We start from the raw sequence: 43,618 nt of genomic DNA, 5'->3' as shown, positions 1-43,618 counted from the left end.
AAGCTCCACTACTGTTTGTTTAAATTCTTGGTTATAACGTTTTTGACTCATAATACAGACACGACCTTTCGTTAGTTCAATTTTATTGACTTAACCAAGATGTGTCCATAAATCTATTCTACATTCATTACTTAAAGATTTCTTATGCTCAAACGATTTAAATATGTTAACAAGAGTAATGCCTATTGTCCTTAAAGTGGTGGGTTGTTCAATAAAGTAAAACGTTATTATTGAAAAAACAAATTTCTTTAGGAGGGAGAATATGAAGTTTTTAAGGTACTTTTATACAATTTTAATCTTGTTGAATTTTTTTCTTTTAATAACTGGATGTACAGAAAATGAAGCTACATCGACAGAAGAGTATTTAAAAATAGAAGGTTATATACTAGAAGTTGAAGAAGGAAGAATATTGGTTGCTAAAGAAATTACTTCGGAAAAATATGAAGAAATTAAAGATAAAACAATTGGCGAAATTCAGGAGTTGGATAATGAAAGGATTTCACTTATCTTCCTAAGTTATAAAGATACAAGTAGCTTAAAGATAGGTCACAAAGTGGATGTATGGGATGATGGTGGTATTAATGAATCATATCCTTCTCAAGCTGGAGCAAAAAAAATAGAGATAAAAAATTAAAAATTTCTTGTTCAACTAACGGGTGTTTTAGTTAAACAAGACCATTATTTCGATGGCATATTTAAATGTCCCAAACATCAATTTGGTTTCGACGATCCATTGATAAATGTTACTCTTCAACTAACACGGCAGGATAGTTCAATAAGTTTGTTTAAGTAAATGTAAGTACTAATATTAAAAATATCTGAAAGAGGGGTTTCTTATGCCATTAGAAGAAGGTGTTTTCGAACTGTTAATTGGAGGCTTTTCTGTTGTAATGGGGATTGCAATTTTAACTTTATTGTTACTTTGGTTACAAAAGAAAAATAATAGTTCTGCATATGTCTGGACACTATTGCATCTAATATTATTCTCAGTTGCAGTATATTTTTTCTTAAAGGCTATTTCTTTTGATTATGAACACGTAATGGCATCTGAAGAAAATTCATTTCAAATAGGGGTTGCAGGAATCATTTGGACATTTAGTATGGTTTGTTTGATAATAGGAATCTTTAAATTTTCAAACTCTGGAAAAGTAATTTCTTCTTAAATTAATGGAGGCTTAAGTAAGAACATGGGTTGCTCAGGCAACTCTTTTTTCTTTTAACTAACGAGGTAGTTTAGTTAAATAAGAAAAGAGCATTAGGGTGGATAGAATGTTACAATTAATGAAAAATAATCCATTTTTATTAATAGGAATATAAACAGGGGGAAAATTATGTTTTATTTAGTCATAATATTCGTTGTTATGTTGATTAGCGCAATTATTTTTTATCCTATATTTTATTTTATTCCCATTGAAAAAAGAAAGAGATGCAATCAATTTTTCCTTGTAGTATTGATTTTGTCGTTCTTAACTATTCTGGTAATAAGTCCCTTTATGGTAATAGTACAGCTACAATTATTGTTGATTTTATCTATTATAGTATCTTCGGTTTCATGGATTGGATATCTGTATTCTAAAACAAAACCCGAAATTAAAACTAATGGGAGGGTTAGTTTATTACCGTTCTTATTCAACTAACGAGTGCTTTACGTGATAATGTAGATGAAAGGAGTAAAAATTGATAAAAATAAGATTAGCCACGTCAAACGATCGGCAACAAGTGGTGAATGTATTAAATAAGGCCACGTTGGCTTTGCAACAAAAAGGGATTTGCCAGTGGGATTATCCTTGGGATGTAAATTAAATTGTTAGCGAAATAAAGAATAATTATGCGTATGTATTATTCTCAAATGAGGAAATAGTTGGGACTTTTTGTATAAAGGACATAGATAGTTTAAGTGAATTAACAATTGATCCAAAAAGTAATTATTTGTTTCAAATTGCCCTTCTACCAGAATACCAAGGTAATAATTATGGATCAGAAATAACGGACTTTGCCCGTTCTTTTGCAATTGAAGGAAAGAAGACGATTTATTTAGACTGTTGGGCTGGAAATGAGAAGTTAAAAGGTTACTATTTAAATAATAGGTTCGAGTATTTAGGTGATTTTCCCGAAGAAGATTATTTCATTAGCATTTTTAAATACAACTAATTACATTCCTTATTGTACTAACGGTGCAGGTTAGTTTAATAAGGAATTCTACTGACAAGAGGAATAAAGAGTATTAATCAATATTGGGGGATACTTATGCGTAGTTTTATTATCAATTTGTTAGTTTTTGGACTGTTATTAACTGGTTGCTCCAATGAAGCAAGTATTACAGAAGTCGGAGCTTATATGGCAGAAGATATACCTTTTGAAGATGGAACAGGTAGAGTAACTGTTGCATTTGAGGCAATCGATGACAGTACGATTGATGATGGAATTATTGATGTAATTGTATTAGCAAAAGGATTAAAACCAACTGCAAACTATGAAATTTCACTTGGAGGAGATAATTATGAAGGAGTTGTTTTTGGACCTGAAGAAAATGTAGAGATACGATTTGGAACTATGGTTGGGGGAACTTTATTTCAGCCTAATGAGCAAGGAGAACTATATGTTTCAATGAAGAACCCATTAAGAATTATAGATGGTAAAGAAGTGCGAGTTATTGTCTCAGAAAATGGAAAAGAAGTTTTAAGGACTCAACCTTTTATAGTTTCGAAAAAAACTCCGATATAAAAGAAAGATCAATAGCGTTAAAACCTTTTGGAATACTAATCGAACTAACGAAGCAGTGAATTAATGGGTTATACCAATTTTCAATGGAGGAGTCACTACAAGAAGAATTCTTTGGTTATTTATGTGATATTGAAGAGTGGTAAACCGTTCCTTATATGCTAACATGTGTGTTTCTACAATCGATGACTTTTTTTATGTAAGTAACGAAGAAGTTGCTTTTGAGAAGGAAAATATTAACGAAAGCAGGATAGTAAAATAATACTCAAAGAATACTTCTCGTCATGGAGAATATAAATAGAATAGGAACCTAGATATTTACTTTCTGGTGAAGGGAGAATTTCATGATTAATTTAGTAAATGACAAACTGTATGAAACGAGAAATAACTTAGTAAAGGAGATTACTTCATTAAGTTATTCTCAATTTAATGGTAGGCTTGGTATGGATATGTGGAGTATAGCACAAGTTTGTCATCACTTAGTTTTAGTGGAACAGGCAACAATAAAGGCTATAGAATGGGGATTAAAAAAGGTTGATAATACACAGACAGAACGTAAAAACGTTCATCTTATATTGGATCGAACGAAAAAGTTTAACGCTCCCGAAATCGTTGATCCAGATGTAGAACCATTTGAAGTTCAGTCAATCCTTGATTTGTTAAACGATTCGAGAAAAAAATTTTTGACTTTCCTTAATACAATAGAGGATAAATCGATATTGGCGGAAAAGTCATTTAAGCATCCTGCCTTAGGTGAATTACCACTTGACCAATGGATTGAACAGATATATTTACATGAACAGCGACACACAGAACAAATAAAAGAAATAAAATTACTTTTAGATGCAAGGCACTAAACTTATGATTAACAACAGATTCCTGTTTAAATAGAGGGGAAAATAATTTTTTAGTTATGTAAAATAATATATTTATAGTAACGGGTGCTTTACTTCCAGAGGGAGTAGGGCCTTTTTCATTTTCAACTAACGCAGCAGGTTAGTTGAAGGGGGTATAGATTAAAATTTCAGGGTGCTTTAGTGTAAAATCGTTAATCTGCCTACGCTGCTCTTATTTCTTATTGAACTAACGAAGCAGGTTTAGTCTATATCACCCTATATGTTATGGGGAACGTTAATTAATTAGATACACAAATAACAACTCTAGCTTAAAGTTTAGGAGAGATTGTGAGAGTTAATACTTAAAGTAAGTTTAAGTACAGAACTTCATAATCTCAAGTCATTTAAACCATTATCCAATAACCTCTGATAACCATTATCAAAAAACCAACAACAAAAATCCAAACAAAAAAAGGAGTAGCAAATACCCCTTTTCTTAAACTATTTTACAGTAATATTAGTTTCTAGGATCTACATAATCCGGATAATCAGAAATGATTGCGTCAACGCCCATTTCGAGTAAGAAGTCTGCTGCTTCTTGACTACGTACTGTCCATGAACCAATTTGCATTCCTTGAGAGTGAACTTGATTTACTAATTCTTCTGTCACAATTCCATAACTTGGGTTAAACCAATCCGCATATGTTGAAAATTCTTGTAAAGCTTCAAATGTTGTATCTGCACGGTTAGAAGTTAATACACCGACTGGAACTTGAGGAAGAAGCTGGTCCACTCTTTTCACTGATTCAAAGTTAAAAGATTGAATAATGATTTTTTCATTTTGTGGTTTATCGAGATTTCGTTCTTTTAATACTTCTGCTACTTGTTCTTCAATACCAGGGTAAAGCTCTGGTGCCTTTAATTCTATTAAAATTCCAATTTTTCCATGGTAGCGATCAAGAATCTCTTCAAATGTTAGGATAAGTTCTCCTACAAATTGTTCCCCTTTCCAACTACCTGCATCAAGACTTCTAAGCTGTTCAAATGTTAAATCTCCTACTTTTCCCGTTCCATCTGTTGTACGATCAACTGTTGTATCATGAATCAATACTAATTTACCATCTTTACTTCTTTGAACATCGATTTCAATATAATCGGCTTTCATATCAACTGCTAGATCAAAAGCAGCAATCGTATTTTCAGGAGCATAACCTGTTGCACCACGGTGTGCTACATTTTCAACTTGTTTTCTTTCACCTACTGTTTGGTCTACTGCAAACGCCTGACTGAATGGGCTGAATATTAACGATAAAGCCACTCCTGTACCTATTAATAATTTTTTGCTCATTTTCTCCATCTCCTATCTAAAATATCTTTCAAATTTATTTTAGAAAATGGATGTTAAACTAATATGTAGATATATTTATAGATTAATGAAGTTTGTGTTAACGAAATTTGACCTTTTTCCTTACGTTTTTTTACAAATCTACTAGAGTAATCAGTAGAATAAGTGTACTACATTTCTATATTTTACCAAAACACTCGATTAACTCTTGTATTTCAAAAAACGGGTGTTTTTCCGAAGTAACGATAAAAGTGCAATTTCTTAATTTAAATGTTTAGAAATTGCACTTTTATATTCCTTATACTTCAAAAGAGCACTTAAAATAAGTACAAAATAAATTCTAAAGCAACTTTTGGTCATATTAATTACTGCACTGATTCGAGAGGTATTTACTTAAGGTGAAGATTGATTAATATCCTTTATGTTTCTTTAAAGGTAATATATTTTTGGATATTTATGTTAAAATATTTAATAATATTGTGAATGATACATTTACACTAACGGGGCAGATTAGTTGAAAAAGGAGTTCAGAAGACGATTGGATATATAAACTAATAAATATATTCAGGAGGTAGAGGTGTGAAAAGTTTATTCTATTTAATATTGGGTTCTTTAATAGGATGGCTTATCTGGGGAGTTTTTACGAATGATTTTTCTGTGAATGGCTATAGTTTGCTTTTAATAGGGCTCATTTTAGGGTTCTTAACAGGCAGACGTAATCCCAAAGAAACTACAGAATGAATTAAAACCTTATTCAAAATGGGTGCTTAGTTGAAGATCATGAGTTGCTTAGGCAACTCTTTTTTCTTATTAAACTAACGAAGCAAGTAAGCTGAACAAGCATAAGTGTAATAACTAATTAAAAGGTGGAGTTCTTATGATAGTAAAAAGCAATCGAAATATTTGGATAGAAGCCATAAGAGTGGGAATCTAAAGAATGGGATGTTGAGGATGTAAATACGGATGTCAAGGTAACTCTTCCAGACAATTCTGTTTGGATGGCAACAATTTTTACATACAAAAACATCGAAACCATTAGAATGAAGAATGCAGAGTCGGGAGAATGTATGAACGGGGCATACTTTCAGGCTAGTGATATGGTTTTAATTGATAGTGCAAGCAAAGAAAGAATTTATAAAGTGATTAATTATCTTATCGATAACGGTGAGTTTGAGTCTGTATTCACTAAATATCTAAATGTAGATAGTTAAGAGAGTATTTATATTCATACAATTTCTTCCAAGGATAGAATTAATGAAATACTCTTTTTAAACTAACGGGCGCTTTAGTTAAAAATCATGGGGTTGCCATGGGCAGTTCTTTTACAAAATTGGTGAGGTGAAAAATGAAGAATAATAAAAATAAATCTAAAATTTGAATATACAATATTTAGGCCAACAGGCGAACGTCAAGATTTTCCTCAAGTTTATTTAGTAAAACAACAAGGAACATGTAAGGAGGATAAAATGAAAAAACAAAAGATTGGAAAGATAATTGAAATTATCAGTTTAGCATTACTTTTTTTATATATTCTTTATCCGGCGGGTTATATGAATAATGTGAAACTTGCGAATACAATGTTAATCTTAGGTATGATCCTCTTCTTAGCCAGCATCATAATAACACCAGTTAAGAAAATAGAAAAAAAAACCTAAATATAGAGCAAAATTTTATAAGGTATCAATTGAAAATTATCCTATAAAACACTTTGGAAACAATTTCAATATCTAATGCGTTTATATAAAGTAAATGGGAGATATAGACAAGATATCGGGATACTATTTCAAACAAATAAAAGTGGGTAGGTATTGTCTTTGGAATTTTTTACAACGCAATTAGTAATGATTGCATTATTTATCTTAATAATTCATTCAATCGAAACCTTAGCATATTCAGTACGTTTATCAGGGGTCAAGAGTGAAATTATTAGCATCGGCACTTTCCCTATTTAATGTGATGGTAATGGTTTCAAGGCTAGCGAATATGATGCAACAACCTTTTACAGGAAGTTTGATTGATAATGCACCAAAAGAAAATGCTTTAGAATTTGTCGAGAGTCAGTATCGAATTCTAATTGGTTCTGCAACATTAGGTACGATAATCGGTTTACTATTGTTACCGACATTTATTGCTGTTTTTTCGAGGGCAATCATTCATTTAGCAGAAGAACGCGGTTCGATTCCAGCGTTATTGAAAAAAGGATTTACAAAATCATATTTTAGACGTGCAAAAAAGCATATTCATCTACCTAGATATGCATATTTAAAAGATATGAGCTGGCGTGATATACCGATTAAATTATTTTGTATTAATATTTTGATTACAGCAATTTATACAATTGGAGTTTTATCTGCACTATATGCAGCATTGCTTGCACCTGAACGTGCAACAACTGCTGTTATGGCATCGGGTTTAATTAATGGTGTAGCTACCATCTTGCTAATTGTCTTTATTGACCCCAAAATTTCAATCCTAGCGGATGATGTAATCAACCAAAAAGGGAACTATGTTACTTTAAAAAGTGCCTCTATTATGATGGTAACATCAAGATTGTTAGGAACACTTTTAGCACAGGTGTTATTCATTCCTGGTGCAAAGTATATTGCTTGGTTAACGCAGTTTCTTATGTAGTTTAAAAAAAAATTACATGTAATATTACCTTTATGTAGAAGAGGATGGGGAATATATAATCTGTATAATTGGTTTTAACGCAAACTTTATAACAATTTCTGATGGGGCTATTTTTGTTGATTAGGTTTGAATGATGTATTCTTACTAACGAGTGTCTTTTTTCTTATTGAACTAACGCAGCAGGTTAGTTGAACAAGGACTATATAAATATAGTGTAGGAGATAGACATGCGTAGAGAATTGGCGCACTTTTAGATAGATTATTATTTTTGGGGGATGATGATAGTTTGAAACATGATATATTAAAAGCATTCTTCATATTATGGGGGCTTATATTATTTATTGAGCTACTCTGGTTTGGATTATTGACTAATAGACCTCATTCAACTTCAGGAGTTATCTTTGCTGTCACTGTGATTGCTGTAACCAGTGTATTTGGTTCGGTTGGAATGTATTTATTTAAAAGCTCGAGGGAATAAAATCTAATTCAACCACCGGATGCTTTAGTTGAAAATCAAAGAGTGGTATTAGACTGCTCTTTTCTTATTGAACTAAAGTGGCAGTTTAGTTCAATAGAAATGTTATTATGGGAGCTACTAGAAGTCGTTATTTTATTACCTACGATGTCTCTCTATATTTTGGAGAGTCTGAAGATTTGGATGCGTATGATGATTTAGAAGAAAAAGCAGTACTTGTTTTTCAAAAATGTACGTCAAAAGATGAATATATTTATGCATTAGATTGGCAACATGAATGTTATTGGATAAATCCCAATTTATACATTCAACAAAACGAATTCGATGAATGGACAGTACCGATTTTCCCAAATGGCGATTATTATTTCTTTTTACATAAGGATTTTCAATGGGAATATTTAGGACACCTTTGGGAAAGAACCATAACTATTTTTGGAAAAGAATTGATAAAGGGGTTTGAAAAACACCACCCAAGAATGTTTCAAAAAATATTACGTCTGGGATAATGCAAATCTTGTTAAACTAACAGGTGCTTTAGTTTAACAAGATCATCAATTCGATGTTCTATTCAGTGGTTACCGGAGTAGCAAACATCTACATTTAGCGAACAACCAAATTTAATGGTAAAAAGTATAAAAGAATTTAAAATCTCCTTCAAAGTAGGTGTCTAAATGAGTAAACAATGGTTAGAGTGGGCAAAAAGAATTCAGGCTTTGTCCCAGTCCGGATTGGCATTTTCTAAAGATATTTATGATATCGAGCGTTATGAAGAATTACGTAATATAAGTATAGAAATTATGGCAGAACATACTGAACTGGATATGGATAAAGTTAGGGATTTATTTACAAATGAAACTGGTTACCAAACTCCAAAAGTTGATGTTCGTGGTGTGGTTTTTAAAAATAATCAGATCTTAATGGTAAAAGAAAATATTGATAATAAATGGGCTTTACCAGGTGGATTTTGCGATATAGGGCTATCTCCCTCTGAGAATGTTGTGAAGGAAATAAAAGAGGAATCTGGTTTTGATGTAATACCGATTAGATTAATTGCATTATTGGATAAAAATAAACACTCTCATCCTCCAGAAGCTTATCATTATTATAAGATATTTATAATGTGTGAAATTATTGGAGGGAAACCTACTCTGGGTACGGAGACGAATAATATTAATTTTTTTTCGGAACACAATTTACCGCAGCTTTCTACTAATAGGAATACTGAATCACAAATTAAAACCCTCTTCGAATATTTGAGGAACCCTGAAAAAGAAACGGTATTTGATTGACACTAAAGATATTTTGTATAGAATCTGTTATTTAAAGTGTGGATTCATAGTGTAGCTTTGTAAAAAAGAGTGATTATTTATTATAAAGTTTGTTCATTTATAAAAAGATTGATAATGTGTTTTAACGTTTGATTAAAATCATCTAACCTCTAAGGTTTCTTAGAGATAAGAATTATTTTTTTATGGATATTTATGTTATATCAATATAAAGATTGTGAATAAATGTACTTAAAGTAACGGTTGCTTTAGTTGGACAAGACCATCAATTCGATGGTCTATTTTTACGTCCAAAAAATCAAGTAGTTTTCGGCAATCTATTGTTAAAAGTTACGCTTAAACTAACGTTGAAGTTTAGTTTAACAAGTTTTAATTTATATGGTAAAATAATACAATAGATACTCGGAAATGAGAGAGGTGATAAGTATATGTCAACTATAATTGCATTGTGTACTATATTAATAATAATTGTTTTTTTTGCTATGGCAAAAACGATAAAGGATAGTCAAAGTAATGATAGAGATAAATAATACTTTTTCTAGGATCTCAATTACTTCACTAACGGGGCAGTTAAGTTTAATAAGAAAGCATAGATGAAGGGTTATTAGTGGATCTTTTAAAAGAACGGTTTGTATTAAGGGGAATTATTGAAAATGATTGGAAGATGTGCATAAATACGCATCAGGATTTATGCTCTTTTTGTTGAACTTATTCAACTAATGGGGCAACTAAATTGGATTAGCTAATCAGTTTGAAGTAAAAAGTAAAGGGTGGTGATTTTTATAGAAGTCTTAGGAGTTATTCTATTTTTATGGATTTTTTTATGGTCTATTACAAAAACGTTAGAAAAATTAACAGATAAGATTTTAGAGAAACAAGATAAGCAGTATAAATTATTAGAAGAAATAAAATCGAAATTAGATGATAAATTTGAATAGAAGATTGTGTTTTATAAAAGGCATAATAATGTTTCTCCTAATTTAACTAACGGGAGTTTTATTTCAAGAAGAGGTAAATCCTTTTTTATTCTTCAACTAAAGTAAGGTTAGTTGAAGAAGGGAATTGTTTAGGTGCGTGTTGAAATAGATATTATATAGAAATAATTCAATCTTAGATTTTGGGAGAGGGGGAGTTATGTTGAGAAATGTACTAACTTTATTACTTACAATATTGCTTTTAACAGCTTGTTATTCTAATCAAGAAACTATTAAAGCTACTGGTGAAGGGGACTTATGGAAAGTACATTACATATACGAAGTAACTGAGGAGGAACTCTATAAGAGAGGAGGAATTGAATATACAGGAGATGAAGAACTTCTTTATGTCAATTATTCGTTAGTTACTGACGAAGGCGAACGTAGTGGGGAACGAAAACCTCAAGAAAATCAAACCGCTATAGATTTTGGGAGGTCCAGCAGTAATAACCCTCCAGCTAAAGATGACGCGATTATATCGTTAAATCATGCTTATATAGAAATTAAATGGCGAACTAATACAGGCGAATATGAAGAAAAAATTAACTTGAAAGTTAACTAATTTTGAGTGGATATTATCAAATTTTATTTTTAACGCAACATCTAAAATACCTTATTCAACTAAAGTGGCAGTTTAATTAAATAGAAGAAAGTGAGTTTTTTTACACTTAACACGTATTATTAATCAAACATAAAAGGGCAATCAAAATTAGATTGCCCCAAGAATTATTATTCTTTATCTGGAAACTTTAGGTGTAGTGGTGGAGGAATAAGCCAACCTTTATCTTTGTTTAATCGTAAAAGCTTTGCTCCTAATTGGGCTTTGCTTAAATGGAATTGGCCATACATTAAAGCAATATCTTCTCTAATACACTGACCCATTGCCTTACTGCATGCGACTAAACCTGTGGCACAATCCATTGATAGTGCAGCACTTATTTCAGGATCATTAAATCGTGCACCAGCAGGAATGTCTTCTAGTCTTGCAACTGGCCGTTCAGGTGGTGCAGGTGGTAGTCCAATTCCATTAATTTTTAATATTACTTCAACTTGTTTATTTTCGTCTTTCATACATTGAATCGATTCTTCAATAATCTTTACTAAATCTTTATCACCTGTGTGATTAGCAAAGGTTTGATATGCAGCGATTAATCCGTTGTTTGTAGCTAGATTTGTCCATAAAGCAAATACTTCACCGTAATGTAACGGTTCATCTTTTGGGTTACCACTTAGAACTCCCATTATTGCACTCCCTATCATTCATAATAATTTTTCATTCCAAAATATTATGTGTGTAAATTAGAAAAGTATTCATATAGGGTTTAGAATCAATACTTAAATCACAGTTCGACCAAAGTGTTTCTAAAACATAAAATACCTTTTGCATGAGTTAAAAAAATTATTAGAGAAATTTTTGATAAAACTAGTTGATAATGGGAAGTGATTTCTGTCAAAAAGTTTATTTTAGCAACTTTATTTTTGGTAATTCTATTATTGTTTGCATGCCAGACAAATAAGAACGATTTAGTTTTTGTTGGCGATGGTGAAAATTGGTCCTCCAAAGTATCTGTTAATCAAACTAACGGCGACGAAACATATCAAATTCAGATTAACTACAAAGGATATAACAAACAGGATATTGAAACTTTTACTTACTATGTTGAAACAAAGAGTAACGGAGTAATAGATTTTGGTGAGAATAATGCTACTTTAAATATAGAGGGCATATATCAAAGAGATCTACCGATTTCTAATAGCCCATCTACAAGTATAAAAGATGAGTTAGTAATAAAAGTAGAATGGAATGGAAAAAGCGAAGATTTTACCTTAATAAATGAATGATTTATTACTAACGTGGTGCTTTAGTAAAACATGACCAACATTTGATAGTCTATTTTTCAGTGCTCCATTAAGTAGTTGTTTAAAAGTGTAATGAAAGAAAAATAAATTCTTGGGGAATGGCAAGAGTGTTAAATGTTGAATAGAGAAAAGAGTAATCAAATTTTAATGACTTTACCAAAAGAAGAAATAGAAAATACCTATAAGATGGCTCTGTTTTCTAGTTAAACTAAAGCAAAAGGTTAGTTAGAAAGAAGACTAAAAAAGTCCAACAATTATGTTGAACTTATTATACTTGTTACAAATTTTCAAATTGAAGGTATTCTAAAATATTTCCGAAGGGGTCTCTAAAACTAATATATTTTCCCGGTGGACAATTAGTTGGTTCATCTATAATAAAATTTACTTCTTTCTCTTTTAAGAATTTAACTTTTTCATAAATATCTTCCGTTCGCAATCCTAAAACAACTCCAGAAATATCTTGATTATAGGTTGCATTATCTTTCTCCTCTAAAACAAGTGGTAACTCCTCATGTACTAGTGATACAATCTTCGTACCATACTGTTTGTTTAATTCAAAACCTAAAGTATTCGTATAAAAGTCAATTGCTTTGATTAAATTTGGCACATAAATGCTTATAACACAAACTTGATTTTTCATATTAGTCCTCCTATTTTCGGTATTAATAGCTGTATTCTACACTATTAATAATTATCCTTTTTTTAAAAAACATTTTCACTTTATTTTTCATTAAACTAACAGGTCAGGTTAGTAGAAGAAAAAAATTTGAATATTCTTTCGAAAAATATTGAATTTTACATTCGAAGTATGTATTGTTTAAATTAAGTCGACTAATAATCTAATTGGGGGTACTTAATTGAAGTATGTAAATTTAGATGAACCTGAGTCAGTGTCAATAATAGTAGAAACATCTCCTGTTTGGGAAACTATCCTTGGGATTGCTGGTTACACACATGGTCAAATAAGGCACACTTTTGATTTAGATCAAAGGTGGGAGTCATCCACAATGCCAAATACGCTTAGAGAATCATTAAAGGAAATCCAAAAGACTAATTTCTGGTACAGCTTAATCTTGTTGCAGGACAAGTATTCAGCACAAACGATAGAGGAATTTTCTAACAACATGTTAAATATGGATAGAAGAGAGTTTTATGAAACACTACTGCCCTATAAAGACCGCAAGAGTGAAATTATTCGAAAGGAACTGATTAATAAGAAAGATCAAAGCGGGAACTTTAAGGAATATGCTTCCTATTTTAAGGGTCACGATTATTTAGAAGGATATGTTCTTAATCTTGAACGGTATTCACAAAGTGAACTTATCGAGAATTTTATTAACGTACTGAACGAATGGTTTGATTGGATATCGAAGTTTGACGAGTGGACAAAGTGGAATAGAGCAATAGATTTTGAAGGGAAACAATATCATTCTATAGATAAAACAAAACCAATTGAGGCCATTGAAATGATTACCGGCGGAGTTGAATATTTTCCTGAACCATCAGTTTGGACGGTAAAGCTTATTCCTCAAGTGTCTTATCGTCCTTGGACTTTAACAGTACGAACACCTGAGACGAAATTATTTTTTTATCCCTTGAAGGAAGAATATTTTTTGGAACCAGGCATTCCTCCAATGGAATTGATTCGTGGACATAAAGCATTAGGTGATGAAGTACGACTGAAGATACTTTACCAATTGACGAAAGGTGCAACTTCTTTACAAGATTTAAGTATACAATTCAATGTTTCTAAAACAACCATTCACCATCAGCTTTCCTTATTGAAAGCAGCCAAATTTATTCAAGTAAACAAAGGAATTTACACAATCAATAAAACTCACATTAATGCTTTCTCTGGTCACCTTAGTAAATTTCTTGGTGAAAATCAATGAGAAAGTTTTCAAAATCTTTCCAAGCACTATGGGTTGGTCAAATTGTATCTGAATTTGGTGGTGCTGCAGGCGGGATTATTAATGGGTTACTCCTGTATGAACTTACGGGATCCAAAGAATGGATGGCAACTATTTGGTTAATTTATTTTATTCCATCTCTTCTATTACAAAGTATAAGTGCACCTTTCTTGAATCATGTTGTGAAAGAAAAAATGCTTCGAAATATTCAGCTGGTACGAGCTGGAGCATACTTAATTCCTCTTGCGGGGTATCTGATTGGTTCAGAAATTGGAATAATGATTGGGTTGGTTTTGCTCCAATGTGTGTTGGGTTTGATGCAACCGATATACGCAACCCTTTCCTTTTCTTTAATTCCTGAAATATGTAAGGAAGATGAACTTGTTGAAGCAAACGGTTTGTTGGACACTACACTCAGACTTATGAGTATTATCGCTCCAGGAATTACATCTTTATTACTTTTGATTATTCCGATGCAATATATCTATTTAGTGTCTTCTCTCATGTTTTTGATAAGTTTTATCTCACTTTCCAGAATGCCTGTTATGAGTATTAATAAAATGGCAACATGGTCAAAAAAGTTTTGGTGGGAAGAACTAAAAGAGGGATACAGAGTTTTCTTTAGTTTTCCCCTTCTGCTTAGACTAACTGTACTATCATCAACAGTTCAATTTGCTGTAGGAGCTACGATGGTTTTAAGCATACCCTTTATACAAGGGGAACTTGGTGGCCAACCATGGCAATATGCAATATTTAAAGGTGCTTTTCCTGTGGGTTATATTTTAGGTACGGTACTACTTTTAAAAATACCCAAAACTCCATCGGTTATGTACCTAGGATTACTTGGTGGAGGATTATCGTTTATTCTTTTATTCTTTGTACAAACAATTCAATTCGCTTGGTTATGTGAATTAATGGGAGGGCTATTATTTCCTCTTTTTAATGCACAAAGTGCCGCCATTTTCCAACAAGAAGCTCCTCGTAATCGTTTAACTCAACTAAGTGCTGTTCGTCTTTTTATATTTAGAGTATCTATGCCTGTTGGGATATTATTTGCTTCATCAGCTTTTTTCGATATTAGCACTCGGAGCATGTACCTCATTATCGGTTTATCAATTGTACTTCCTGCCATGTTTTTCTTAATTAGTTCAATTAACCACTTAAATAAATTTTTTATTCGTGTAAAGGAGAAATAACAATCAGCTTTATATTAAAAGAGCGTTCTTAATGTTTTACGCTCTTTTTGTTGAACCTTTTGAAAAGATGAAGAAGCATTTGCTATTTGGGGAAATATAGCTAAAAACTATTCTCATGAGGAGTGGTTTAATAGAAGAACATTAGTACAAAAACAAGTTGGAGAAGTATGAGAAACATTTATACAATATGTGTTGATTATAATATACAAAAATCAGGAGGTAATTATATGGGAAAATCTATAAATTACACGATAGAACCCCCTAATAATTTTGAGCAATTACTAACCTTATATGAATCTTTAGGTTGGAATTCACTTAAATTAACAAGTAATGATTTGGAGCGAATGTGCAATCAAGGTTGGTATGCGATTTACGCATTTGATGAAAAACAATTAGTCGGTATGGGACGTGTTATTTCAGACGGTGTAATAACTGGATTAGTTTGTGGATTGTGTGTTCTACCAAGCTATCAGTCAGAAGGAATCGGCAAGGAAATGGTGAATCGAATAATTCAACATTGTGAGCAAAATCGGGTAATTCCTCAATTAATGTGTGTGGAAAGTTTAGAACCATATTATGAAACTTTTGGGTTTAGGAAATTCACTATCGGGATGTCAAAAAATATAAATAGATAGCTTTAATTTGATTTCTTGATTTAACTAAAGGATGTTTAAGTTAATGGGGTTGCTTAGGCAACTCTTTTTTCTTATTGAACTAAAGAGGCAGTTTAGTTAAAAGGAGTATTTTGAAATGTTATTGAATAAGTTAATATATGTAAATTAACATTAGGTTTGGTGTTTTAAAGGAGGTTGTGAACTACAACTTGAAAAGAAGATTGGAATACTACGTTCTATTCAAAACATGCTTTCAAATCTATTAATAATTTCTGATGAAAAGATAAGTAACTAGTTACGTTTTTTCATAAACTAAACAGAATCAGCAATAAAAAAGGGGATATAAAAATGAGTTTACAAATTTATAGCAAAAAACGTTCTATACAAAGTTATCTTTTTGAAAAATATCTAACTTTGCGAAATACAAAAAAGGGTTTTTCCACTATTGAACATACCTCGCAGTTCGTAAAACAAAGGGGAACTGAAAATATTAAGCCATATGTTATAGGAAATGTTAAATTTGCCAGCGATATTAAGGAGCAAGTAATTGAGGACATAAAGGTTTTTACATTAAATGACCAAAAATCTTTGAAACAAAAAGTGATTCTCTATATACATGGAGGTGCCTGGACTAATCAACCTTTAATTTTTCACTGGAGGTTCATGGATAAAATGGCTCAATCATTAAATGCAAAAATTATTGCTCCTATTTATCCTAAAGTACCTAATTTTAATTATCAGCACACCTACCCAAAACTCTTAAACCTATATAAAGAAATCCTTGGAACCGTTGAAAATCCTAAACAACTGACCATCATGGGGGATTCGGCAGGAGGAAATATATCACTTGGTTTGGCACATCTCTTAAAGACGAATAATATACCTCAACCAAAAGATATCATTTTGTTATCTGCATGTGTTGATATGGGGCTTGATAACCCTCTAATACCTGAATATGAAAAAAAGGACCCAATGTTGGCTATTGGAGGAATGGAAGTGATTACAAAGATGTGGGCAGCTGATAAGAATATAGATGACCCATTAATTAGTCCAATCTATGGTAACTTTAAAGGACTTGGGAAAATCACTCATTTTATTGGAACACACGAAGGTTTATATCCAGATGCTATGAAACTTGATGAAAAACTAACAGAGCAAGGAATTGAAATCAATACATTTGTATATCCAAAAATGAATCATGTGTTTGTTGTAATGCCAATCCCTGAAGCTAAAGATGCTCAACAAAAAATTATTGAGATTATTAATAACTAATTGAGGAGAGCGTACATTAATAATCTTATGGATTTCGGTGGATTATCAGCATTGACACCTCATAACCATTTTCATTCTCTGTGGTGAAGCGCGATTTTGTGTTGCATGAATGGCTAACGGGTGCTTTAGAGAAAGAACATTGGGCTGGTAAGATGGCTCTTTTTCTTATTGAACTAAAGCAGCAGGTTAGTTCAATAAGAAACGTGGTAAAAATAAAAAAAACGTACAAGGTGCTTATAAATTTAACTAGTGTGTTGATCTAATGAGGATTAATGCACTTTTTATTGAATTTCAATTTATATAATGGCACAACTACAATTATTGGACTTTCACATGTTAATATTGCATGGTTACTTTATCACGCAACCATGCAATTGCATATGCTTGACGAGCAACCGTAGAGTTGCTTATACTAAATATATGAATTGGGACAACGAAGCTATATTCAAAGCACTTGGCGACTCGACTCGACGGCTAATATTAGACGAACTTTCCGAACGCAACGAGCAGACCTTGTATGAACTAACGGTACGTCTTATTACGAAGCACGACCTTTCCATTTCGCGACAGGCGATAGCTAAACATCTTTCTGTATTAGAAGATGCAGAGCTCGTAAAATCAAAACGAAAGGGTAAATATCGTGTGCTTATCTTCAACAACGAACCACTTAAAAATTTGCTGAAAGGATGGATAGAGTAATTTTATATAAAATATTTCTGAAGAATGTATGGTTTTTTCTGCTTGTTGCCAGATTGTTAGCAGAGTCCCATACGTCGCAACTATCAAAGGAGGCAAAAACATTATGAAAATCATTGTTACCAGTATATTCGTAGAAGACCAAGATAAGGCACTAGCATTTTATTCAGAAATACTGGGATTTGTAAAAAAGCATGACGTTCCCACAGGAGAATTTAGGTGGATAACGCTTGTTTCTTCCGAGGATCAAAAAGGTACCGAGCTTTTACTTGAACCGAATAACCATCCAGCCGCAAAAGAGTATCAAAAGAAGTTATTCGCTGAAGGCATCCCAGTTACAATGTTTGGCGTTGCAGATATTCACGCAGAGTACAAACGATTAATGGAAAGTGGCGTGAAGTTTACTATGGAGCCGACAAAAATGGGCGAATTCACAATAGCTGTCTTCGACGATACATGCGGCAACCTTATTCAGATAATTCAGCAGTAACTTTATGACGAAATAATCTATATTCTGAACGACTTTATTGGTAAGTTTTAAGTACGTTGATGTTTTATATCAAAATTAAACATTTTTATGCTAACCCTGTCCTAATTTTGGGACAGGGTTATACATGTTTAAAGTTTAAAAATAAATGACAATGTTATCATACTACAATAGAAATGTAACATTGTGAATGACTTCACTTAAATTAGGGACATGCATAGTTTTTGTCGAGATTGTATAACTAATATACGAAAAATAATATGTTAAAATTTGTTACAAAATTTGTTTGGAGGAATAATTTTGACAGTAGAAAAAAGTTTAAGGGTTTGTGAAAAGGGACATAAGTATTACAAAAGTAGTGAATGTCCAAGTTGCCCAACCTGTGATAAAGAGAATAAGCCTAAAAGTGGCTTCCTTTCGAAACTTAGTTCACCTGCAAGAAATGCATTGGTTCACGAAGGGATTGACACTTTGCAAGAACTATCCAAGTACACTGAAAAAGAAATTTTAAAAATTCATGGTATTGGACCAGCTTCCTTACCTATTATGAGAACTTCATTAGAAGTAGAAGGGTTATCATTTAAAGAATAAATAATTTAAAATACGTGACGTACTTTACTTAACAAACGGGTGCTTCAGTTGAGCAACAAAAATAATAGTAATCTTAACTTAGGCTGGATCCAATATGGGTCCAGTCTTTTTGTTTCAATAGTTCTTCATCCTCTTTTCTACCAAGGATTCATAAAAGAAGTAAATAAAAATAAAAATGGGTTTGACACAATCAACTACTTTGTAATACTATATAGTAGTACTCAGTATTACTAAGTAGAGTGTTAGGAGGATATATGAAGGATTTAACTGAAATGCTTAAAGGTGTTCTTGAAGGAGTGGTGCTTCAAAAGATTCATGCTGGAGAAACCTATGGCTATGAAATAACAAAGTACCTAAATGATTTGGGTTTTGAGGATATTGTGGAAGGAACTGTCTATACCATTCTTGTTCGAATTGAGAAAAAAGGGCTCGTAGAGATTGAGAAGAAGAAATCTGAACTTGGACCTGCGAGAAAATTCTACAAGCTAAATGCTAAAGGGGAGGAAGAATTAAAGGAGTTTTGGCAACGTTGGATATTCTTAGAGGAAAAAATGAATGAAATAAAGGAGCAAAGAAATGTTTAAGAAGATGATCCAAGAAAAACGAGAATTTCGTGCATACCAAAAAAGAGTAAATGAATTACCGGAAGAATACAGAAAAGCGATGAAAGCTATTGAAAGTTATATGTGGAATTTTGCAAAGGGAGGAAGCATGCTAGAGCTTTTACGCAATATTTTAGAGATGTTCGAGAACAGTGTTACGGATGGCTTAAGTGTGCGAGATGTAGTCGGAAATGATATCGCTGAATTTGCGGACTCCTTATTAGCAGAATTTCCAGAAGAAACATGGATGGACAAAATGAGAAAAAAATTAAGGGATTCTATGAAATAAAGGAGAGATAGTCATGAGTACAATCGTCCTAGAAATCAAAAATACTAAAAAGAGTTATAAAGGGAATGAAGTTTTAAGAAATGTCAATATTACGGTTAAGGCTGGCTCGATTTATGCCTTATTAGGGGCAAATGGAGCCGGGAAAAGCACCCTATTAAAAATTGTTACAGGACTATTAAATAGCGATGGTGGAAAGGTAACAATTAAAGATATTGATGTTGGTGACAATCCGGTGGCAGCACAAAAGCTATTTAGTTTTAGTTCGCAAAATACCACTGTTGACGGCGTGCTTACTGGATATGAAAATCTGCACCTAATTGCAAAATTGCGACATAAACTCAATCCGAGAAAGGTCGCCGAGGGTCTGTTAGATAAATTTGATCTGACAGAAGCGAAAGATAAAGCTGTCTCTACTTATTCAGGAGGAATGCGTCGCCGTCTTGACTTAGCCATGAGTTTAGTTGGGGATCCAGAAATCATTTTTCTGGATGAACCTACTACTGGATTGGACCTGAAAAGCAGGCAGGAGCTTTGGAATACGATTAAAGAAATGAAATCCCAAGGGAAAACCATTTTATTAACGACTCAATATTTAGAGGAAGCAGACTATTTGGCTGACCAAATCGGTTTTTTACGTGAAGGTGAAATTGTTGCCAATGGCACTCCAGATGAAATGAAACGTTTGGCAGGAGCAGATAAATTACTTCTTGTATTTAATAATCTTCAAGATACTGAAAGGGCTTTAAAACTTTTGGTATCTTATTCTCCTATCAAAAGAGCAGATTGTGAGATTTCCATAGATTTAGATGAAGAAATCAAAACGACCTTGAACGTATTGAATACCCTAACAACTGAAAAAATTGAACTCAAGATGTTCAAAATGATTACTCCAACTCTTGATGATGTATTTATGACACTTACGAAAGGATGAAAATTATGAATGTTTTTCAAAATTTAAGTGACACATTAACGCTTGCAAATCGGATCATTAAACATAATATACGTAGTGTCGACACGCTTATTACCGTTGTTGCGATGCCTGTTATGATGTTATTGGGTATGGTTTTTATATTTGGTGGAGCCATCCAAATTCCAGGCGTAACCGAGGATGAGTATATTAACTATATCCTTCCTGGAATCTTATTAATGACGATTGCCACTGGCTCTGCTTACACTTCGTTACGAATTAATTTGGATAAAACATCAGGGATGTTCGATCGATTTAAGTCAATGCCTATCGCAAAGTCATCCGTATTAGGTGGTCAGGTGGTTGCGTCAGTTATCTTTATGATAGTTTCAATTCTAGTTGTTTTGATAGTAGGATTTATAGCTGGATTTAGAAGTGATGCAACATTTTTAGAATGGTTACTTGTAGCGTTGTTGATTGTTCTTTTTTCTCTTGCATTAACATGGATTTCAGTTCCTTTTGGTTTAGCTGCGGGAAGTATAGAAGGAGCTAGTTCTTTTTCTTATATCTTATTGATGCTACTGTTTGTCAGTTCTGCATTTGTACCTGTCGAAGGAATGCCAAAGGTAGTTCGAATATTTGCGGAAAATCAACCAATGACACCGATTATTCAGACCATTAGAAATCTATTAGACTCGCAGGCTGTTGGGAATGATCTTTGGCTGTCGTTCGGTTGGATGGTGTTAATAATATTGATTTCATATATTTTTGGATTAAAGGTTTATGGAAGAGTCTAAAGTGTCATTGCTGCAAATTAGTCGTTGCTATTATAAATATTTAGTATCGAAACAGCAAAAAATATAGTGGAAATAATAAAAGTGATCTAACCGGCTTTAGTTCTATTTTCCATAGGGCTATGGCCGTTTAATAGTTTTTGAAATAATATACTTTTCTAATTCGATTTTAAAATGCTCCATACTTTCAAACAACACTAAATAGAGGAATTCCGATTTCATAATGCCAGCTTTAATACTTTCCTATGTATTAACTACGATAAGATAGAGCCTAACATAAGGCTCTTAATTTTTTTAGGAAGAATATTAATGAAGATTATAAAGTGAGGGTAAAAAAGAATGAGTAATCACTAGTACCCCTTTATGAATTTAAAGTTGTAGTATAAGAGTATTTAAATGCAGCATTGTCATATCGATTAACCGTATTGAGCTGTTTATACAGCTCTTTTTCTTATTCAACTAAAGCAGCAGGTTAGTTCAATAAAGACTGAAACAATCGTTCATATCAAACGTCTAACTCAGTTAAAGAAGGTAATTGGATATTTATGTTTAAAATATAATAGAAATAGCGAATGGATTTACTTAAATTACGTAGCAGGATAGGAAAGTAATTCACAAAAAAAGAGGGATAGAAAATGGATTTATTACTTTGGGTAACTGTTGGTTTCATCATAATCGGATTTGTTGTTCTCGTTTTTATCAAAAGAAATATGGAAAGTAAGAAAAGTTCAACTACCGAATCCATAGTTTGCTGGATAGTGGGAACCACAGCTTGGGGGGTAGCGAGTATTTTTCTAATTGGTTGGTGGTTTAGTAAAATTTAGAAGTTTTTGGGAATAGTTTTAGAGGGAAGTAGTTCATTTTTTGAAGAAATGTTCTTAAACAAACGGGTGCTTTAGTTAAAGAAGAACATTATTATATGTTCTAATTTTATGATAAATATCAAGTATATTTCGATGAACATATGTGAAATGTACACTTAAACTAACGCAGCAGGTTAGTTAATAACGAATGGATGTTATACTTTAAAGGAATTATAAAAATTCGAAGTTCAGCTATTTAATTAAAGTCTAAGAATATATTAGTGAGGTATTCAAAATAATGATGAAACTAGTACCCCCTAAGCCTTTTTTCTATAAAGGTGGAGAGAAAGCCGTTTTACTATTACATTCGTTTACAAGCAATACGAATGATATGAAAAAGTTAGCGAAGTATTTGCAAGAGAACAATTATTCTTGCTATGCACCATTATACAGTGGGCATGGTTTAACACCTGAAGAACTTCTCACATATAGACCGTCAGATTGGTGGCAAGATGTACTAAACGGTTACCAGTTGTTGAAGGATGAAGGTTTTGAAAAAATAGCTGTGATTGGTCTTTCTCTTGGTGGTGTGTTTGCATTAAAAGTTGGTCAAGAGTTGGAGATAAATGGTATTGTGACTATGTCAGTGCCAATACATCGGGAAGCTACTTTTCTACAAAAGCGTGTCTTTCATTATGCAAAAGGATATAAACAACTTGAAGGGAAAAATGAAGAACAAATAAATTTAGAAATGAAACATCTTCAAAATATGTCTATCGATTCATTAAATGAATTCCAACAGCTAATTGATCTAACGATGAATAAATTAGCACTATTAAACTCGCCAATTCGTATATTATATGGTGAATTAGATGAACCATTGTATAAAGAGAGTGCAGAGGTAATTTTTCAAAGCGTTGCGACGAATCGAAAAACAATGAAGGGGTATCCGAACTCTAAACATTTAATGACCTTAGGAACGGACATTAACGACGTGAACAAAGATATTCTTACATTCTTAAATGATTTAACTTGGTAATTTTAATAAATCTTCAACTAACATTAGTTTTACTTCAGAAAGGAGTATTGCTGTTTCCTTATTCAACTAACGGTATTTAGAATGAGTGGCTCTTGTATAAAAGTACCTTATTTTCTTCTACAATCGAGCCCAATTGTGGAGCAACACAGATAGAAAAGAATCAAACTTTTTAATATAACCGGAACTTAAATCTGTTAGATAAGTATCCATTTTGATCAATCTATTATCAAAATGGATACTTTTTATTTATCGTAAAATATTGGTTTTTGGTATTTTTGATCAAACTTTATAGGGTCAGATCACTATAGTTTTTTATAGAGGCGTTTTTTTGGATATTATACTATGATGAAGATTGTGAAAAAATGCACTTAAACTAACGGGGCAAGTTAGTGAAAGAAGAATATTGAATTTTAAATAAATGTTCTAAGTAATTAAAGGATTAATTGATTATTTTATTGAAGTACAAGTATAAAGAATAGAAACACCTAGGAGGGATAATGATTTTTAATAAGGTGATAGAAGTACAACACGTTCAAGGGGATATTAAGGTAAATTACAGAGAAGCTATAAGAGCTATTATATTTCATAAAAATAAAATCCTTTTAGTTCATTCGAATAAAGGGGATTATAAATGTCCTGGCGGCGGGGTTGAAGGTGATGAAAGCCATTCGGAGTGTCTTATCCGTGAAGTGGCAGAAGAAACTGGGTATATTAACTGTATTATTAAAGACAAGCTGGGTTCAGTTATTGAAAGGAAATTAGACGAATTTGACAATAACGCTTTATTCCAAATGACTTCACACTACTACCTTTGTGAATTAATAAATGATAAAAGAATTGCTCAACAATTGGATAAATATGAGTCCGCACAGGAGTTTAGACCAGAATGGGTTTCCCTTCATGATGCAATTGAGCAAAATGAAAAAATTATTAATAGCTTTGATATTGAAAAGAACGGTTGGGTAAAACGTGAAATCTTTGTTTTAAAGAAACTCAAAAATATATTAAGCTTATAGATTTCAGAAACAGTGAAGCGAATATTCTGTATAAGATCGCTTAATGTGCTAAGGGGTGCTTTACTTCCAGAAGGAGTAAAGCCTTTTTTATTCTTCAACTGAATGGGCAGGTTAGTTTAATCAAGAAACTCAATTTATATATTATCTTGAGGAGGGATTCTATGAACTTAACAAAAGTTGGATTATTTACAATATGCCTATTGTTATTGTGGTTGGTCAGTTGTTCATCTTCCCCTGCTGAAAGTGGCAGTTATAAAATAGCAGAAATAAATGAAGATATTCCTGTTCCAGCAAATGCGGAATCAAGTAAAGCACAATTTGATAATCCTAATATTAAAAAAGGCGAAAAATATAGTTTAGAGAATTTTGGGGGAGAACAAGGACTTTATCCACCAAATGAATATTTTGAAGAAATTAAAAATTGGGGTTGGGAAGAGTTGGAAAAAGAACAAATGGGGCACGTCCACTTTTTTACAAAAGGAGATACTATTATCTCTATTGTTATTAAAGAGGATTATTTTTATTTGGTTGAAATGAAGGAAGACTTCGAGTTTAGTCACTTAAAAAGCCCTATTTCTTATTGAGCTAACGGGGCAGGTTAGTGGAATAAGAAGGTTTATGTGTGGATGGTGTTGAATAAGTTAATATATGTAAATTATTTGAACAAAGTGAAGGTGTTTTAAGGCATACTTTACTTAAAGTTGGAACTGATACTTTTTTATGGAACTAACGAGTTATACGATTTGATAATGAAAAATTACGAGTAGTTAAAACTGGGAGGGTGTCTGTGAGCTATTTTTATACGATGATCATAATCTCTATAATGATCATGAGTGGATGTTCTAATAACGGGTCTGGGTATGATTTAAAACAAGAAAATGAACAATTAAAGCAAGAAAATGCAAAGTTATCAGTAGTTAAAGAGGGATTAGAATTAGATTTGAAAATAGCTAGCTTGGAAGCATCTAGAAAAAAAGAACAATTAACTAGTGAAATAACTTCATTAAAGATCGACAATGAAAAGCAAAAAGAAATAATTAATCGTTATCAGAATGTACTAGGATTCTCCAAATCGGGTAATCGTACCATCGCCGATGCTTTGAGTATCTTTTCTCCTGATCAAGTAAAAACGGGTAACCAAATCGCCGATTTAATCGTTTCAGATGTAAAGAGTGAGTCAATTAATGACGCAACAGGTTACTCTATAAATTTCACTGGTGAATTTAAAGTTAAAGGCTCCATCATACATGATGTGAGTGGTGAAAGAGAGTATTCCTTTATAGTCAAAGAGAATTTAGAGACCATGCCACACACATTATGGCAATTTGAAAAAGGAAGTATCTTTTTTGAAATTACAAACAATGAAGATTTAAGAAAATCATTGGGCGATAAATTAGAGACTTTACCTGAGGATGGTCAACTAGAAATAGTTGGGGGTTTTAAAAATTATTCTTATAATGAAGTTCCTGAATCGGACTCTCTGCCGAGTAATGCAGAATTTGTACGATTAATATCAGAGAACTAATCTTTGAATTGAGGATAGGTGTTTTCTTGTCAAACTAACGGGGTGCTTTCGTTAAAAAACAAAGGAAGCATTTTAGTGGAAGCTTATTTATTATTCGGGGGGTAATTCATACGTCTTTAGGTGTGTATGATGGATCAATTTAACCCTAGGTCCAGAAGGAATTTCATAGGTCATTCGGTCCTTCCCTATTGGAACCCAGTGTCCACCATCGGTAGGCTCAATTTCAATTGTAATTTCCAATAGAAAGCCACGGAAACCATTCACTCTTCTTGTTTCAATCACTTCAATTTTCCATGGAGTAACCGCAGGTGAAAAATCCTTTGAAATCTTCGGATAATAATAGTTATTCAAATCTTTTTCAATATAAGGAGTAAGCATGTTCATAAGCATATCCTGTAACCTAAGCTCTTCGGAGTCCTGAGTTGGTTTAGCTGATGAAACGATTGTTTTTTGAAAAGAAATAATAAGAACAAAGGATAATATTAAAACGATAAACATCTTTTTCATTTTCTTCCACACTCCTCTTTACAACTTTATCTCATTAATTGTATTGTTACCTTTTCTGAATAAAATATGAACTTATTGAAACTAACGGGTGAGTATTTATCGTTAAATAAAAAATGGGAGAGGTTAGATGAATAAAGAAATTGAAGAAATAATTGTTAAAACTTTTTTCGTAAAAAGAATTCAGCAGAGAGTTCTATTCGAACTTTCTTCACCACAAAAACGCTACGAAGCTTTTGGAAGACGAAACGATTTCATTCGTACAGAATTAATGTTTGAAATTCCAAAACCGAATTCAGATCCTGAAGAAATGGAGAAGCTGTTGAAAAAACAAGGGGCTGGAAATATGTGCTATGTAATGACTTCGGCAGACAGTGATATTGACGGAGAAGAATTGCCACTAATAAAAGCTTTAGAGGATTTAATCTGGTCAGGACTGCCGTTTATTATTTCTTGCATACCAAATAAATTAGCATACTATCAAGGTGAACAGGCATACGGGCCTCCTCAAAGGTATATTTTAAAAAGACAATAGCTTCTTTCACTAACTGATGCATTAGTAATTGATCATAGGTCAGGTTTGCATAGGCAACTCATTTTTCTTATTGAAAATATTGGCGGGTAGATTGAAGAAGAAAATAATAATGGTAAAAGACAAGAGGAGTTTTTATGTTTAAAAATGGTAATATTTTGAGTAAGAAAGTACTAATTTTAATCATTTTTCTTGTAGTTATCTTTGGAACTTTCTTTGTAGCAAATCTAAAAATAGAAAACAATAAAAAAATGTATGAAAAGAGGGTGACTTGTTTTCTATTGGAAGAGAAAGGTTATGACAGAACAGAAATAAAATCTGTTGAAGGTTTTTACGGATTTAAATTGCCGAAATACTATGCTGTTGTAGTTTTTGAAGATGAATCTTATGTAAAATATATTTATTATGCACATGATGGTGTTATACAAATTAAATATATTCTCACAGATGAGGCGATAAAGATGAATATTGATAAATCTGAATTAAAACATTATAATCCTATTAATGAAATTGATAAATATATAATAGAATAATGAAGCAAATGCGAATAAAAAAAGTTATCTGGAATAGAAAGTACGAACTAGTGGGTAAGAAGGAACACAATATGTGTTGGAACTTTTTTATAAAACAGAATATTAATTAAAAAATTAAAAGAAGCCATTTTGAATATACTTCTTTCAAAATGGCTTCTTTTTGTATTGAAAATTTGTAAATTCGGAAGGGAAATCGTCAAGAATGGCTATGTCTTTTTATTCCTGATCAAACCACAATTGTTCTTTGTCATCAACGTCGCCATTATAATTGATTAGAACTTCTTCACCTGCTTTAATATCTTTATAAGCATAGAAATCAAATGTTTGATTTTCAAAATTAATCTCATATGTTGCATTAGGTTCATAAGAATGGTTAAACAACATTCCATAACCTAAAAGGATAGCAGATTTATTTGTCCCATACTCAAAAGCGTAATCCGCGAGTAAGGTTTGTTCAATGAATTGATGCTGCTCGTTTGGATATGAAATAACAGGTGCTTCATGTAATAACATTCCTTTTTTTATATCACATGTAGCAAATACTCCTCTGTTGAATTCTCCATCACTTATTGGAGATGTTTTTACCTCTATCATGTTTGTTCTCCTACTCACTTTTAAAATTTACTTTCTAACTTTAACATTAATTTGTTCTTTGTACCTCTTTTTTTGTTTTTTCAACGCCTTTATTTGGAGAATTAATTCAACTTACTGGGCAGATTTATGAAAGAAGAATTAGAAGTAGGAGCTATAATCCACTTGTTCTTCTATATATGATAAAATATCATATTTTTACAGGTACACATATTTCGCAATAAGAGCTATTGATCATCTCAGCCGTGTATCTTTCCAAAATAGGTTTGTTTTCAATTTCGTATTCATTATTATTTGTTAGAGTATGAAAAATATCGGTATATGCTTTTTGAATTTCGTCTGCTGTATGTTTCACTTCGTAAATAAGGTATTTTCCACCAGAAAGTTCACCTTCGCTAATTGAATCATCTAGTTGATAATCCTTTGAAATCACAATACAAGCATCAAATCTACAATCTTCCGGAAGAGTTGTTTCAGGGTTATCTTGCGGAATTGCAAGAAGAATTGCAGTCTCAAGAAGATTTTTCTCCGTTGCCCATTTTTTTAACTTCTCCATTACTTCCATATTTGCAGGACCGTATTGACCAATTCGTCGCATATAAGCGATGCGATAGTTGGGAAGTGTTTCTACTTTTAACTTCATAAGTTCTTTCAACCTTTCTACATTTATTTTTTGTTTGCTACATATCGAATGTAGCATGCTTAAAAAATATATACATATTACTTCTTTAAGATTTTTGGATATATTTTAAAATAATAATTTCATTCTTCAACTATAACTTGTACATGGAGGTATGTTATATATCGTGTCTAAAATTAAGGAGATGTTTACAAATCAATAAAAAAATAATTAGTATCAATAATACTTTATTGTAAAACGATAAAAGCTATGATAAAATCAAAATGAAAATAAATAAGTGAGGTGCTTTTTATGAAAAGTGGATCAACACTCTTTTTAAAGATAGCTGTTATTCTTATGGGTATACCTATTCTAGCTCTATGCATATTTTTGGTACCTGAGATAGCAAATTTTGCAGCAGAATTGTATCCAGATATAGCTTATTTGAAATATCTTGTTTTTATCGATTTGTATGCAGCTGCAATACCCTTTTACTTTGCTCTGTATCAAGCTTTTAAACTTTTAAGCTATATTGACAAGAATAAAGCTTTCTCGGAATTATCTGTAAGTGCTCTAAAGAATATAAAATACTGTGCAATTGCAATCAGTACTATATTTGCAGTAGGCATGCCACTCTTCTATCTCGTGGCTGAGAGAGACGACGCTCCAGGAATCATACTAATTGGAATGGTCATAATTTTTGCTTCAATTGTAATTGCAGTCTTTGCTGCCGTTCTTCAAAGGCTATTACAAGAAGCTATTAATATAAAATCTGAAAATGATTTAACAGTCTGAGGTGAATAACATGCCAATTATAATCAATATTGATGTGATGCTGGCCAAAAGGAAAATGAGCGTAACAGAACTTTCAGAGAGGGTTGGAATAACAATGGCTAACCTTTCTATATTGAAAAATGGAAAGGCAAAAGCGATTCGATTATCAACTTTAGAGGCAATATGTAAGGCTTTAGAATGTCAGCCTGGAGATCTTTTGGAATACCTTGGTGAGGAAGACGCTCAAGAATAATACAGTAATTTATACATTGAGGAAGAGTTGCTTCGGCAACTCTTTTTCTTATTAGACTAAAGGAGGGTTTAGTCCAATCCATTCATTAAATTCATGCATGATTCTAAATTTCTAATAATGTGGCATTGAATTTTGCTATTAGCATTAGCACCTCTTTTTGACAAAAGTAAAGCGTACATTTAATTGTACGCTTTTAGGTATTTTCTACAACTGGTCATCTGGATGCAGGTTATTTTGCATAAGTTCCTGTACATTGCCAACCTGCTCCGTAGAAGCAAGCTCGGTCTTATACCAGCCATTCTTACTCAAGATCTCAAAAAGCTGATAATGGTTTGAGCTCGCATTTTCAAAACATTGTTCATAAATTTCCCGTAGCTGCTGATGTGCAGTCTCTAACATGGTATTGCTGATGCTTCGGCAGCGTCCTTTCTCCAGTTCTAGACAAAGCTGAAGTATTTCACGGTCTGTTAAACCGCGTTCCGCAATATTATTTGGCATTTGAACCCCACCTTTTGCAGTTATTGAATATTGTTAGTTCGGTTAAAATATTGGGAAAGGTCGGCAATTTTTAACTGGTGTTTTTCTGCCATCTCCTCCAGTGTTTTACTTAGCTCTTGGTCTTTGCATTGTGTTGCACACCAGTTCATCGTTTTTGCGATTATCACTTCTGAACGGATTTCATCTTCAATAAATGCCAATTCTTTCATTGTTAGGACGGTCATCTTGTTTCATCTCCCAAACACATTAATGTAAAGTTAGTATTGTTTGTATGGAGCTATTTTATCCTTTATAAGAATATCTTTTGATTAACTCGTTTATAAATTTGTTTTAATTAGTTGTGAAATTGGTGCAAACCGAAACATTTCAACAGTACTTATTACATGTAACTAGTTTTTAATTGTTTAATCTTTCCCAGTGATTTTAATAACTGGAGTGTTACTGTGCATGTATGTTAAGAGTACTTCCTCATGGCTATCATCATAGAAATCTTCTTGGATGGCAATGTTCACCTCAGTTGTAGAGCTAGCTCCCTTTTTGGAGGTAATTTTATTGTCCTTATTCTTTATTTCATCCAATTCAATATTTGCTTCAGCTGTTTCCATCTTTAAAAACTCATCTTTTTTCATTTTTTCACCCCTTAATTTCTTAATAGCATGTAACAAAAACGGATAATAATTCGATGTGTACCTTAATTTTTACATTACTAATCAACTGTTGTGTAGAAATGCACTTAATTTAGAGTGTATTTATATAAAAGGATTTTAAATAGCAAGTGTTTGTTGATACTTATTTTTTGTGCAAACTATTTCCATTTAATAATCGTCTAATCATTGTAAAGGAGGGAAAAAAGTGAATGATGTATCACTATCAATAGAATCTATACATATCCCAATTGATGACATGATGCTCTATGGTCAAGACTTATTACAGCTTGTGTATACCTATGTAAAGGACAAGGCACTCGCACAGGATTTAACACAGGAAATCTTTGTGAAATGCTACGAGGCATATCCCACATATAAAGGGAAATCCAAGCTGAAAACATGGATGTGGCGGATTGCTATTAATCATTGCAAAGACTACTTAAAGAGCTGGTATAACAAGAATATTCTTGTGACGGTGGATGTTGGGGTCGACATGAAGGCAAGCAGTGATGTGGAACAACAGGTTATTCAGCAAGACGAGCAAGAAAGACTCGCGAAAATGGTGATGGAATTACCCATCATGTATCGTGAAGTGATTTATTTATTTTACTTTGAAAGTTATACGAGCAAGGAAATAGCATGCGTGTTATCGATTAATGAAAATACGGTCAAAACAAGAATCCGTAAAGCGAAGCAATTTTTAAAAGAGCAGTTGGAGGTGAGTGAGTGGATTTAAAGAATTTAAAACAGGCGATGCAAAAGCATACATTCCAAGAAGTGCAATTTGGTGAAAGTGAACAGAGAGCTGTTCATAAAAAAATTCAACAGCTCGTTTCTGTCGAGGACATAAAATGTGCATTACTTGGACTCACGAAAACCGAAAAGTCAGGATTCGAGCTGGTAGAATTACTGCATATGCGCGGTGAGCAAACCATTTTTCAAAATGAAGGGTTACTGTACCGATGCTTACATGAATTAGAAAATGCCGAACTCATTAATGGCTTTTGGAAGAATGGCGAGAAGGTATATATCCTTACGAGAAAAGGACAAAAGCAGCTCGCATTGACGGAAAAACCAATCGGAGGTGTTAAATGGAACGCTTTATTCAGCAAGTAACAAAGCTTATTCGATCCAAAGAGGCTAAAGCTAATGTGGCGGAGGAATTAACACAACATTTAACACTAGCGCAAAAAAAACATATGGAGCGTGGGCTTTCTAAAGAGGAAGCGATGATAAAAGCGATTCAAGACATGGGAAGTCCTATCGCTCTTGGTGAATCAATGAATAAAATTCATAAGCCTAAATTAGATTGGATGCTCATTGCTGCATTTTGTGTATTATTATTATGTGGCTTTTTACCACTTGAAGTACAAGCGTATCCAAAAAAGGTTTTTACCATTCTTCTTGGTGTAGGATTAGTCGTTGTTCTTTACCAATATGATTACCTAAAAATCGCAAAGCATTCAAAATGGTTTTTCGTAGCGTCTATCGTGTTGTTGTTATTACTTGTGTATTTTCCAACGTATCATATAAATGGCATACCAGAGCTGAAATTAGGTGCTTTTAGTATAGATAGTTTATGGACGTTACCGATACTTGTCATGGGCTGGGCTGGCCACTTTGCGGAAAAACGTTCATTATTCGGTGGGTTCGCGGTATTTGCTTTCATTTCTCTATTATTTATGTTGCAACCACATTTAATCGCATTCATATTACATACAATAATGTTCATGATCATTTTCTTATGTAGTAAACATACAATCAAAACGAAAATGATTACCATAGTGACAAGTGCTTTAGTTGGTGGTTCGTTTATTGCTTTTATGTTAGTGAATGCTATGGAATATCAGTTAGCGAGGATTTATGGGTTTATCAATCCGACCAATTATGCAGAGGGCTTTGGCTATCTCTATATACGTCTGCAGCATTTAAACAGTGAGGCGAAATGGTTTGGTGCTATTCCATTTGAAGGAATACCAGAATTACAAACAGATTTTGTTTTTGCTGGGATTATTCGTTCTTACGGGTTTGGACTCGCTTTATTCATCGCTGTTTTATTATTCTTCTGTATCATTCGTTTACTCGTGATGATTCAAAAGATTCGTGATCCATTTGGTCGCTATTTACTAACTGGCAATGTGACTCTATTTGCCACACAAGTTGTCGTGAATATTGGCATGACTTTCGGTATTTTGCCGATAATGGAGATATCATTACCTTTTATTAGTTATGGCTTAATGCCAACCATTATTGCGGCAATGATGACTGGATTCGGACTTAGTGTGTGGCGTCGTAAATCATATGTCATATAAAATAAGGCTTTGGTTAAATAGTTTGAAAGCTGTTGAAAATAAGTACTTTCAGAAGAGAGAAGATGGTGTGAAATTGAACTTTCATTCCATCTTTTATTGTTTCTTGTATCAATTGAGAATTTGAATTTTTTATTTTATGAACTAAAGAGGCAGGTTAGTTTAATAACTGTATAGAATTATTAATGTAGGTGACGCAATGTTTAGAAGTGATTGTGATATAAAGTTTAAAAATTCTATATTGAGGTTATCAAAGAGTTATTGTCGATTTGGGTGGGATGATGATTTCACATGTCATTATTTTTTTAGTGGCTTAAACAACAATAATTTATGTACTTTTAAAGCTTATGATAATGAATTATTGGTTGGAAGTTTGAATTTCATCCAAATTCTCCAAAAACCAAAAGTGCACTATTGTTGAAGAATAAAAATTACACAAATCCAATAGTTGAGTTAGGGGAAATTTATGAATACTGATATAGATAGGTTTTTTTTAGAAATGGCGTTGGAAGAGGCAGAGCAAGCATTAATGGAAAATACATACCCAGTAGGAGCAGTAATTGTTGATGAAAACTTTAACTTAATTTCTAGAGGACGTAATAGAGTACATCCAGCACAAGATGCAACTGCCCACGCGGAAATTGATGCTATAAGAAATACGGGACAAGCAATATTTAACGCAAAAATAAAAAGAGAGAAATTCACCATATACACTTCGTTAGAGCCTTGTCCTATGTGTACGGGTGGGATTTTATCTGCAAATATAAAAAGAGTAGTTTGGATACTAAATGACGATTTAGGATTTGGTGGCTATAGAAAAATAAAAGAATCTAAGGTCTTCGATGAAAGGTTTAGTGTAGTAGAAATGATTGAACAACCATATGAAGACTTAAAGTATAGGCAAAAAGAGCTTATGATTGAATGGTCAGTTAATCCAAATAATGTTATAAACTTACGAAATGCATAAAAATAGAAAAAACTTACTCAACTATTTGCGCTGGTTTGTGAAAGAAACTAGGAATGAATTTTATAAAGCTATAAAACTTGCACCAGTTAATATGCATCGAATAGCTAACAGGAAAATAACATAATTAAATAGACTTGAGGTGGTATTTTAATGAACCAAAACAAAATAATAATTACTCAATATACCCCGAAATACGATAAGCAGACAGTGGATATGTGGCGAGATAGTAAGGAACAGGCTGTTAATCAGAAAGAAATTCATAGTTTTGAAAATCACGTGTATTTTTTAAATCATATATTATACGAACAGTATCAAGTAGATATAGCGATAATTGATGAAAAAGTAGTTGGAATGATTTCCTATAATGAAAGGGAAATAAGCCAACTATATATTCACATAGATTATCAAGGAATCGGCATAGGTCATACATTACTAGATCGAGTAAAAGCACAATCAAGTGGAAGATTAACATTATACACATTTGAAGTAAATGTAAATGCACAACGATTTTATGAAAAACATGGATTTGAAATCATAGGTAGAGGACACGAAAATGAAGAAAATTTACCAGATATTCAATATGAATGGATATCCAAATAAATGGTGTAATTGGGTGCTTAATGAATTTTAGGAGAGGGGGGAAGATAGGGGATGGAAATGAACAATTTATTTACAATTGACTGTGGTGAAATATATCTGAGAGAGTTTAGAATTGAAGATGTAGAAAGCATTTATGAAATTACCTCACAACCTGAAGTGTATGAGTTTTTGCCTGATTGGCGTTCTACAAGGGAACAACGATTGAACTGGGTTTCAAATTATGAAATACCATCTAATAAGGAGTTTTTGTTAGCTGTACCTAATATAGGTAGTCAAAATTATTTGAAATTGGGAATTGTTTTAAAAGAAACTGGCGAATTTATAGGTTTCTGCAATACAGGTATTAAAGAAGAACTAAAAGAACCAAACCGAGAAATAGCTTATGCTATTTCAAAACAATACAGAAATCGTGGATACATAACGAAAGCAGTAAAAGGATTGATTACATATTTGTTTGAGAATACAGATGTAGAACAACTTAATACAGTTGTTCTGCCTCGCAATGTAAGCTCAAGTAAAGTTAGTCAAAAATGCGGTTTTCGTTTTAATGGAGATATTGAAATTGAAGACCAAACGCATTATCATTACACTCTTACCAAAGAAGAATGGAAAAATATAAATAGTCACTAAGTTAATATAACGAGTAAAGCCAACATTAAGTTGGCTTTTTTGTTTACATATGGAATATAATGTGTATCAATTTCTCAAATTCATTTACGAAGTTTTATGAGAGGTTATTTAAAGATACAATTAATTCTCTATCTTATCGACTTTTATCATAATTTTGGTGACGAAATGTTCTTTATGATTTTTTACGACTGTATCATAAATGTACTCTTCAAAAATATAATCTCCTAAGGTTAAATTTAAAGCTTCCATCTCTGAAAAAAGTAGCTTATATGTTTTATGTATTGTTTTCTCATCCCCAATATGATATCCAATGAGAAAATCACCCTTAACAGTTCGAAAATAAGGATGTCCTTCCTGTGGATTTGGTTGTTCAATATATAAATAGCTATAATTAGTAAATTCTCCCTTTAATACATGCTCTCGTTTCGTTATACTGCCTATTGGATATCCTGTATCAAGATGTGATTCGTTCAATTCATTAATAAAATCTGAAAAAACCTCTACAAATTCTTCATCAGTTATATTTTCAATATTTCTGCTTATATAAAGTGTTACATCAGGTAATTGTTCTAGTGTAATTTGATGAAAATCTATGTTTGCTGCTTCTTCCATTAATGCGATTTTTGCCTCGATAATTTTTTCCTTCGTCTCAATCTCCTGACGCTTTTTTACTATCTCTTCCTTTTTTTGATACATTAAGGATAAAAAACTTTCAGGTGTTTTATTTTGCATGTAATGTTGAATTTCAATTAGCGACATACCAAGATCCTTTAATAAATCAATAACAAAGAATAGTTCTAATTGGCGAATTGAATAATATCGATATCCTTTTTCGCTTTTCAATACCGGAGAAAAAAGACCGATTTGATCGTAATAAAAGAGTGTCTGTTTGTTTACTTTACAAAGCTTTGCAAATTCACCTGTAGTTAAATATTTTCCATTCTTTTTATTCATTTTTTTACAACACCACCCTTGACTATATAGTTACTATATACACTAGGATAAAAATTGTAAACAAATGAAACCATACAAGTTAGTTTACAGCAATTCGTATGTTAAGGAGAATATAGAAAATGAAAACACATAAAGTTACCTTAGGATTATTATTAATGAATTTATTTATCGCCTTTTTGGGAATTGGTTTAGTAATTCCAGTCTTACCTACGCTGATGAATGAATTAGGTATAATTGGAACAACAATTGGTTATTTAACAGCGGCGTTTGCAATTGCTCAATTAATTGTTTCACCATTTGCAGGGAAAGCAGTAGATAAATTGGGTAGGAAAATTATGATTGTAATTGGTTTGTTTATTTTCGGCATCTCCGAATTTTTATTCGGTCTCGGTAAAGAAATCGAAGTGTTATTTATTTCTCGTATTTTAGGTGGTATTGGTGCTGCATTTATAATGCCAGCTGTTACGGCTTTTATTGCTGATATTACAAATTTGGATACTCGCCCAAAGGCACTCGGTTATATGTCAGCTGCAATTAGTACAGGATTTATTATTGGCCCAGGTATTGGTGGATTTTTGGCGGAATTTGGAACACGGATACCGTTCTTCTTTGCAGGAGCACTTGGTACAATTGCTGCTATACTCTCTATAATTTTATTATCTGAGCCAAATCGTACAAAAGAAAGTAATGAACAAGTATTAGAAGGTAAGAAGGGCTTCAAACGTATAATTGCACCAAAATATTTCTTAGCATTTATTTTAATTTTTATTGCCTCGTTTGGATTAGCAGCTTTTGAATCATTCTTTAGTTTATTTGTGGACCACAAATTTCAATTTAAACCATCGGATATCGCAATTGTTATCACAGGTGGTGCAATTTTTGGTGCAGCATCTCAAGTCATATTATTTGATAGACTAACAAGAATTTGGGGAGAAATTAAACTGATTCGTTACAGCTTAATATTATCAGCCTTACTTGTCTTTTTAATGACTGTAGTTCATTCCTATTTTTCCATTTTACTTGTTACATTTATTGTTTTTGTAGGTTTCGATTTATTTAGACCAGCTGTTACTTCATATCTTTCGAATATCGCAGGGAATGAACAAGGTTTCGTTGGTGGAATGAACTCTATGTTTACAAGTTTAGCGAACATTTGTGGTCCAATTTTAGGGGGGATGTTATTTGATATAAATATTAACTATCCTTACTATTTTGCGACTGTAATACTAGCTCTCGGGATAGTTCTAACATTGTTCTGGAAAAGTGCAAATGATTCAAAAGAAGGGGAAATTAATATCCTCGATTTAGAGAAAAAGGTAATTTAAATTCAGAAGCAGCAAATTATGGAATCCAATAGATTAATAAGTACGCAGATTACTAACTTTGTGTTGATCCAAGAAGGGAAAGCCTCTATTTGTGTTGAACTTATAGAACCAAGCGGTAGATTAGTTGAAGATGGTAATTTAAATATGACCATCGACAGAATTAGTGTGGCTAATGTAAGGAATAGGTGATTGGTTAATATGTTGTGTTGAGGGTTATTAATAATTATTAAAGCACAAAAATCCAGTTGCTTATTGACTAACTTTTTGGATTCTAAAACTCAAATTAAATCAGCAGTATTTACGGCAACTACTCAAGGAGGAGATTAATTTGAATCGAATTGACTTGCTAATAAACGTGCTAGATTCAACATTTGATAAGGAGAGTTGGTATGCTCCGCTCAAACATGCGATTGAAGGAATAACGGCAGAACAAGCTAGCTGGAGACCAACTGGAGAGGTAACGAAAACCATCTGGGAAAACCTTAATCATCTCATTTATTATAAAGAGAGACTTGTAGCAAACTTGGAAGGTCGAGAATGGACACATAACCTCAGTGGTGACGAGAATTTCTATCTCACCGAACAATCAATTGAAGACAATGAATGGAAGAAAGTCGTTGAACGTGCTGAAACCGCACAACGTAATTTAAGAAAGATATTGAGTAAAACTTCTGTTGAAGAGCTTGACCAATATTCCCTTGAAGGAAAACTACTGGACATATTTCTTCACGACGCTTATCATACTGGTCAAATTATTCAAATTCGAAAAATGCAAGGGTCCTGGCCATCGCATCGTTAACCTATCGAAAACATTTTGTTTCGTGAATCCAATTTTAAATTCCTAACCACATAAAAATAGTCTCTAATGACAGCGTCATGCTGTCTTTTTATATATTGGGAGTTGGTTAAGGGAGTGAGACATAAATTGGTTATTTCAATGAGCATTGCTTAATTGAAAGAAATTTGAACTTATTGAATGCTAGTTACTTTATCAATGAATTATTTGTATAGAATTACTACTTTGAATAATTTCAATGAGAGGATTAATAAAAATGAGTAAGTTAAAACTATTACTTTCGTTTTTTTCAGTCACTATTTTGTTAGGCATAATATTTATGTTTCAGTTATTAAACCCTAAACTAAATACTATTCATGTTAATGAGGAAAATAAAGAAGGTATTTATATTTCACCAGATGGAGAGAAAAGTATAACTGTTTATTTTAACGGAGGGCTCATATTCCATAACGACGTAACATATTTAGGGGTGTATGAAGATTCTACTTCGGATCTTAAAAAGAATATTTTTCTAGTAGCTCCGAGTGTAAAAGATGTTCGATGGATAAATAATGAAAAGATTTTTGTGAATGGTATAGAAATCGCTATTGATGATTCATACGACTTTAGAAATGAGTAAGGAACGGTAACGTAATGCAGTTGGGGTAATAACTGAACAATTAATACAGGAGAATTCTTTTGTTGTGTAGAAAATAACCATAAGATTCTTTTTTGGAGGTAAGAATATGTTTATCGTAAATGTTGAAGGTGCAATATACAAAAATGAAAAATGGCTCTTAATAAAACGTAGCGAAAAAGAAGAACACGCAGGAGGTTCACTATCTCTTGTTGGTGGTAAGGTAGAAAACGAAGGAAACTCAACAGATGTTTTAGAAAGAACACTTAAGAGGGAAATTGCTGAAGAAATTGGAGTAGAGGTTTCAAATCTTAGATATGTTAATAGTTCTTCCTTTGTTACAGACGCGGGAATAAGTGTTGTAGATATCGTCTTTCTATGTGACCACGAATCTGGAGAAGCCTTTGCTAAGAGTCCTGATGAAGTTGACAGTGTTTTTTGGATGACAACCAAGCAAATTCTTGAGAATTCAACTATACCTATTTATTTAAAGGAAAATATAAAACTTGCGGATAAATTAGTAAGCACTAATGAAACAGTTGTTTTGTAGTTGGCATTCTCTTATTTAACTAGCGGGAGCTTTACTTCAAAAGGAATAAGGCCATTGTTATTGAGCTAACGGGTGCTTTAGTTAAACAAGACCATCATAAGATGGTCTATTTTTACGTTCAAAATAACAAGTAGATCTCGGTGTTTCATTGTGAAATGTTACACTTAAACTAACGCAGCAGGTTAGTGAAAGAGGAAATAAAAAACGAGAATAGAATATAAACATTGAGGATTAGGAGTCTTATTAATTAATAAACATTAAATTATTTTAGGGGAGTCAGTGACATTAATATTAATCAAAATGTAAAAACGTCGGGTGCTTACGTTTTATATCGGGGGCTGTTTATGTTTCAGGTTGGTCCTACAGAAGAGGCAGATAACCTTGGAGTAGTTAGACTTGGTGGGCATAAAGAATTTGAAGAAACCGCATTAGAGACAGCTAGGCGTGAAGTTTTTGAAGAGGCTTCAATGAAAATAACTCCAATAAATTCTCCAATAACTTATCATATGAGTGAGTGGGGAAAAAAGGCTTCCATAATACGGTTAGGCGAGGAAATAGCTCCAATTTTAGTTAAAGGAAATGAGCAGGAATCTTTATCAATAATGTATCTTTCCTACTCTGAAAATGAACCAAATCCCTCTTCAGAAACTAATGGACTTCTACTACTAACTCCAGAAGATGTTCATTTTATCTGTAACAATAAAATTACTTTAAATGATTTTATTAAACAAAATGGAAAAGTGATATTAAAAGGAAATATAAACAGAGATTTATTTTTAATACCTTTTCCTCAACTATTATTTCTTTCAAAATTGTTAAAAGAACATCCAGATTTATTCATCATAAAATAAAATCAATAAAATGAGGATGTTTGTGAAACAAACACTTAAACTAACGGGTGCTTTAGTTGAGGATAGTGGATTGTTTAGGCAACTCTTTTTCTTTTGGACTACCTGGGTAAGTTAGTTGAATAATTATGATAAAATAGGTAGTAAAAAAAATTGGTGATTATTCTATGAATTGGAATTGGAATGAGACCTCAATTAACCTCCCTTATACTTTTGATAACTTAAAGGAATTGTTAAATAACATTTGTAAAAGAGAAAATAAGTTCTCACAATACGAGTTTGCAAAGTGGTGTGATAACCTTACAATGGCTTTTGAAGACGATGAGCATGATGCTGATGATTTGAATGATAAAGATGAATTAGCATTAGGTGTTGCACGAGATATAGAATGTCAATGGGATTTATATTTAATCAATACATATTCAGATAAAGTATTGCAAACATTAGACTTATCTCAAGTTGCCTTGCCACAAGAATGGCTTCTTAATTGGTTTGAGGAATTGAATAGTTTATAAGCTGATAAGTTGCCAATCTTGTTCAACTAACGGTTGCCTAGTTAAAGATGAGAAAAAAGATCGTTCACATTAAATGAACGATTTTTTTTTAGGAATTCAACCTATCGATTTCAGCTTTTTTTGAAAATTTTACAAGAACATGAAATTATTTAACTATATAACTCGTTATTAGTGAAGAGAGAAAGAAACGAGATATGCTCATAATCGTTTTACAAGGAGGTTCATATGGAAGAAGAGCTGCAGTGGATTCAAGAAGTATTAACTGGCAACAAGCAGGCTTATACTCACATTATAAATAAATACAAAAATTTGCTATATGCGACTATTTTACGGATGACCAAAAATCCGCAAATTGCTCAAGACTTGGTTCAAGAATCATTTATTAAAGTATATCACCAGCTTGGGAAGTATGATAATAAGGGTTCTTTTTCGAGTTGGATTTACCGGGTGACTATAAACCATTGTATGGATGAATTCAGAAAGAAAAGCTACCAAATGAAACAAGTAGAAATAGACGAAGAAAGAGTTGTAGATTCTATTCATCCAGAAGTTATTTTATTGAAAAAGGAAAAAAGTAGACAGTTAGAACGATTGATCTCAACTCTTCCAGCGGATGAAAGAATGATTATTCTATTACGATATGTAAATGAATTAAGCTATGAAGAAATAAGTGAACTGGTTGAAGTACCACTTTCAGGGGTTCGTAATAAACTTCATCGAGCAAAGAAAAAAATGAGAGAAACGGTAAATCGGGAAGGAGGCTATTTTTATGAACTGTCCGAAGGTAGATAAACTTTCCCAGTACGCTGATAACCTACTAACACAACAAGAACATTCTCAAATACTTACACATATAAACACTTGTGATACATGTACAAGTATTGTTCAACTCTTTAAAGAGGAACAACAATTTTTAAAAGAAAATTTACAATCACCAACATTACCGGATGATTTTGCATCACTTGTTTTGGAACAACTGGAACCATACAAACAGAAAGATGTACGAAGAAAAAAACAAATCTGGAATCGTATATTTCTATTAGCAGCTAGCATTGTGTTAGCTTTAGGTTTGACTGCTACATTAAGCCCTAGCTTTGCTCAGTTTATAGAAGGCATGTTTAGTACAAAACAGGTAGATGAAGGACTAAAGATGGCATCAGATGAAGGGTTGAGCGAAAGGGTTAATTTGGAAGTATCAGATCAGGATCTTACATTTAAAGTAGAAGATATAATTGTAGATTCATCACGAGTGGCATTATCTTTACAAGTTATTAATGAAGATGGTGTAGCAGAAAGACCAAACATAAATGAATCAAATAAAGGTAACCGAATTTCAGTTAATGGTTATAATGGTGAGTACACCTACTCCATGGGTTACAGAATGGATAGAGGGTTAGATTATAATTCTTTTCAAGTTTTTATTAGTGATGAACCTGGATTGGAAAAAGTAACTATCAATTTTCATCTTGTCGAGTTAAACGGCAAACAGGGAAACTGGGAGTTAGAGATACCAGTTGAATTAACAGATAGCAGTGATAAAACTAAAAATGTAATTCTAAATAATGCTACCCAAAATATTAATGGAGTAGCAATTAATCTAAAGGAAATACAGTACGCTCCCACTTCAAATACATTGTTGTATGAAACTTCTTATGAATCATCAGAGCAAGTAAAAGTAGAGGGAAATTTTCAATCTTTAAATGAACAGTTTGGATTTGACGTAACTGAGTTCGCTACTTTTGGAACATCTATTAAATATCATATAGAAAATGAAGAAAAGAAAGTTATTCTGAAATTTTCACCTTTTACTCAGGAGGAACCAATGGACGATAAACTAATCATTAGTTCTGCACGAGGAAAAGGAAAATTTGGTCATGCAGCTTGGAAGGAAGCTTTTGTACCAGATAAATTTGACAGTAAACTCACTTTTGTATTGGATGGTGTCTATAAAGTAGTTCCCACTGATTTTTCTATTAAGTTCAATCCAAATAAAATAAAGGAAAAACCTGTTTCATTTAAATATATGGAAAATCAAGTAACAATAAAAAAGGCAGAATTACAGAGTGCAGCTAATACAAGTGATCCGACTTTTTTTGAAATTGAAATGGAGGTGAACAAAGAAAGTGGTGCAGCGGAACTTGGTATATGGGTGTTGAGGGACGATACTGGAAAGTCTTTTAGAATTGATAATGAAACTACAACAAAGGGAAAAGAAAGTAACATGCGATCCATCTATTTCAAAACTAATGGTTTAGATGAAATCCCAGAGGAAATGTCTTTACATTTGCTTACTGCAACTAGCTATAATGAGCTAGAGGAAAAATGGAGAGTTCCGTTGTATGAATAAAATAATAAGCCTATAGGATAGAAAAAAAAGAAGAAAGTCTCTTCGTCAACAAATTTTGTATAAAGTAGTCGCTTTTTTATATGCGGGATTGCAAACAATAATTACTACAATCTTCTTCAATTAACAGGGCACTTTAGTTTAAAGTCTTGGGGGTTGCTTCGGCAACTCTTTTTCTTATTGAACGGAAATATAAGTAATAAGAAATAATAAATGAATGGATCTACGTCAAGATTCTGGACACAAAAAGATTAAGTTTTTTCTGCACAACCACCATTCATGGAGTGTTCCACATTCCCAAGTAGATCGTCAAAGTGAAAAGAGCCTTTGACAATCTACTTGGG

At 32.5% G+C, this 43,618-nt stretch carries 56 protein-coding genes and 1 pseudogene; 47 read left to right on the top strand and 10 right to left on the bottom strand.

Annotation, left to right across the window (positions count from 1 at the left end):
- The first annotated feature begins 262 nt into the window (after positions 1–262).
- From PGC35_RS21330 to PGC35_RS21310, 5 genes are all read left to right on the top strand, one after another.
- A complete protein-coding gene (locus PGC35_RS21330; protein ID WP_375220613.1) occupies positions 263–634 on the top strand; it encodes a DUF3221 domain-containing protein in 372 nt (123 codons plus the stop codon).
- Between the two features lie 202 nt (positions 635–836).
- Positions 837–1,163, top strand: coding sequence for a hypothetical protein (locus PGC35_RS21325; RefSeq protein ID WP_375220612.1), 327 nt, complete (start codon positions 837–839; stop codon positions 1,161–1,163).
- A gap of 640 nt (positions 1,164–1,803) precedes the next feature.
- Positions 1,804–2,151, top strand: a complete 348-nt coding sequence (locus PGC35_RS21320) for a GNAT family N-acetyltransferase (protein ID WP_375220616.1) — start codon at positions 1,804–1,806, stop codon at positions 2,149–2,151.
- Between the two features lie 96 nt (positions 2,152–2,247).
- Positions 2,248–2,724, top strand: coding sequence for a substrate-binding domain-containing protein (locus PGC35_RS21315; RefSeq protein ID WP_375220611.1), 477 nt, complete (start codon positions 2,248–2,250; stop codon positions 2,722–2,724).
- Positions 2,725–3,065: 341 nt separating this feature from the next.
- Positions 3,066–3,578 carry a DinB family protein gene (locus PGC35_RS21310; RefSeq protein WP_375220610.1) on the top strand — a complete coding sequence of 171 codons (513 nt, stop codon included), beginning with the start codon at positions 3,066–3,068 and terminating at the stop codon, positions 3,576–3,578.
- 496 nt (positions 3,579–4,074) lie between these two features.
- Here the strand turns inward: PGC35_RS21310 and PGC35_RS21305 are convergent, their stop codons facing one another.
- A complete protein-coding gene (locus tag PGC35_RS21305; RefSeq protein WP_375220609.1) occupies positions 4,075–4,905 on the bottom strand; it encodes a glycerophosphodiester phosphodiesterase in 831 nt (276 codons plus the stop codon).
- A gap of 576 nt (positions 4,906–5,481) precedes the next feature.
- Between PGC35_RS21305 and PGC35_RS21300 the strand changes: the two genes are divergently transcribed.
- The 7 genes and pseudogenes from PGC35_RS21300 (at position 5,482) to PGC35_RS21270 (ending at position 10,830) form a co-directional block, all read left to right on the top strand.
- A complete protein-coding gene (locus PGC35_RS21300) occupies positions 5,482–5,643 on the top strand; it encodes a tRNA U-34 5-methylaminomethyl-2-thiouridine biosynthesis protein (protein ID WP_375220608.1) in 162 nt (53 codons plus the stop codon).
- 725 nt (positions 5,644–6,368) lie between these two features.
- Positions 6,369–6,557: a hypothetical protein gene (locus PGC35_RS21295; protein WP_375220607.1), complete on the top strand. Its 189-nt coding sequence runs from the start codon at positions 6,369–6,371 to the stop codon at positions 6,555–6,557.
- 186 nt (positions 6,558–6,743) lie between these two features.
- Positions 6,744–7,533 (top strand): annotated as a pseudogene (locus PGC35_RS21290) (lipid II flippase Amj family protein).
- 286 nt (positions 7,534–7,819) lie between these two features.
- A complete protein-coding gene (locus tag PGC35_RS21285) occupies positions 7,820–8,011 on the top strand; it encodes a hypothetical protein (protein ID WP_375220606.1) in 192 nt (63 codons plus the stop codon).
- Between the two features lie 107 nt (positions 8,012–8,118).
- A complete protein-coding gene (locus PGC35_RS21280) occupies positions 8,119–8,514 on the top strand; it encodes a DUF2716 domain-containing protein (protein WP_375220605.1) in 396 nt (131 codons plus the stop codon).
- Positions 8,515–8,679: 165 nt separating this feature from the next.
- Positions 8,680–9,297 (top strand): NUDIX hydrolase, encoded by a 618-nt coding sequence (locus PGC35_RS21275; RefSeq protein WP_375220604.1) that lies wholly within the window; start codon positions 8,680–8,682, stop codon positions 9,295–9,297.
- Between the two features lie 1,134 nt (positions 9,298–10,431).
- Positions 10,432–10,830: a hypothetical protein gene (locus tag PGC35_RS21270; RefSeq protein ID WP_375220603.1), complete on the top strand. Its 399-nt coding sequence runs from the start codon at positions 10,432–10,434 to the stop codon at positions 10,828–10,830.
- 167 nt (positions 10,831–10,997) lie between these two features.
- Here PGC35_RS21270 and PGC35_RS21265 read toward each other — a convergent pair whose 3' ends face one another.
- Positions 10,998–11,510, bottom strand: a complete 513-nt coding sequence (locus PGC35_RS21265) for a DUF3231 family protein (RefSeq protein ID WP_375220602.1) — start codon at positions 11,508–11,510, stop codon at positions 10,998–11,000.
- Positions 11,511–11,708: 198 nt separating this feature from the next.
- Between PGC35_RS21265 and PGC35_RS21260 the strand changes: the two genes are divergently transcribed.
- Entirely contained in the window at positions 11,709–12,110 is a 402-nt protein-coding gene (locus tag PGC35_RS21260; RefSeq protein ID WP_375220601.1) for a hypothetical protein, read from the top strand.
- Between the two features lie 295 nt (positions 12,111–12,405).
- Here PGC35_RS21260 and PGC35_RS21255 read toward each other — a convergent pair whose 3' ends face one another.
- On the bottom strand, positions 12,406–12,768 hold the full coding sequence (locus PGC35_RS21255; RefSeq protein ID WP_375220600.1) for a VOC family protein: 363 nt from the start codon (positions 12,766–12,768) through the stop codon (positions 12,406–12,408).
- A gap of 217 nt (positions 12,769–12,985) precedes the next feature.
- Here PGC35_RS21255 and PGC35_RS21250 point away from each other — a divergent pair, with 217 nt between their 5' ends.
- The 16 genes from PGC35_RS21250 to PGC35_RS21175 all read left to right on the top strand — a co-directional run bounded on the left by PGC35_RS21250 (position 12,986) and on the right by PGC35_RS21175 (position 25,869).
- Entirely contained in the window at positions 12,986–14,020 is a 1,035-nt protein-coding gene (locus PGC35_RS21250) for an ArsR/SmtB family transcription factor (protein ID WP_375220599.1), read from the top strand.
- The gene (locus PGC35_RS21245) at positions 14,017–15,234 is read left to right on the top strand and encodes an MFS transporter (RefSeq protein ID WP_375220598.1); all 1,218 of its coding nucleotides are present in this window, start codon (positions 14,017–14,019) and stop codon (positions 15,232–15,234) included. The genes PGC35_RS21250 and PGC35_RS21245 overlap by 4 nt, the downstream gene beginning before the upstream one ends.
- 227 nt (positions 15,235–15,461) lie before the next feature.
- Positions 15,462–15,869 (top strand): GNAT family N-acetyltransferase, encoded by a 408-nt coding sequence (locus PGC35_RS21240; protein ID WP_375220597.1) that lies wholly within the window; start codon positions 15,462–15,464, stop codon positions 15,867–15,869.
- A 327-nt stretch (positions 15,870–16,196) separates the two neighbouring features.
- Complete coding sequence (locus PGC35_RS21235; protein ID WP_375220596.1) at positions 16,197–17,120, top strand: alpha/beta hydrolase fold domain-containing protein; 924 nt, start codon at positions 16,197–16,199, stop codon at positions 17,118–17,120.
- 420 nt (positions 17,121–17,540) lie between these two features.
- On the top strand, positions 17,541–17,819 hold the full coding sequence (locus PGC35_RS21230) for an ArsR/SmtB family transcription factor (RefSeq protein WP_375220595.1): 279 nt from the start codon (positions 17,541–17,543) through the stop codon (positions 17,817–17,819).
- 103 nt (positions 17,820–17,922) lie between these two features.
- Positions 17,923–18,306 (top strand): VOC family protein, encoded by a 384-nt coding sequence (locus PGC35_RS21225; RefSeq protein WP_375220594.1) that lies wholly within the window; start codon positions 17,923–17,925, stop codon positions 18,304–18,306.
- Positions 18,307–18,603: 297 nt separating this feature from the next.
- The gene (locus PGC35_RS21220) at positions 18,604–18,894 is read left to right on the top strand and encodes an RNA polymerase alpha subunit C-terminal domain-containing protein (protein ID WP_375220593.1); all 291 of its coding nucleotides are present in this window, start codon (positions 18,604–18,606) and stop codon (positions 18,892–18,894) included.
- Positions 18,895–19,148: 254 nt separating this feature from the next.
- Complete coding sequence (locus PGC35_RS21215; protein WP_053589360.1) at positions 19,149–19,478, top strand: PadR family transcriptional regulator; 330 nt, start codon at positions 19,149–19,151, stop codon at positions 19,476–19,478.
- A complete protein-coding gene (locus tag PGC35_RS21210; RefSeq protein WP_056830069.1) occupies positions 19,471–19,785 on the top strand; it encodes a DUF1048 domain-containing protein in 315 nt (104 codons plus the stop codon). Before PGC35_RS21215 ends, PGC35_RS21210 begins: the two co-directional genes overlap by 8 nt.
- 13 nt (positions 19,786–19,798) lie before the next feature.
- Complete coding sequence (locus PGC35_RS21205; protein WP_375220592.1) at positions 19,799–20,716, top strand: ABC transporter ATP-binding protein; 918 nt, start codon at positions 19,799–19,801, stop codon at positions 20,714–20,716.
- Between the two features lie 5 nt (positions 20,717–20,721).
- Positions 20,722–21,489 (top strand): ABC transporter permease, encoded by a 768-nt coding sequence (locus PGC35_RS21200; RefSeq protein ID WP_056830065.1) that lies wholly within the window; start codon positions 20,722–20,724, stop codon positions 21,487–21,489.
- Between the two features lie 632 nt (positions 21,490–22,121).
- Positions 22,122–22,310: a hypothetical protein gene (locus PGC35_RS21195; protein WP_056830063.1), complete on the top strand. Its 189-nt coding sequence runs from the start codon at positions 22,122–22,124 to the stop codon at positions 22,308–22,310.
- 277 nt (positions 22,311–22,587) lie between these two features.
- Positions 22,588–23,328, top strand: a complete 741-nt coding sequence (locus tag PGC35_RS21190; RefSeq protein WP_375220591.1) for an alpha/beta hydrolase — start codon at positions 22,588–22,590, stop codon at positions 23,326–23,328.
- A gap of 497 nt (positions 23,329–23,825) precedes the next feature.
- Positions 23,826–24,344, top strand: coding sequence for an NUDIX domain-containing protein (locus tag PGC35_RS21185; RefSeq protein WP_375220590.1), 519 nt, complete (start codon positions 23,826–23,828; stop codon positions 24,342–24,344).
- Between the two features lie 161 nt (positions 24,345–24,505).
- Positions 24,506–24,928, top strand: a complete 423-nt coding sequence (locus PGC35_RS21180; protein WP_375220589.1) for a hypothetical protein — start codon at positions 24,506–24,508, stop codon at positions 24,926–24,928.
- A 203-nt stretch (positions 24,929–25,131) separates the two neighbouring features.
- Positions 25,132–25,869: a hypothetical protein gene (locus PGC35_RS21175; protein WP_375220588.1), complete on the top strand. Its 738-nt coding sequence runs from the start codon at positions 25,132–25,134 to the stop codon at positions 25,867–25,869.
- Between the two features lie 90 nt (positions 25,870–25,959).
- Here PGC35_RS21175 and PGC35_RS21170 read toward each other — a convergent pair whose 3' ends face one another.
- Complete coding sequence (locus tag PGC35_RS21170) at positions 25,960–26,376, bottom strand: DUF3888 domain-containing protein (RefSeq protein ID WP_375220587.1); 417 nt, start codon at positions 26,374–26,376, stop codon at positions 25,960–25,962.
- A gap of 127 nt (positions 26,377–26,503) precedes the next feature.
- Between PGC35_RS21170 and PGC35_RS21165 the strand changes: the two genes are divergently transcribed.
- A complete protein-coding gene (locus tag PGC35_RS21165; protein ID WP_275786587.1) occupies positions 26,504–26,908 on the top strand; it encodes a hypothetical protein in 405 nt (134 codons plus the stop codon).
- Between the two features lie 134 nt (positions 26,909–27,042).
- The gene (locus PGC35_RS21160) at positions 27,043–27,438 is read left to right on the top strand and encodes a DUF3139 domain-containing protein (protein ID WP_375220586.1); all 396 of its coding nucleotides are present in this window, start codon (positions 27,043–27,045) and stop codon (positions 27,436–27,438) included.
- Positions 27,439–27,654: 216 nt separating this feature from the next.
- Here PGC35_RS21160 and PGC35_RS21155 read toward each other — a convergent pair whose 3' ends face one another.
- Positions 27,655–28,032 (bottom strand): SET domain-containing protein, encoded by a 378-nt coding sequence (locus PGC35_RS21155; RefSeq protein WP_056830055.1) that lies wholly within the window; start codon positions 28,030–28,032, stop codon positions 27,655–27,657.
- A 187-nt stretch (positions 28,033–28,219) separates the two neighbouring features.
- Entirely contained in the window at positions 28,220–28,672 is a 453-nt protein-coding gene (locus PGC35_RS21150) for an AraC family transcriptional regulator (protein ID WP_375220585.1), read from the bottom strand.
- A 288-nt stretch (positions 28,673–28,960) separates the two neighbouring features.
- Here PGC35_RS21150 and PGC35_RS21145 point away from each other — a divergent pair, with 288 nt between their 5' ends.
- Both PGC35_RS21145 and PGC35_RS21140 read left to right on the top strand, forming a co-directional pair.
- Positions 28,961–29,443 carry a DUF2975 domain-containing protein gene (locus tag PGC35_RS21145; RefSeq protein WP_275786594.1) on the top strand — a complete coding sequence of 161 codons (483 nt, stop codon included), beginning with the start codon at positions 28,961–28,963 and terminating at the stop codon, positions 29,441–29,443.
- A gap of 10 nt (positions 29,444–29,453) precedes the next feature.
- Entirely contained in the window at positions 29,454–29,675 is a 222-nt protein-coding gene (locus PGC35_RS21140) for a helix-turn-helix domain-containing protein (RefSeq protein WP_053589371.1), read from the top strand.
- A gap of 204 nt (positions 29,676–29,879) precedes the next feature.
- Here the strand turns inward: PGC35_RS21140 and PGC35_RS21135 are convergent, their stop codons facing one another.
- From PGC35_RS21135 to PGC35_RS21125, 3 genes are all read right to left on the bottom strand, one after another.
- Positions 29,880–30,173, bottom strand: coding sequence for a spore coat protein (locus PGC35_RS21135; RefSeq protein WP_053589372.1), 294 nt, complete (start codon positions 30,171–30,173; stop codon positions 29,880–29,882).
- Between the two features lie 20 nt (positions 30,174–30,193).
- The gene (locus PGC35_RS21130; protein ID WP_053589373.1) at positions 30,194–30,397 is read right to left on the bottom strand and encodes a hypothetical protein; all 204 of its coding nucleotides are present in this window, start codon (positions 30,395–30,397) and stop codon (positions 30,194–30,196) included.
- Between the two features lie 180 nt (positions 30,398–30,577).
- Positions 30,578–30,802, bottom strand: coding sequence for a hypothetical protein (locus PGC35_RS21125; protein ID WP_375220584.1), 225 nt, complete (start codon positions 30,800–30,802; stop codon positions 30,578–30,580).
- A gap of 274 nt (positions 30,803–31,076) precedes the next feature.
- Between PGC35_RS21125 and PGC35_RS21120 the strand changes: the two genes are divergently transcribed.
- The 6 genes from PGC35_RS21120 (at position 31,077) to PGC35_RS21095 (ending at position 35,326) form a co-directional block, all read left to right on the top strand.
- Positions 31,077–31,556, top strand: coding sequence for a sigma-70 family RNA polymerase sigma factor (locus PGC35_RS21120; protein WP_375220615.1), 480 nt, complete (start codon positions 31,077–31,079; stop codon positions 31,554–31,556).
- Positions 31,547–31,936, top strand: coding sequence for a helix-turn-helix transcriptional regulator (locus PGC35_RS21115; protein WP_375220583.1), 390 nt, complete (start codon positions 31,547–31,549; stop codon positions 31,934–31,936). Before PGC35_RS21120 ends, PGC35_RS21115 begins: the two co-directional genes overlap by 10 nt.
- Positions 31,912–33,132 (top strand): FtsW/RodA/SpoVE family cell cycle protein, encoded by a 1,221-nt coding sequence (locus PGC35_RS21110; RefSeq protein ID WP_375220582.1) that lies wholly within the window; start codon positions 31,912–31,914, stop codon positions 33,130–33,132. The genes PGC35_RS21115 and PGC35_RS21110 overlap by 25 nt, the downstream gene beginning before the upstream one ends.
- A 463-nt stretch (positions 33,133–33,595) precedes the next feature.
- Positions 33,596–34,096 carry a nucleoside deaminase gene (locus PGC35_RS21105; protein WP_375220581.1) on the top strand — a complete coding sequence of 167 codons (501 nt, stop codon included), beginning with the start codon at positions 33,596–33,598 and terminating at the stop codon, positions 34,094–34,096.
- Between the two features lie 150 nt (positions 34,097–34,246).
- Entirely contained in the window at positions 34,247–34,696 is a 450-nt protein-coding gene (locus tag PGC35_RS21100; RefSeq protein ID WP_375220580.1) for a GNAT family N-acetyltransferase, read from the top strand.
- Positions 34,697–34,753: 57 nt separating this feature from the next.
- Positions 34,754–35,326, top strand: coding sequence for a GNAT family N-acetyltransferase (locus tag PGC35_RS21095; RefSeq protein ID WP_375220614.1), 573 nt, complete (start codon positions 34,754–34,756; stop codon positions 35,324–35,326).
- Positions 35,327–35,446: 120 nt separating this feature from the next.
- Here PGC35_RS21095 and PGC35_RS21090 read toward each other — a convergent pair whose 3' ends face one another.
- Positions 35,447–36,280 carry a MerR family transcriptional regulator gene (locus PGC35_RS21090; protein ID WP_375220579.1) on the bottom strand — a complete coding sequence of 278 codons (834 nt, stop codon included), beginning with the start codon at positions 36,278–36,280 and terminating at the stop codon, positions 35,447–35,449.
- 119 nt (positions 36,281–36,399) lie between these two features.
- Here PGC35_RS21090 and norA point away from each other — a divergent pair, with 119 nt between their 5' ends.
- From norA to PGC35_RS21050, 8 genes are all read left to right on the top strand, one after another.
- On the top strand, positions 36,400–37,605 hold the full coding sequence (norA, locus tag PGC35_RS21085) for a multidrug efflux MFS transporter NorA (protein ID WP_375220578.1): 1,206 nt from the start codon (positions 36,400–36,402) through the stop codon (positions 37,603–37,605).
- Between the two features lie 328 nt (positions 37,606–37,933).
- Positions 37,934–38,404 (top strand): DinB family protein, encoded by a 471-nt coding sequence (locus tag PGC35_RS21080; protein ID WP_375220577.1) that lies wholly within the window; start codon positions 37,934–37,936, stop codon positions 38,402–38,404.
- A 253-nt stretch (positions 38,405–38,657) separates the two neighbouring features.
- A complete protein-coding gene (locus tag PGC35_RS21075) occupies positions 38,658–39,020 on the top strand; it encodes a DUF5412 family protein (protein WP_375220576.1) in 363 nt (120 codons plus the stop codon).
- Between the two features lie 106 nt (positions 39,021–39,126).
- Entirely contained in the window at positions 39,127–39,567 is a 441-nt protein-coding gene (locus tag PGC35_RS21070) for an NUDIX hydrolase (RefSeq protein WP_056830033.1), read from the top strand.
- 344 nt (positions 39,568–39,911) lie between these two features.
- Positions 39,912–40,418 carry an NUDIX hydrolase gene (locus PGC35_RS21065; RefSeq protein WP_375220575.1) on the top strand — a complete coding sequence of 169 codons (507 nt, stop codon included), beginning with the start codon at positions 39,912–39,914 and terminating at the stop codon, positions 40,416–40,418.
- Positions 40,419–40,582: 164 nt separating this feature from the next.
- Complete coding sequence (locus PGC35_RS21060) at positions 40,583–40,930, top strand: hypothetical protein (RefSeq protein WP_375220574.1); 348 nt, start codon at positions 40,583–40,585, stop codon at positions 40,928–40,930.
- Between the two features lie 225 nt (positions 40,931–41,155).
- Complete coding sequence (locus PGC35_RS21055) at positions 41,156–41,722, top strand: RNA polymerase sigma factor (protein WP_375220573.1); 567 nt, start codon at positions 41,156–41,158, stop codon at positions 41,720–41,722.
- Entirely contained in the window at positions 41,700–43,277 is a 1,578-nt protein-coding gene (locus PGC35_RS21050; RefSeq protein WP_375220572.1) for a DUF4179 domain-containing protein, read from the top strand. Before PGC35_RS21055 ends, PGC35_RS21050 begins: the two co-directional genes overlap by 23 nt.
- Positions 43,278–43,618: the final 341 nt, after the last annotated feature.

Source organism: Psychrobacillus sp. PGGUH221, from assembly GCF_042055255.1.
Classification (GTDB): domain Bacteria; phylum Bacillota; class Bacilli; order Bacillales_A; family Planococcaceae; genus Psychrobacillus.
This window is presented reverse-complemented; position numbering and strand designations above follow the sequence as displayed.

What these genes read in the sequence shown, in the direction of transcription:
- PGC35_RS21330 (WP_375220613.1), top strand. Translation starts at nt 263, where the DNA reads ATGAAGTTTTTAAGGTACTTTTATACAATTTTAATCTTGTTGAATTTT.
- PGC35_RS21325 (WP_375220612.1), top strand. Translation starts at nt 837, where the DNA reads ATGCCATTAGAAGAAGGTGTTTTCGAACTGTTAATTGGAGGCTTTTCT.
- PGC35_RS21315 (WP_375220611.1), top strand. Translation starts at nt 2,248, where the DNA reads ATGCGTAGTTTTATTATCAATTTGTTAGTTTTTGGACTGTTATTAACT.
- PGC35_RS21310 (WP_375220610.1), top strand. Translation starts at nt 3,066, where the DNA reads ATGATTAATTTAGTAAATGACAAACTGTATGAAACGAGAAATAACTTA.
- PGC35_RS21305 (WP_375220609.1), bottom strand. Translation starts at nt 4,905, where the DNA reads ATGAGCAAAAAATTATTAATAGGTACAGGAGTGGCTTTATCGTTAATA.
- PGC35_RS21295 (WP_375220607.1), top strand. Translation starts at nt 6,369, where the DNA reads ATGAAAAAACAAAAGATTGGAAAGATAATTGAAATTATCAGTTTAGCA.
- PGC35_RS21280 (WP_375220605.1), top strand. Translation starts at nt 8,119, where the DNA reads ATGGGAGCTACTAGAAGTCGTTATTTTATTACCTACGATGTCTCTCTA.
- PGC35_RS21275 (WP_375220604.1), top strand. Translation starts at nt 8,680, where the DNA reads ATGAGTAAACAATGGTTAGAGTGGGCAAAAAGAATTCAGGCTTTGTCC.
- PGC35_RS21265 (WP_375220602.1), bottom strand. Translation starts at nt 11,510, where the DNA reads ATGGGAGTTCTAAGTGGTAACCCAAAAGATGAACCGTTACATTACGGT.
- PGC35_RS21255 (WP_375220600.1), bottom strand. Translation starts at nt 12,768, where the DNA reads ATGAAAAATCAAGTTTGTGTTATAAGCATTTATGTGCCAAATTTAATC.
- PGC35_RS21245 (WP_375220598.1), top strand. Translation starts at nt 14,017, where the DNA reads ATGAGAAAGTTTTCAAAATCTTTCCAAGCACTATGGGTTGGTCAAATT.
- PGC35_RS21240 (WP_375220597.1), top strand. Translation starts at nt 15,462, where the DNA reads ATGGGAAAATCTATAAATTACACGATAGAACCCCCTAATAATTTTGAG.
- PGC35_RS21235 (WP_375220596.1), top strand. Translation starts at nt 16,197, where the DNA reads ATGAGTTTACAAATTTATAGCAAAAAACGTTCTATACAAAGTTATCTT.
- PGC35_RS21230 (WP_375220595.1), top strand. Translation starts at nt 17,541, where the DNA reads ATGAATTGGGACAACGAAGCTATATTCAAAGCACTTGGCGACTCGACT.
- PGC35_RS21225 (WP_375220594.1), top strand. Translation starts at nt 17,923, where the DNA reads ATGAAAATCATTGTTACCAGTATATTCGTAGAAGACCAAGATAAGGCA.
- PGC35_RS21215 (WP_053589360.1), top strand. Translation starts at nt 19,149, where the DNA reads ATGAAGGATTTAACTGAAATGCTTAAAGGTGTTCTTGAAGGAGTGGTG.
- PGC35_RS21210 (WP_056830069.1), top strand. Translation starts at nt 19,471, where the DNA reads ATGTTTAAGAAGATGATCCAAGAAAAACGAGAATTTCGTGCATACCAA.
- PGC35_RS21205 (WP_375220592.1), top strand. Translation starts at nt 19,799, where the DNA reads ATGAGTACAATCGTCCTAGAAATCAAAAATACTAAAAAGAGTTATAAA.
- PGC35_RS21200 (WP_056830065.1), top strand. Translation starts at nt 20,722, where the DNA reads ATGAATGTTTTTCAAAATTTAAGTGACACATTAACGCTTGCAAATCGG.
- PGC35_RS21195 (WP_056830063.1), top strand. Translation starts at nt 22,122, where the DNA reads ATGGATTTATTACTTTGGGTAACTGTTGGTTTCATCATAATCGGATTT.
- PGC35_RS21190 (WP_375220591.1), top strand. Translation starts at nt 22,588, where the DNA reads ATGATGAAACTAGTACCCCCTAAGCCTTTTTTCTATAAAGGTGGAGAG.
- PGC35_RS21185 (WP_375220590.1), top strand. Translation starts at nt 23,826, where the DNA reads ATGATTTTTAATAAGGTGATAGAAGTACAACACGTTCAAGGGGATATT.
- PGC35_RS21180 (WP_375220589.1), top strand. Translation starts at nt 24,506, where the DNA reads ATGAACTTAACAAAAGTTGGATTATTTACAATATGCCTATTGTTATTG.
- PGC35_RS21170 (WP_375220587.1), bottom strand. Translation starts at nt 26,376, where the DNA reads ATGAAAAAGATGTTTATCGTTTTAATATTATCCTTTGTTCTTATTATT.
- PGC35_RS21165 (WP_275786587.1), top strand. Translation starts at nt 26,504, where the DNA reads ATGAATAAAGAAATTGAAGAAATAATTGTTAAAACTTTTTTCGTAAAA.
- PGC35_RS21160 (WP_375220586.1), top strand. Translation starts at nt 27,043, where the DNA reads ATGTTTAAAAATGGTAATATTTTGAGTAAGAAAGTACTAATTTTAATC.
- PGC35_RS21155 (WP_056830055.1), bottom strand. Translation starts at nt 28,032, where the DNA reads ATGATAGAGGTAAAAACATCTCCAATAAGTGATGGAGAATTCAACAGA.
- PGC35_RS21150 (WP_375220585.1), bottom strand. Translation starts at nt 28,672, where the DNA reads ATGAAGTTAAAAGTAGAAACACTTCCCAACTATCGCATCGCTTATATG.
- PGC35_RS21145 (WP_275786594.1), top strand. Translation starts at nt 28,961, where the DNA reads ATGAAAAGTGGATCAACACTCTTTTTAAAGATAGCTGTTATTCTTATG.
- PGC35_RS21140 (WP_053589371.1), top strand. Translation starts at nt 29,454, where the DNA reads ATGCCAATTATAATCAATATTGATGTGATGCTGGCCAAAAGGAAAATG.
- PGC35_RS21135 (WP_053589372.1), bottom strand. Translation starts at nt 30,173, where the DNA reads ATGCCAAATAATATTGCGGAACGCGGTTTAACAGACCGTGAAATACTT.
- PGC35_RS21130 (WP_053589373.1), bottom strand. Translation starts at nt 30,397, where the DNA reads ATGACCGTCCTAACAATGAAAGAATTGGCATTTATTGAAGATGAAATC.
- PGC35_RS21125 (WP_375220584.1), bottom strand. Translation starts at nt 30,802, where the DNA reads ATGAAAAAAGATGAGTTTTTAAAGATGGAAACAGCTGAAGCAAATATT.
- PGC35_RS21120 (WP_375220615.1), top strand. Translation starts at nt 31,077, where the DNA reads ATGATGCTCTATGGTCAAGACTTATTACAGCTTGTGTATACCTATGTA.
- PGC35_RS21110 (WP_375220582.1), top strand. Translation starts at nt 31,912, where the DNA reads ATGGAACGCTTTATTCAGCAAGTAACAAAGCTTATTCGATCCAAAGAG.
- PGC35_RS21105 (WP_375220581.1), top strand. Translation starts at nt 33,596, where the DNA reads ATGAATACTGATATAGATAGGTTTTTTTTAGAAATGGCGTTGGAAGAG.
- PGC35_RS21100 (WP_375220580.1), top strand. Translation starts at nt 34,247, where the DNA reads ATGAACCAAAACAAAATAATAATTACTCAATATACCCCGAAATACGAT.
- PGC35_RS21095 (WP_375220614.1), top strand. Translation starts at nt 34,754, where the DNA reads ATGAACAATTTATTTACAATTGACTGTGGTGAAATATATCTGAGAGAG.
- PGC35_RS21090 (WP_375220579.1), bottom strand. Translation starts at nt 36,280, where the DNA reads ATGAATAAAAAGAATGGAAAATATTTAACTACAGGTGAATTTGCAAAG.
- norA (WP_375220578.1), top strand. Translation starts at nt 36,400, where the DNA reads ATGAAAACACATAAAGTTACCTTAGGATTATTATTAATGAATTTATTT.
- PGC35_RS21075 (WP_375220576.1), top strand. Translation starts at nt 38,658, where the DNA reads ATGAGTAAGTTAAAACTATTACTTTCGTTTTTTTCAGTCACTATTTTG.
- PGC35_RS21070 (WP_056830033.1), top strand. Translation starts at nt 39,127, where the DNA reads ATGTTTATCGTAAATGTTGAAGGTGCAATATACAAAAATGAAAAATGG.
- PGC35_RS21065 (WP_375220575.1), top strand. Translation starts at nt 39,912, where the DNA reads ATGTTTCAGGTTGGTCCTACAGAAGAGGCAGATAACCTTGGAGTAGTT.
- PGC35_RS21060 (WP_375220574.1), top strand. Translation starts at nt 40,583, where the DNA reads ATGAATTGGAATTGGAATGAGACCTCAATTAACCTCCCTTATACTTTT.
- PGC35_RS21055 (WP_375220573.1), top strand. Translation starts at nt 41,156, where the DNA reads ATGGAAGAAGAGCTGCAGTGGATTCAAGAAGTATTAACTGGCAACAAG.
- PGC35_RS21050 (WP_375220572.1), top strand. Translation starts at nt 41,700, where the DNA reads ATGAACTGTCCGAAGGTAGATAAACTTTCCCAGTACGCTGATAACCTA.